50 protein-coding genes and 9 pseudogenes (1 of these 59 running past the window's edge) are annotated in these 57671 nt (G+C 62.5%); 28 read left to right on the forward strand and 31 right to left on the reverse strand.

The features are described 5' to 3' along the window. The coding region (locus NCR38_RS27435; RefSeq protein ID WP_250477885.1) for a hypothetical protein at nt 1-1469 on the reverse strand (1469 nt) is incomplete at its 3' end. Nucleotides 1470-2673: 1204 nt separating this feature from the next. Between NCR38_RS27435 and NCR38_RS27440 the strand changes: the two genes are divergently transcribed. From NCR38_RS27440 to NCR38_RS27455, 4 genes are all read left to right on the forward strand, one after another. Continuing rightward, on the forward strand, nt 2674-3561 hold the full coding sequence (locus NCR38_RS27440; protein WP_250477886.1) for a hypothetical protein: 888 nt from the start codon (nt 2674-2676) through the stop codon (nt 3559-3561). A 292-nt stretch (nt 3562-3853) separates the two neighbouring features. After that, nucleotides 3854-4723, forward strand: coding sequence for a hypothetical protein (locus NCR38_RS27445; RefSeq protein ID WP_250477887.1), 870 nt, complete (start codon nt 3854-3856; stop codon nt 4721-4723). A gap of 9 nt (nt 4724-4732) precedes the next feature. Next, a complete protein-coding gene (locus NCR38_RS27450; RefSeq protein ID WP_250477888.1) occupies nt 4733-5332 on the forward strand; it encodes a hypothetical protein in 600 nt (199 codons plus the stop codon). Next, nucleotides 5317-5823 (forward strand): hypothetical protein, encoded by a 507-nt coding sequence (locus NCR38_RS27455; protein WP_250477889.1) that lies wholly within the window; start codon nt 5317-5319, stop codon nt 5821-5823. The genes NCR38_RS27450 and NCR38_RS27455 overlap by 16 nt, the downstream gene beginning before the upstream one ends. A 345-nt stretch (nt 5824-6168) precedes the next feature. Here the strand turns inward: NCR38_RS27455 and NCR38_RS27460 are convergent. The 3 genes and pseudogenes from NCR38_RS27460 to phnA form a co-directional block, all read right to left on the reverse strand. After that, nucleotides 6169-7274, reverse strand: a pseudogene (locus NCR38_RS27460) (IS5 family transposase). A gap of 192 nt (nt 7275-7466) precedes the next feature. Next, nucleotides 7467-8756: an MFS transporter gene (locus NCR38_RS27465; RefSeq protein ID WP_250477890.1), complete on the reverse strand. Its 1290-nt coding sequence runs from the start codon at nt 8754-8756 to the stop codon at nt 7467-7469. A 51-nt stretch (nt 8757-8807) separates the two neighbouring features. Beyond that, a complete protein-coding gene (gene phnA, locus NCR38_RS27470; RefSeq protein WP_250477891.1) occupies nt 8808-10040 on the reverse strand; it encodes a phosphonoacetate hydrolase in 1233 nt (410 codons plus the stop codon). A 105-nt stretch (nt 10041-10145) separates the two neighbouring features. Between phnA and NCR38_RS27475 the strand changes: the two genes are divergently transcribed. Continuing rightward, a complete protein-coding gene (locus tag NCR38_RS27475) occupies nt 10146-11045 on the forward strand; it encodes a LysR substrate-binding domain-containing protein (protein ID WP_250477892.1) in 900 nt (299 codons plus the stop codon). Between the two features lie 456 nt (nt 11046-11501). Here the strand turns inward: NCR38_RS27475 and NCR38_RS27480 are convergent, their stop codons facing one another. The 9 genes and pseudogenes from NCR38_RS27480 to NCR38_RS27520 form a co-directional block, all read right to left on the reverse strand. After that, complete coding sequence (locus tag NCR38_RS27480; RefSeq protein ID WP_311765933.1) at nt 11502-11921, reverse strand: low affinity iron permease family protein; 420 nt, start codon at nt 11919-11921, stop codon at nt 11502-11504. A gap of 26 nt (nt 11922-11947) precedes the next feature. After that, nucleotides 11948-12215: pseudogene (locus NCR38_RS27485) on the reverse strand (TRAP transporter large permease subunit); the annotation flags it as partial. A 231-nt stretch (nt 12216-12446) separates the two neighbouring features. Continuing rightward, nucleotides 12447-13895, reverse strand: coding sequence for an MFS transporter (locus NCR38_RS27490; protein ID WP_250477893.1), 1449 nt, complete (start codon nt 13893-13895; stop codon nt 12447-12449). 293 nt (nt 13896-14188) lie between these two features. Continuing rightward, nucleotides 14189-15532, reverse strand: a complete 1344-nt coding sequence (locus NCR38_RS27495; RefSeq protein WP_250477894.1) for a citrate synthase — start codon at nt 15530-15532, stop codon at nt 14189-14191. Between the two features lie 170 nt (nt 15533-15702). After that, a complete protein-coding gene (locus NCR38_RS27500) occupies nt 15703-16635 on the reverse strand; it encodes a hydroxymethylglutaryl-CoA lyase (protein ID WP_250477895.1) in 933 nt (310 codons plus the stop codon). Nucleotides 16636-16682: 47 nt separating this feature from the next. Next, nucleotides 16683-17852, reverse strand: coding sequence for a CaiB/BaiF CoA-transferase family protein (locus tag NCR38_RS27505; protein ID WP_250477896.1), 1170 nt, complete (start codon nt 17850-17852; stop codon nt 16683-16685). Beyond that, nucleotides 17852-19144, reverse strand: a complete 1293-nt coding sequence (locus NCR38_RS27510) for a CaiB/BaiF CoA-transferase family protein (protein ID WP_250477897.1) — start codon at nt 19142-19144, stop codon at nt 17852-17854. Before NCR38_RS27510 ends, NCR38_RS27505 begins: the two co-directional genes overlap by 1 nt. Further along, nucleotides 19141-19626, reverse strand: a complete 486-nt coding sequence (locus NCR38_RS27515; RefSeq protein ID WP_250477898.1) for an acyl dehydratase — start codon at nt 19624-19626, stop codon at nt 19141-19143. The genes NCR38_RS27510 and NCR38_RS27515 overlap by 4 nt, the downstream gene beginning before the upstream one ends. A 12-nt stretch (nt 19627-19638) precedes the next feature. Continuing rightward, nucleotides 19639-20163 carry a MaoC family dehydratase N-terminal domain-containing protein gene (locus NCR38_RS27520; protein WP_250477899.1) on the reverse strand — a complete coding sequence of 175 codons (525 nt, stop codon included), beginning with the start codon at nt 20161-20163 and terminating at the stop codon, nt 19639-19641. Between the two features lie 163 nt (nt 20164-20326). Between NCR38_RS27520 and NCR38_RS27525 the strand changes: the two are divergent. Both NCR38_RS27525 and NCR38_RS27530 read left to right on the forward strand, forming a co-directional pair. Then, a pseudogene (locus NCR38_RS27525) lies at nt 20327-21357 on the forward strand (Ldh family oxidoreductase). Continuing rightward, nucleotides 21296-21645: pseudogene (locus NCR38_RS27530) on the forward strand (IS30 family transposase); the annotation flags it as partial. The pseudogenes NCR38_RS27525 and NCR38_RS27530, both read left to right, overlap by 62 nt. On the opposite strand, the pseudogene NCR38_RS27535 reads toward NCR38_RS27530, so the two are convergent. The 3 genes and pseudogenes from NCR38_RS27535 to NCR38_RS27545 form a co-directional block, all read right to left on the reverse strand. Further along, a pseudogene (locus tag NCR38_RS27535) lies at nt 21621-21862 on the reverse strand (zinc metalloprotease HtpX); the annotation flags it as partial. The pseudogenes NCR38_RS27530 and NCR38_RS27535 overlap by 25 nt on opposite strands. A gap of 32 nt (nt 21863-21894) precedes the next feature. Continuing rightward, nucleotides 21895-22860 carry a Tim44 domain-containing protein gene (locus NCR38_RS27540; protein ID WP_250477900.1) on the reverse strand — a complete coding sequence of 322 codons (966 nt, stop codon included), beginning with the start codon at nt 22858-22860 and terminating at the stop codon, nt 21895-21897. Between the two features lie 83 nt (nt 22861-22943). After that, nucleotides 22944-23436 (reverse strand): annotated as a pseudogene (locus NCR38_RS27545) (CBS domain-containing protein). 144 nt (nt 23437-23580) lie between these two features. On the opposite strand from NCR38_RS27545, the gene nhaR reads away from it, so the two are divergent. Then, nucleotides 23581-24477: a transcriptional activator NhaR gene (nhaR, locus tag NCR38_RS27550; RefSeq protein WP_250477901.1), complete on the forward strand. Its 897-nt coding sequence runs from the start codon at nt 23581-23583 to the stop codon at nt 24475-24477. A gap of 526 nt (nt 24478-25003) precedes the next feature. On the opposite strand, the gene NCR38_RS27555 is transcribed toward nhaR, so the two are convergent. After that, nucleotides 25004-25528, reverse strand: a complete 525-nt coding sequence (locus NCR38_RS27555; RefSeq protein WP_250477902.1) for a hypothetical protein — start codon at nt 25526-25528, stop codon at nt 25004-25006. A gap of 106 nt (nt 25529-25634) precedes the next feature. Here NCR38_RS27555 and NCR38_RS27560 point away from each other — a divergent pair. Then, nucleotides 25635-25900: pseudogene (locus NCR38_RS27560) on the forward strand (DNA methyltransferase); the annotation flags it as partial. A 75-nt stretch (nt 25901-25975) separates the two neighbouring features. Here the strand turns inward: NCR38_RS27560 and NCR38_RS27565 are convergent. From NCR38_RS27565 to NCR38_RS27595, 7 genes are all read right to left on the reverse strand, one after another. Then, on the reverse strand, nt 25976-26233 hold the full coding sequence (locus NCR38_RS27565; RefSeq protein WP_143756346.1) for a hypothetical protein: 258 nt from the start codon (nt 26231-26233) through the stop codon (nt 25976-25978). Between the two features lie 600 nt (nt 26234-26833). Continuing rightward, nucleotides 26834-27517, reverse strand: coding sequence for an SDR family NAD(P)-dependent oxidoreductase (locus NCR38_RS27570; RefSeq protein WP_250477903.1), 684 nt, complete (start codon nt 27515-27517; stop codon nt 26834-26836). A gap of 30 nt (nt 27518-27547) precedes the next feature. Next, nucleotides 27548-28888, reverse strand: a complete 1341-nt coding sequence (locus NCR38_RS27575; protein WP_061118590.1) for an FAD-binding oxidoreductase — start codon at nt 28886-28888, stop codon at nt 27548-27550. A gap of 23 nt (nt 28889-28911) precedes the next feature. Continuing rightward, entirely contained in the window at nt 28912-29709 is a 798-nt protein-coding gene (locus tag NCR38_RS27580; RefSeq protein ID WP_250477904.1) for an amino acid ABC transporter permease, read from the reverse strand. Nucleotides 29710-29762: 53 nt separating this feature from the next. Beyond that, nucleotides 29763-30575: an ABC transporter substrate-binding protein gene (locus tag NCR38_RS27585; protein WP_250477905.1), complete on the reverse strand. Its 813-nt coding sequence runs from the start codon at nt 30573-30575 to the stop codon at nt 29763-29765. 33 nt (nt 30576-30608) lie between these two features. Beyond that, nucleotides 30609-31334, reverse strand: a complete 726-nt coding sequence (locus tag NCR38_RS27590; protein ID WP_250477906.1) for an amino acid ABC transporter ATP-binding protein — start codon at nt 31332-31334, stop codon at nt 30609-30611. Nucleotides 31335-31386: 52 nt separating this feature from the next. Further along, nucleotides 31387-32712, reverse strand: a complete 1326-nt coding sequence (locus NCR38_RS27595) for an FAD-binding oxidoreductase (RefSeq protein WP_250477907.1) — start codon at nt 32710-32712, stop codon at nt 31387-31389. Between the two features lie 149 nt (nt 32713-32861). Between NCR38_RS27595 and NCR38_RS27600 the strand changes: the two genes are divergently transcribed. Further along, the gene (locus NCR38_RS27600) at nt 32862-33770 is read left to right on the forward strand and encodes a LysR substrate-binding domain-containing protein (RefSeq protein ID WP_250477908.1); all 909 of its coding nucleotides are present in this window, start codon (nt 32862-32864) and stop codon (nt 33768-33770) included. 50 nt (nt 33771-33820) lie between these two features. Then, nucleotides 33821-33923, forward strand: a pseudogene (locus NCR38_RS34535) (transposase); the annotation flags it as partial. Nucleotides 33924-34357: 434 nt separating this feature from the next. Here the strand turns inward: NCR38_RS34535 and NCR38_RS27605 are convergent. Next, nucleotides 34358-35014 (reverse strand): FadR/GntR family transcriptional regulator, encoded by a 657-nt coding sequence (locus tag NCR38_RS27605; RefSeq protein WP_061118597.1) that lies wholly within the window; start codon nt 35012-35014, stop codon nt 34358-34360. A 183-nt stretch (nt 35015-35197) separates the two neighbouring features. On the opposite strand from NCR38_RS27605, the gene NCR38_RS27610 reads away from it, so the two are divergent. The 13 genes and pseudogenes from NCR38_RS27610 to NCR38_RS27660 all read left to right on the forward strand — a co-directional run bounded on the left by NCR38_RS27610 (nt 35198) and on the right by NCR38_RS27660 (nt 45408). Continuing rightward, nucleotides 35198-36982 carry a gamma-glutamyltransferase family protein gene (locus NCR38_RS27610; RefSeq protein WP_250477909.1) on the forward strand — a complete coding sequence of 595 codons (1785 nt, stop codon included), beginning with the start codon at nt 35198-35200 and terminating at the stop codon, nt 36980-36982. Between the two features lie 27 nt (nt 36983-37009). After that, nucleotides 37010-38419, forward strand: a complete 1410-nt coding sequence (locus NCR38_RS27615) for an MFS transporter (protein ID WP_250477910.1) — start codon at nt 37010-37012, stop codon at nt 38417-38419. Between the two features lie 23 nt (nt 38420-38442). Next, nucleotides 38443-38985 (forward strand): GAF domain-containing protein, encoded by a 543-nt coding sequence (locus tag NCR38_RS27620; RefSeq protein ID WP_250477911.1) that lies wholly within the window; start codon nt 38443-38445, stop codon nt 38983-38985. Next, nucleotides 38982-40295: an MFS transporter gene (locus NCR38_RS27625; protein WP_250477912.1), complete on the forward strand. Its 1314-nt coding sequence runs from the start codon at nt 38982-38984 to the stop codon at nt 40293-40295. The genes NCR38_RS27620 and NCR38_RS27625 overlap by 4 nt, the downstream gene beginning before the upstream one ends. A 233-nt stretch (nt 40296-40528) precedes the next feature. Continuing rightward, nucleotides 40529-40939, forward strand: coding sequence for a response regulator (locus tag NCR38_RS27630; protein ID WP_086961132.1), 411 nt, complete (start codon nt 40529-40531; stop codon nt 40937-40939). Nucleotides 40940-41205: 266 nt separating this feature from the next. Continuing rightward, nucleotides 41206-41541, forward strand: a complete 336-nt coding sequence (locus NCR38_RS27635) for a helix-turn-helix transcriptional regulator (RefSeq protein WP_061118604.1) — start codon at nt 41206-41208, stop codon at nt 41539-41541. Further along, the gene (locus tag NCR38_RS27640; protein ID WP_250477913.1) at nt 41538-42020 is read left to right on the forward strand and encodes an ArsI/CadI family heavy metal resistance metalloenzyme; all 483 of its coding nucleotides are present in this window, start codon (nt 41538-41540) and stop codon (nt 42018-42020) included. The genes NCR38_RS27635 and NCR38_RS27640 overlap by 4 nt, the downstream gene beginning before the upstream one ends. 28 nt (nt 42021-42048) lie before the next feature. Then, nucleotides 42049-42123: pseudogene (locus NCR38_RS34540) on the forward strand (arsenate reductase ArsC); the annotation flags it as partial. Continuing rightward, nucleotides 42097-42360, forward strand: coding sequence for a hypothetical protein (locus NCR38_RS27645; RefSeq protein ID WP_409241444.1), 264 nt, complete (start codon nt 42097-42099; stop codon nt 42358-42360). The pseudogene NCR38_RS34540 and the gene NCR38_RS27645, both read left to right, overlap by 27 nt. Before the next feature lie 23 nt (nt 42361-42383). Continuing rightward, nucleotides 42384-43454 (forward strand): ACR3 family arsenite efflux transporter, encoded by a 1071-nt coding sequence (gene arsB / locus NCR38_RS27650; RefSeq protein ID WP_213233901.1) that lies wholly within the window; start codon nt 42384-42386, stop codon nt 43452-43454. A gap of 19 nt (nt 43455-43473) precedes the next feature. Then, nucleotides 43474-43596: a hypothetical protein gene (locus NCR38_RS34215; protein ID WP_284502508.1), complete on the forward strand. Its 123-nt coding sequence runs from the start codon at nt 43474-43476 to the stop codon at nt 43594-43596. Further along, the gene (gene arsH, locus NCR38_RS27655; RefSeq protein ID WP_284502509.1) at nt 43574-44311 is read left to right on the forward strand and encodes an arsenical resistance protein ArsH; all 738 of its coding nucleotides are present in this window, start codon (nt 43574-43576) and stop codon (nt 44309-44311) included. Before NCR38_RS34215 ends, arsH begins: the two co-directional genes overlap by 23 nt. A gap of 398 nt (nt 44312-44709) precedes the next feature. Continuing rightward, on the forward strand, nt 44710-45408 hold the full coding sequence (locus NCR38_RS27660) for a hypothetical protein (RefSeq protein ID WP_061118608.1): 699 nt from the start codon (nt 44710-44712) through the stop codon (nt 45406-45408). 22 nt (nt 45409-45430) lie between these two features. On the opposite strand, the gene NCR38_RS27665 is transcribed toward NCR38_RS27660, so the two are convergent. From NCR38_RS27665 to NCR38_RS27690, 6 genes are all read right to left on the reverse strand, one after another. Next, nucleotides 45431-46273: an IclR family transcriptional regulator gene (locus NCR38_RS27665; protein WP_061118609.1), complete on the reverse strand. Its 843-nt coding sequence runs from the start codon at nt 46271-46273 to the stop codon at nt 45431-45433. Between the two features lie 67 nt (nt 46274-46340). Then, nucleotides 46341-47882, reverse strand: a complete 1542-nt coding sequence (locus NCR38_RS27670) for an AMP-binding protein (protein WP_250477916.1) — start codon at nt 47880-47882, stop codon at nt 46341-46343. A 27-nt stretch (nt 47883-47909) separates the two neighbouring features. Continuing rightward, nucleotides 47910-49691: an ABC transporter permease subunit gene (locus NCR38_RS27675; protein ID WP_061118611.1), complete on the reverse strand. Its 1782-nt coding sequence runs from the start codon at nt 49689-49691 to the stop codon at nt 47910-47912. A 9-nt stretch (nt 49692-49700) separates the two neighbouring features. Beyond that, entirely contained in the window at nt 49701-50762 is a 1062-nt protein-coding gene (locus NCR38_RS27680; protein ID WP_061118736.1) for an ABC transporter ATP-binding protein, read from the reverse strand. A 10-nt stretch (nt 50763-50772) separates the two neighbouring features. Continuing rightward, entirely contained in the window at nt 50773-51834 is a 1062-nt protein-coding gene (locus tag NCR38_RS27685; RefSeq protein WP_061118612.1) for an ABC transporter substrate-binding protein, read from the reverse strand. A 68-nt stretch (nt 51835-51902) separates the two neighbouring features. After that, on the reverse strand, nt 51903-52664 hold the full coding sequence (locus NCR38_RS27690; protein WP_061118613.1) for an enoyl-CoA hydratase/isomerase family protein: 762 nt from the start codon (nt 52662-52664) through the stop codon (nt 51903-51905). Nucleotides 52665-53025: 361 nt separating this feature from the next. On the opposite strand from NCR38_RS27690, the gene NCR38_RS27695 reads away from it, so the two are divergent. From NCR38_RS27695 to NCR38_RS27710, 4 genes are all read left to right on the forward strand, one after another. Next, complete coding sequence (locus tag NCR38_RS27695; RefSeq protein WP_250477917.1) at nt 53026-54243, forward strand: ABC transporter substrate-binding protein; 1218 nt, start codon at nt 53026-53028, stop codon at nt 54241-54243. Between the two features lie 94 nt (nt 54244-54337). After that, nucleotides 54338-55210, forward strand: coding sequence for a branched-chain amino acid ABC transporter permease (locus tag NCR38_RS27700; RefSeq protein ID WP_061118615.1), 873 nt, complete (start codon nt 54338-54340; stop codon nt 55208-55210). An 18-nt stretch (nt 55211-55228) separates the two neighbouring features. Further along, entirely contained in the window at nt 55229-57013 is a 1785-nt protein-coding gene (locus NCR38_RS27705) for a branched-chain amino acid ABC transporter ATP-binding protein/permease (RefSeq protein WP_250477918.1), read from the forward strand. Further along, nucleotides 56997-57671: the 5' portion of an ABC transporter ATP-binding protein gene (locus NCR38_RS27710; protein WP_061118617.1), read on the forward strand. Its footprint extends 30 nt past the window's final position; only the first 675 of its 705 coding nucleotides appear in the window; its start codon is at nt 56997-56999; the stop codon falls past the right edge of the window. The genes NCR38_RS27705 and NCR38_RS27710 overlap by 17 nt, the downstream gene beginning before the upstream one ends.

Genomic DNA, 57671 nt, shown 5'->3' on the forward strand with positions numbered 1-57671 from the left:
GTTGCTTGTACTGGGTTCTTTCGTTCATCGCAACACCTTATATGAGACAGGTGTTGCACTTCAGATTTGAGGCCGCCCAGTTGCTCGATGTGGTCGGTCTGCATCTTGAACACATCCACGAGCGGTTTGCCGTCCTCATCCACCGTCGTGAGTTGGGCGAGTTCCGGCAGCATCCCGTTTTCGACGATGTACAGACGAACGAAGTATGCTTTGGCCACCTCCTTCAGCGTTTCGATTTTCGCGGCGACATCACCGCCAGTATCCGCATTGAAGAACTTCTCGGAGATCCATGCTTCCAGCCCCGCTTCGAGCGCCTTGGTGTACCGCTCGAGCGCGGTCACCTGATTCCCCAGCGTCGACGAGTTCGGCCGCGGAAGCGACACCTCGACATTCATCAGAAATTCGACCAGGATCTGCTCAACGAGATACTCCTTCTGCTCGTTTCCGACGTCCCTGTCGCCGACGGGTCTGTTGGTCACAACCGGCACCTCCGCCTTTCGATCTGGCGGCTGGTGCGAATACTGTCTCGTGTCCTGCCGCTCGTCCCTGCCGAACTTTAGTTTCGTGAAATTGTCCCGCAGGATCTGCTTCATATCCGCCATCGTCTCAGCAGTGTTCATGACGTGGATGCGCATGTGAGCCGCAAGCTGCGGATGGAATTCATCCTGCAGCTGCATCACGCGCTTGGACATCAGCGTGTTGCTCGTGACGATCGACGTCGCGAACTCTGGCTGGCTCGCCGTGTCGATGAGCTCCGGCGGCGTGCCCACCTTCATGAGAGCTCGCTTTCTCAGGTTGTCCTCGAGGTCGGTATCGGGCTTGGCGTAGCTGGTGTTCTTTTCTCCGAAGTCGATGTTGACGTCCGGGTAACCACGGTGTCCTTCCACCGCAAAATTGAACCCCGCGCGAGCGATGAAATCCAGCACGTCGTAGGGCGAGCTGATCCCCACCGGCATCTGGCTTGAACGCAGACGCGCTGTCTCGTTCATGATGGTTTCCATCGTCTTCTCGGGATTCGGATCCTCCTCGTCAAGCTTAATCTTTACATCCGTGCGCGCGATGGAATTGCGCACGCCGGCCATGACGTTGGAGAACAGCAACGTGGTGCGCAGCCCGTTCAGAATTCGGATTTCATCGAGCAACGATTCCCCGATCCCGTTTTCATTGAACCGGAATGCGAAATAGGTCATGAACTCCGCGGGAACGAGAAGCAGTTGGCTGTTTTGCTTCGCGAGCGCCCGCGCGAACATCACGCGGTAAACTTCCTCTCGCCGTGCAAGCTTCACACCCGAGCCATAAACTCCATTACGCAGACGCGCGAGCAGATCCTGCTCGATCATGTCGCCATAAACACGCGCGCTGTAGTCGAGCGATTCCCGGTTCGTGAAGTTGAAGCCCTCCATCTGCGACTTCACCTTGTTGATCATCGCGGAGGGAAACGAGCCGCCCGTATTGAGCTGCTGCGACATCTGCTGGTATGAATCGTTGAAGGCCTGCCTGACGATCGGATGCCCTCACGTCGAGCAGCACAAAGAATCCGACCTGATGCTCGGGGCTACCCGGCACGTGCACCGGAATCACCGCTTCCGAGGGGATGTGCATGGTCAGCGGACTGCCGACCGTGCGTCGCGTGAGCTGCTCCTGGGTCTTTACGCTCGCGATCGGCTGATACCCATACTGTCGTTTTCGGTACAGCACGCCTGTCAATTCGCGGTCGTTCATCTCCGCAATCGACATCTCTCGGCCGTAGCCGACAGCTTCCAGTGCCGGCGATCTTAGCGAAGCGAGAATCCGGCGCTCGCGGATCTTCTGCTTGATCTCCGGAATCTTAAGCACCGTCGGGTTGTCAGTTACAGTCAGGAAAACATCCTCAGGCGGCAATGGCTGCGAAAATCCCAGGTCAAACCGAACCTTCCCCACCTGCCGGCTTTCCCAACCGTCAAAACGCCAGTCCGCGAACGACTCCGCCGGGATACTGGTCGTTCTTTGTTCGGTAGGCGAAGACTTCTGCACCGGCCCGAGTATCCCCAGCGGCCTAACCGTGCCGTCGGCATAGATGTGCTCTGAAAGCGCCTCCATCGACAGACGCTGCTCGCCGTTGATCACCGCGTCCACCGAATTCTCAGGGATCACGGCTATCGAATACGAGCCGGTTCTGAAGAGTGCAGACCTCAAGATCTGCGGAATGAGGGCCTTAATTTTATCTACCTGCTCAAAGTGGCGGCGGTAGCGATCGATGAGTGCGCCGCTCACGTCGGGCGGCATCAACCCTTCTGGCGGTGTAAAGGTCAGATCGATCGACATCATGTCCTTCGGCGATCCGATGCTGGCTACAAGCACCTGCTGTGCTAGCTCCATATCGGGCAGCAAGCCCATTACGGTTTCGGCGTCGTTGACGTTACGGGCAGTCTGCTCCGCGGCATCGCGAAACTCGTAGAGATTGGGCTGAGTGATCTCGCGTCGCCCCTCCTGGTTGTATTGCGGCGGGTTGGTCGACGGAACCAGCTTGGCAAGCATCGCGGCGGTTTCCGGGTCGCGGCGCACGAGTTGGAGGACGCGGAATTTCTTTCCGGCCGCGGCCGATTCGATCACACGCCGATAGGCGCTTGAGCTCATGTGGCACCCCCTTTCTGTTTTCAGGAATCCCGGAATCCGAACGCCCGGAGCACGGTCGTGGCATCGAGCAAGTCGAACGAGTTACAGGTCTACATCAACCAGTGCATCCAGCTCGCAAGGACCCTTACGATCAAGTCGCAGGAAAGCGTGGATGGGCTGAATCGCTACGTGCACGATTACTACGGATCGAGTGCGTTTGACGAGACCGAGCCGACCACGTGGAAGTACTACCTGAACATCGCGGGGCAGTATCACGCGACGGATTCCCCCATGCATGTGAAGTCGCTCGACACCATGGAGATCATCGATTTCACCGTGAACAACCTCAAGCTTCACACCGCGACGGCTGCCGCTTATCAGTTTGGAACGTGGGAGTACCAGCAGCTCGTCACGCAATACCCGAAGCAGGTGTTCCTGATTCTCGGAATCATCTATCCCGTCGACATTCAGTCCGCGATCGACGCTGCGGACGGAGACATCCTCGGATGGCCATCGTCGCTGATCGAACCCAACGAGTTCAGCCTGGTGCAAAAGCTCCAGGGCTGGGTCAAGGCATTCAAGGTGCGGTGGTTCAATCCTCAGTATGGGATCAGTGATGAGCTTTACTTCACCGTGCAGAATTCGACCCTGTACTACGGTCTGCTCATGGCAATCATTTCGTATCGCCTCGCAGCCTGCGGCACCGCCGAAGCCCACAGTTGTCACGTAAGGCAGTATCTCGCTTCGCATCTGGGGCTCGATACGTACTGCGACCAGCTCACGCTCGTGCAGTCCATCTGGCTATACCGCAACGTCAATTACATCAAGCGCAATGCGGGCAAGCAGTCCACTTTCCGCACCCTCATCCAGAAACTGCTCACGGACCGCGCCATACCGCTCGCCGCCTATGTGATGAACCTTTCGCGGTCATGGGGACAATTGGTTCTCCCGTCACCGCGTTGTTGACGACGAGAAACGCTGTATCGAGATCGCGACTGGAGAAGTAGGCCCAGTGGTGAAGCAGGATGTCTTCAAGCGTGTACGGGGCTGCGTCCGTCATGTCGATGCAGATCGGGCCGCTTCGATCATCAGTGTTTGGCCACCGCCGTGGCAAGCGCCCCGCGACCCCCTACCCAAGATCTCGAATATCTGGTGTGTCGAAAACCTGAGCGGCCTGATCTACACGCCACCGTCTGAGTAGCACACCCCGCAATACCTTTTCGATCCGTATCCGATCACCCCTCCTCAGGAATGCGAAATGGAACAAAGTCAGCGCACGGCCTGGGGCGCGTATTTGCAGACGTGCCTGCTGCAGAATCTGCCCTTTACGATGATGGCGAACACCACGCTCAACGAGAAGTTTGGTGTACAGGCCGGCGTGCCGCCTTCGCCCGGCATTCTCCCCTCGCAGCGCTACTACTGCATCGGCAATGGCGGAGCGGGCGTGACGGCCGGCGCCGACAGCGTCGCGCTCTCGCAACCCCCTCAACATCAGGCAACGGATGCGGCGCTCTTCAATCACCTGCCTTTCATTATGCGTCCGGTGAGCGCGGACCTGTCCACTTCTCAGATGGCGCAATACGCGCTCCGGCAGGTGATCACCTGGAACAGCGTACCGTATGCCTGCTACTTCCTGCGCCGCATCAATTTCACCGGCGTCGGCGTCGAACTGGACATGGTAACGGTGTCCAAAGGCCTGTCCACGATCACGCCTTATGTGCCGGACGCATCGAACCTCAATCCGAGACCACCCACGCCTGCGAAAGGATCGATCAATAACCTCTCCGGTGATTACATCACGGCAGCCGCCATCGTGAAGCTGTCGTTTAGTGCGCAAGACGTCACCGAGCTGATTAACTGCGCCAACATCATCTACGGAGATCCGAGGTATGCGGTAGTCAACGAGATTGGGCTTGTGAGCGGCGTGGACAAGGTCGTGAACGTGCCAGTTTCAGGCGGCTCGTTCAACATGAGCGAGGTCATCTGCGCGCAGATCTGTTCATTCTTCAACACCTATCAGGCGATGAATTATCAGAACGGCGGTGTGAACAACATTCTTTCAATTGGGTCCACCGAGCCGCTCTTTGTCCTTCAGGACACCCGCAACCATGGGATCCCCACCGGTTAAGGAGGTGCGATGCTTAGCATGCCGGCAGACCCCGCACGAGAGATATCCATCGTCGGCATTGATCCTGGAAGTCTCCATCTCGGCACGGCTGTGCTGCACATCGATCTGGCCTCACGGCAGATCACCCGCACAACGGCGCATACCCTCAACGCACTACACGTCTCACAGCCGCCGGAGGCGCTATGGACCTCACGTCTCTTTGGCGAGCGCCTGGGGAGGATTGCTTCACTCGAGGACGCACTTCTCGCCCTCTTCGAAGACGTCGAGCCTTTCATGATCACCTGCGAAGCGCCCTTCATCAACTTGCGCCGTCCCCAGGCTCACGGCCCACTCATGGAAGTCATCTGCGGCATCCGCCAAGCGGTGATGCGCTACGACGCGTGGAAGCCGCTCTATCTCATTGATCCGGCCAGTGTCAAGAACGCAGTGGGCGCCAAGGGTAATGCTGACAAGGATGGGATGAAGTGGGCGCTTCTGCGCCTCACTAACCTGCACTACGACGGCGACATAACACTCAAATCCCTCGATGAACACAGCATTGATGCCATCGCCGTGGGCTACGCCCACTGGAAAGCCGCTCTGGAGGATGTGACATGTTCGACATGCTGAAAGTAAACACCGCCGTCATTGTCGGTTCCGTGGTGTTTGCGCTTATAGCAAGCCTGATTACGTACGGTGCGTATCAGGCGCACAAGGCCAATGCCCTCAACGAAAGCCCGGCATTCGCCCGGCAACAGGTCGCCGATTCGAAGACAGCAAACCGAAATCTGACCGAGCAGGTGCAGCTCGCCCATACGCTGAACAGGGTCAACGACGAGGTTGTTACCACGGTGGTGCAGGACAAGGCTGAAACGACGGCCACGCACGGTGCGATCGCCTCGTCCCGGAATACCCAGGCTGAGAACATAAAGCAGAAGTATGAGCCTGAGACTGGCCAGACGAAGAGCCGAGAGATGGATGACGCTCAGGGGCAGGCGCAGGAAAGCAACGCGATCCATATCTCCAGGCTATGGCAAAGCTACTGCGCCGCGGTCCCCGCCGACACTCCCGGTTGTGAGAATTTTACTTTTCTCGACGATTCTACGTCCCTTCACCCGTAGACAACCCGTCAGCGCATGCGTTGTCTGGCTCAGAACCGTAGGCGTGAAACGAATGAAGCAAATTAAACAGCCCTCAGACGTCCGAGAAAGAAGCCCGGATTGATGAAGCTCGCGAAGCTGCTTTCGTAACTGGAGTCCTTCACGGCGAAACTTCGTAACACGTCTCAACGACGGACATATTTCCGATGAGGAGCTCGATCACCTAACAGGCTGTTGAAATATGCCTTCTTGAACGCGCGCCCGCTCACTCGGAAGAGGCAACGCGACGCGCAGTCCCAACTAATTTGACGCCGAACTTCGTTGATTCAAGTGCTGCTAATGTCGCATTCTTCTCCGCGCTTGCTCTCATGCCGCCCGAGCGGCCAGCGTTCGCATGCGCGTCAAGTTGTAGGCTGCCTGGGTCAGCAGAAAGAGTTGGTCGACGCGCTTCAGGCCTCGATACATCGCCTGCCGAACTCTCCCGACTGTCTTGCTCCAACCAAACACCTGCTCAATGCATTTGCGTTTGCGCTGACTGATAGAGTAGCCGGGCCACCGTGTCGTTCGAGCGTCGATGGCGCAGCCGCCTGCGCGAGCGACGTTTTGCGCCACGTGCGGCGTGACATTGTTCGCGCGACACGTTGCCACGAAGCCCGCGGTGTCGTAGTTTTTATCAGCGCCTACGGTAATGGACGTGCCAGCGAATCGCGCGGCCTCCGCAAGCATCTTCGCTGCCGTGTCTCGCTCGGCGGTGCCGTTGGCCTGCGTAACCTGTGCGTTCACCACCAGACCATGTCGATTGTCAGTCAGCACGTGACCCATGTAGCAAAGCATCGCCCCCGTGCCGCGACTCTTGCGGAACAGCCGCGCCTGAGCGTCCGTGCTGGATTCAGGTGTGTCGTTGCTACGCTTCTCGCCATGCCAGTTCTCTTGAGAACCGCCACCGCCGTCGCGCGGCGCGTCGTCATCCGACTTCGCTTGGGCACGAAGCTCTTGTGCCCAGCCCAAGCCTGAATAAGCGTGCCATCGACACTGAAATGCTCTCCCGACAGATGACCGCGCACACGTGCAGTCTCCACCGTCTCGTTGAACAGAGTGACAATGACATCATGAACCATCAGTCGGTCGCGGTTCTTACTGAAAGTGGAGTGGTCCCAAACCGCATCGTCCATCGCCAGTCCGACGAACCAGCGAAAAAGCATGTTGTAGGAGATTTGCTCCATCAACATGCGCTCGCTTCGAATCGAGTACAGCACTTGCAACAGCAGTGCACGAATCAGCTTCTCCGGCGCGATGCTCGGGCGACCGCCCCTCGCGTCGCTCTCATACATCCGCGAAAAGACCGTGTCCATGCGTGTGAGCGCTTCGTTCAACCACAGCCGAATCGGTCGCAGCGGGTGATTGGCCGCAACGAAGTCATCCAGTCTGGTCATCGTGAACATCGATTCGGTGTAGCCGTCCGCGCCGCGCATCGTTTCGGTCTCAGTGTCGTTCGATTCCTTGAATCAACGTTTGCCCCTCCTGCCCGGATGACTCGCGCAGAGGGTATTTCAACAGGCTGCTAAACGGCCGCCCCCCGGAACAAAGCGGCCGTTACGAATCAGCTTGCAACGATAAAATGGTCTATCTCGAGATCCCTTTTCCGTTCGCACGCCGTAACGCGATCAGCGTTTGATCAACATCGAAAGCACTGCACTCGCTGCGCAAAGCCCCGCGACAATCGGAAAGATGATCGACGTATGGCCGGTTGTATCGATGATGCGGCCGATGACCGGTTCGCCGACGCCGGCGAACATGTATGACATGGTGTTAAGTACGCCTGTCGCCGTGCCCGCAGCCCGGCGTCCGAAAAGGTCAGGACACAAGGCCCAGAACGAAGACGCAGGCCCAAAGACAAAGAAGCCGCACAGAAACAGGAGTGCGATCGCGAGCATGCTGCCGTGCGGTATGAACATCATGAAGATCGCTGTGGCGCAAGCCAGCACCATGTACGAGACGATCGCCATATAACGGCGTCCCTGGAATAGCACGTCGGAAATCCAGCTATTCGACAGGGAGCCTAGCGCCATGCCCACTGGCAACGCGACCGTGATCCATTTCGGGTCGATCAGCGTCGATGAAGTCTTCCAGTCGATGCCGAGAAAATGAACCGGCACCCAGACCACCAGCGCATACCGTGCGGCATTCTGGAAACCGATCGCGAGACCTGTGATGTAGAGCCTCCAGTTCTTCATTACGAGCGCGTAACGCTGCGCGCTCGTCAGTTCGCCGGAAGCGTCGTCGGGCGGCGCAGCGTCATTCGATTGACCCGTTTCCGGCAGATCGCGAGCCTGGGGCCGCTCGGAAACGAATAGCAACAGCACCAGTGCGCCGAGCAACATCGACAGCGGTGCGAGACGGAAGATCCAGACCCAGCCCAGTTGCATCGTGCCCAGAATGACGACCGGGAAGATATAGGCGAGCACGGAAGAGAACCCGGAAAAGCCCACATAAACGCCATAGACAAAGCCGCGATGCTGGTGGTCCCACCAGTTGGATAGCAAGCGGCTGCCTGGGGCGAACCCCATCGACTGGAAATAACCGTTAAGTCCCCATGCCAGCAGAAAGAACGGGAACGTATGGCCGAAACTGAATAGCCAGTTCGCCGCCAATGAGAGGACGGCCCCGGCGATCATCATCGTCTTGCCGCCCAGTTTGTCACCGAGGTTGCCATTGATGAACTGTCCGCCGGCATAGCACCAGAGCATCGTGGCACTAATCCAGCCGAGCTCGTACTTCGACAGACCATAATCATGTTGAATACCGGCAACCGCGAAGCCTAGCGTCTGGCGGCCGGTGTAATAGAACAGATAGCAGAAGGTCACGCCGATCAGTGCACGCCATCTAAATTGCGTGAAAGTCGTGGACGTGTTGACGGACGTGTATGGCAAGACATTCGGCGTGTCTAAGGGCATGGGTGTCTCCGTGTGGCGCGCGGTCTTTGCCGCGCTAGCCGTTTGTCGCCATCAGGCGAGGTGGTTGAGCGCGAGGTCGATCACGTCAAAATTACGCAGGCGCCGTGTGTTGTCGATGTCAACGAGCTTGCGGTTGAAAATGAGCGGCACCTTTTGTTCGGACAGCCCGCCGTGCGAGCGCAGCGGCACGGTGAGCCCGGACAGGTCGTGATTGGCGGCGGCGCTGCCCAGTGCCGTCAATCGTTCGCCGAGCACCACGAGCTCGCCGATACGGTCAGGCGGCAGTTCGAATCGCTCGCTCGCCTCAGCACGCGTCAACACCGCCTCGACGCCGCCAATCGCCGCGATGAATGCCATCACCTCGCGTTGCCGCGCGTCGTCATCGCCATCGCGCAGGTAGACGGTCGCGTAGGAGCCCAGCGCGCCATGATGGACGACGTACGGATCGGTGATAGGCAGAATGACGCGCGTGCGCTGCGCACCGAATTGCGCGTCGAGACGATCCTGCAGGTACACCACGTTGGGCCGGCCGATCGCATCGGTCTTCGCGTTCATGCCGTGATCGGCGGTGAGCGCGAGTACGGCGCCCTCGTCGTGGAGACGTTGCAGGTAACCGTCCATCATCGCGTAGAAGGCGTTGGCCTCCGGCGTGCCGGGCGCGTGCTTGTGCTGCACGTAATCGGTCGTGGAGAGGTACATGAGGTCCGGGCGTTCTTCGCGCAGGATCGACAGACCGGCCGCGAACACGAATTCCGAGAGTTCGGCGCTGTAGACCGACGGCACAGGCATGCCGACCCGCTCCACCACATGCTCGATGCCGTGCTGCGCACGCGTCACCTGGTCGGCCTTCTCGGCGGAAAAGCAGATGCCCTCCAGCCGATGGCCGAGCAGGCTGCGCAGCTTGTCCTTCGCGGTCACCACGGCCACGCCGCCGCCCGCGCGCGCCATCTCGGCAAGTATGGTCGGCGCGCGCAGGTATTTGACGTCATTCATCAAGACTTCGGCCTGAGTCTCCTTGTCGAAGAAGAAATTCCCGCAGATGCCGTGGACCGATGGCGGCGCACCCGTGACGATCGACAGGTTGTTCGGGTTGGTGAACGACGGCACGACGCAGTCGCCCGCCAGCACTGTGCCGATCGACTGCAGGCTGGCCAGGAACGGCGCCTTGCCCGCGAGGATCGCCTGATTGATGTACTCCTGCTCGCATCCGTCGACGCACACGACGATCGTCGGAGCAGAAGGCCACTGATAAGTCCGGGAATTGACGCTGATTTGGCGGGCCATGGGGCACCTTCTTTGATTGTGTGACTGGAATGACCTCAGCGTATGATGAGCAATCCGCTCACACAATCGACAAAATTTCCCACAGCCCGTTAATTAATCTCACACATGCGATCGAAGATGCCTCCCCTCAACGCCTTGCGCGTGTTCGAGGTCGCCGCGCGCGCGGGCAGCTATTCCGCGGCCGCGCGCGAACTGAGCTTGACGCACGGCGCGGTGAGCCGCCATATCGGCATTCTCGAAGACTGGCTTGGTCTACCGTTGTTCTTGCGCGAGGGGCAGAGCATGGTCGCGTCCGCCCATGCGCGCGCATTCGCCCGTGAAATCAGCGCGGCGTTCGACCATATCGCCGACGCGGCCGAGCGCTACGGCAAGAGTCAGCACCGCAAAGTGATTCGGGTCAGCGCGGCGGCGACAGTCGCGATGCGCTGGCTGATTCCTCGCCTGCCGTTGTTCGCCGCGATTCGCCCGGACGTCGACGTTCGCGTTTCGACGACGCTGACGACCGACTCCGCGCTGCGCGGCAGCTTCGATCTGGCGATTCGTCGCGAAGTACCCCCTGAGGGCCAGTTTCAGACGTGGCCACTCTTCGAGGAGCGCAACACCGTGATCGCGAGCCCGGCGCTGATCGCGCAAGCCGGAATATCTTCTGTCGAGCAGTTGGGCGACGAAACATGGCTTACCACGGAATCGCGCCCGAGGGATTGGGAAAGCTGGACAGAGGCCGTGGGTCATCCAACCCTTCGAGCCAGCCGAACGCTGAGATTCGATCACTACTTTGTAACCTTGCAGGCCGTCGCAGATGGCCTGGGCTTCGGTATTGGGCCATTTCCCACGCTCGAGGCCGATTGCACTTCAGGTCGTCTGCAAAGGCCTTTTCCCGATCTGACGTCAAAGGGAGCGACCTACCATGCGTTGGTCCCGCTCGATGCCGATAAGCCCGTGCATATGAGAGATTTCATCGACTGGCTACGAACAAGGGAAGAGAGCGACCCTTTCGTCAGATGACGGGCTCCGGGTCACATGCGCGTAAACACCCGTTGTGAAGGACTGAGCCGGCACTCCAGGGGCATAAGCAACGAGCGGCCACTGGCGGTAAGTGGCCGGTACCTGAACTTCACAGGTACGTCCATCGCCCAAAGATGCGGTCGCAGCGTGCACTGCCGAACGCGACCCCTTGCGGTCAAAGCCAGTCCCTATCTGCAATGACCGTTTGCCAACTTCCTGCAACACCCTTTCGAATTCAGCCGCGTGAGGAGAACTGGCGGTTCAGCAGAATGGCATTCGGCAGGCTAGGCTGGACTCACCTCTGGATAATCGGTCGCTCGGAGCCGCTGAGACACTAGCGTTCGACGTCTCTGGGATTTCTCAAGACGACGCTGTCCAGCTTGTATCGCGTACTCTTTCCACTTCTCGCTCGTGACCGCCTCCTCGCCGAGACGTCTGATCTCCGTCTCGAGCGCTTTACGCACTGGCGGCTCTTGCGCCTGCTGCCCCGCCAGTTGTCGAGTCTCGATCTGGGACGCCACCAGTGCCGCGGTGGCCGCGCCAGCGCCGTTCCGTCCAGCCGAGCTGCGACGCTGTCCTTGTTGGCACTCTGCTGAATGGACATACCATCGGAAGCGTGACGATGGTCGTGTCCGTGTTGATGACGAGTTGCCGTCCTTTGAAGAATTTGAAGACCGGGCCGGACGCGAGCCAGACGGCCGCCACGGGAATGACCGCAAGCCCGAACCCAAATGACGATCCTGCCCGGCGCGTCACCGTGCTGGAGAAGGCATCGAAAGCGCGCGAGACGGGATGCGCTTTCGCGTAACCGGGGTTGGAGGCAGTCTGAACCGTCCCCGTTGGCGCTGCGTCGGGAAGGGCATTTTCAGCGTTCATGGGACGTGCGGTTCTTACGTTCGAAATCACAGAAACCCGATGGAAATCCAGGGCACCGCCGCCACCAGAATCAGTCCAATTCCGAGTGCAACCATATATGACACGATTGGCCGCATGCCTTCCTCAGGCGCAATCCGGTTGATCGCGCGCGGTGTAATACCCGACGCGGAACAGTGGCGCGAAGAGGCCGATGCCCATGCCGAGAATGGCGATCATCGCGTAATGCACCGGATGCACGCCGAGCCCTTCGGCAATCGGGAACAGCAGCGACCCGAACAGCACGATTGCCGGTAAGGATGCGGTGGTCGAGGTCAGCAGCTTGCTTTGAACCAGACCCGGAGCAATGTAGGCGGTGAAGTAGATGTCGTATTGTTCGAAGAGGCGGCCGGCCGCGATCAGCAGCAGAAGCCTCCACATGTGCCGGGTCATCGGCTGCCGATCCAGGCGTCCGTTGATGGTGCCGGATACGACCTGCGGGTCCACGGAATCCATTCGATGCTCGGCCAGGGCGTCAAACCTGCACTATCAACGCGCGATCTCGTCGAGCGCAAGACCCGTGGTACGCGGCCCGAACAGCGCCACCGCGACCACAACGATAGCCATCGCCGCGAAGATGAACGCGAACACCCCCGGCACGCCGAACTCGCGCAAGAAGAACGCAATGAAGAAGCCGACGAAGATCGACGACAAGCGGCTCCACGAATACACGAAGCCCACCGCGCCTGCGCGCATGCGCGTGGGGAACAGCTCGGCCTGATACGTGTGCACGATGGTGGAGAGCCAATTGACCACCAGCGTCTGCACGATACCCACCGCGATCAACCAGCCCGGCGCCTTCAGCATCGAAAAGATCACGCCTATCACCGCGACCGAGATCGCGCTGCACACCAGTTGCCATTTCCGCTCGAAGCGGTCCGCCACCAGCATGACGATGAACGGTGCAATTGGATAGAGCAGCACGATCAGGAACGTATATTCGAGGCTGCGCGTCACCATGATGCCCTTGGCAATCAGCAGCGTCGGAATCCAGCTCACGAAGCCGTAATAACCGATGGTCTGAAAAAAGTTCACCACCACGAGCATGAGCGTGCGGCTGCGGTATTGCGGACTGAACGCCTCGCGCAACGTGCCTTCCTGCTCTTCCGCTTCGGGCGCTTCGGCCGGTGCGGGCAAGTCCTTGCCGTATTCGCGGCGCACGCGGGTTTCGATCATCTGCATCACGCGCTCGGCTTCATCCAGACGCCCCTTCTGCACCAGCCAGCGCGGCGACTCCGGCAGCCGCAGTTGCAGATACCAGACGAGCAACGCGCCCGCCGATCCCAGCGCGATCACCCAGCGCCAGCCTTCGAAACCGAGCGGCGCAATAGGCACCAGCACCCAGGCGAGGAACGCGATCAGCGGTGCGCAAATCTGCGCCACGCCATACACGAGCCCGAACGCCATGCCGCGCGCATGTCGCGGCGTGAGTTCGGAGACATATGAATCTATCGTCACATACTGCACGCCCACGCCGATGCCGCAGATCACGCGCCACACGTTCAGACCGAGCGCCGTGTCCTGAAACGCGATGAAGATGGTCGCAATGCAATACCACAGCATCGAGGCAGCGAACACGCGGCGCCTCCCGAAGCGGTCCGCCAGGCTGCCGAAGCAGATCGTGCCGATAAAAAGCCCGATGAACAGCGAAGCGAGGAAACCCGCGAGGCCGTTCATCGCGAAGAAGGTAGGCGTGGTCGCCGTGAGGATGCCCGAGCGAAACAGCCCCGGCGCAATGTAACCCGCGAAGTACACGTCGTAGAGTTCGAAGAAGCCGCCGAGCGCCACGAGGGTGAGGAGCTTCCAGAGCGTCGCGGTCATCGGCAAACGGTCAAAACGTGCGGTCACACCGCCTGCCGTGATGACGCGCGCCGGATAATCCGCGCTGTCGAGCGAGCCGGCGACATCGGCGCCAATGGCCCTGTTCGGGGTATTCATCCTCTTCTCCTCCTGTGCAGCCGGCTGGATGTCGAATGCGCACCGTGCCGGTCGTGAATATCGGGGATACTAACTATTCGATGAGGACGGTATGGATCGCCGACACGTTGCGCATCTTGAAGCGCGTGAGCTGGTCCGGGCCGCTGTCTCCTTTCGATTAGCCCAGTCTAGTGACGCATGGCATGGCCCACAATACTTGATCGTTGAATCAACATGCCTGCCTCGCGCCAAAAAGAACGGCCCTTGCGGGGCCGGTCGAATGGTTCCATGTCGTCTCACGCCGTGCGCGGCGATCAGGGCGGCAGGAGCGCGCCGTCCACGGGCTGCAGGTGCTCGTCCCTCGCCTGGAGATAATCGGCGCGCGGCCGAATCAATGCGCCTGATTCGCGTTGCTCGATGATGTGCGCCACCCATCCCGCCAGCCGTCCGATGATGAACAGGGAGAACGCGCTGCGCGGCGGCAGGCCCAGCGCCACGGTCAGCATCGTCAGGCCGATTTCGAGGCTCGGCAGACATCCATGGCCAGCCGCGATATGGAGCGCCGCGAAGAGCGGTTCGACTGCCGCATGATGCCCTTCGAGGCGCCGCGCGAGATCGATCAGATACTTCGCGCGCGGATCGCCATCCGGATACAGCGGATGATTGAAGCCCGGCAAATTGCGATGCGCCGCGTAATGTTCCTCGAAGAGCCGCTGCGCCTGCGCCGTGGTTCGGCACGCGCGCAACAGGTCTTCGGTCGCTTCGTAGGAGCGCGCGGACGTCAGACCCGTTTGCGTGAGGATCGCCGCCGCCACACATTCGCCGATATCCGCCCCCGCCGATGCCGCGATGCGCGCAACGAAGGTCGCCTGCGCGAGTTCGTGATCGGCGCACAGCACGAGCGCGGCATCGAGCGCGGTGCAATGCGCGGTGGATGCGCTTCCGCCCAGCACCTTCAGGAGCGTCGCGGCGAGGCCGTCGGTGCGCTTTCGCACAACGCTCGCCGCCGCGCCGCCCGAAGCGCGCCGCAAGTGCGCAAGACAATGCGCCATGGTTGCAATCATGCGGCTGCATTCGATGAGCTGCGCGTCCTTGGCCTGCAGCGCGCGAAGATGCTCGCCGCCGAAACGCAACGCGATATCGGCGAAGAAGCGCACGAGTTCGCGGCGCGGTTGCAGACCCGCAGTGCGCGACCAGGCGTCCGCGAAGCGCAGCGTGCGGCCGCACGGCTGCCACGACAGGGTCACGTCATAGCCGGGATTCCAGAGCGCTTTCGCCACCTGTTCGAAGCACTGTCCGCGGCGCGCCAGTTCGAGCGCCGCCACGCCGCGATAACGCGGGCCATCGGCGGTGATTTCGGTAAGCGTGCTCGATATGATCGGCTCGCCCCAGCGCATGGCGGCGGCGGCGACGGGTGCATGACCGCTGCGGGCATCGGCGCGTGACTTCATGCGCTCGACATCCTGCCGCGCATACAGCCGGCGGCCCTTGTCGCCCTGCGGCACGCTGCGGATCAGGCCACGGCTGACGTAGGCGTATAAGGTTTGCAACTTGATCTGCAGCAGCGCCAGCGTCTCGGCGCGCGTCAGGTAGTCTCCGGGCGCGTCGGGGGCGGCGCCCCGCCCGGCGTACGCGGCATCTCGCGGTTTGGATTGCACCTCGGTCTCCTGTCGACCCGGAGCACGCGCGCGGGCGGGCGCTCCGGTCCCGTGCAAAACTGCCGGCGTCGACGCGCCAGACGGGGCACAGTGAACCACAAGATAATCAAACGCGTGGATGCTCACAATCGGGTCATGCCAGTAGCCCTGAGATGGAAGAAGCCTCCTTTCTAAACCTGAAGCTCGGCTGCCGGATGGAACGTCTTCGGAATGCCGGCCTTCGGCACCTGCCCGTACATCGGCTCGCCGGGCAGGCCTTCGTGCAGGAGTTCACGCGCGGCGATCAGCCGTTCGAGGTCGACGCCCGTATCGAAACCCATGCTCTCCAGCATGAACACGAGATCCTCCGTCACGATGTTGCCCGACGCGCCCGGGGCGAACGGACAGCCGCCGAGACCCGCGAGCGCCGAATCGAAGGAACGGATGCCCTCTTCGAGACCCGCCAGTGCATTGGCGAGCCCGAGCCCCATGGTGTCGTGCAGATGCAGCTTCGTCAGCTTGTCGCCGATCTCCGCGCGCACGGCCCTGACCATGTTGCGCACCTGGAAGGGATTGCCGTAGCCGACGGTATCGGCGAGCGCGACGGCATCGACGCCCGCTTCGGCCAGCGCTACCGCCGTCTCGATCACCTTGCGCATGGGGATGACGCCATCGATGGCGCAGCCGAAGGCCGTCGCGCAACCGGGCTCGATAGCCATGGGCCGCTCCTGCTCCCGCACCCATTCGACGATGCGCCGCACTTCCTCAACCTGCTCCATGGTTCCCTTGCGCGTATTCGAGCGGCTGTGTCCTTCGCTCACCGAGACCGGCACGCCCACGCCATGCGCGCCCGCTGCATACGCCGCCTGCGCGCCGCGCAGATTGGGCACGAGCGCCATCACGCGCAAGCCGGATTGCTGCAGCGCAGCCCTGACGATGGCGTCGGTATCCGCCATCTGCGGCACGAGTTTCGGCGACACGAAGCTGCCGACCTCGATCTCGCCTATACCCGCCTGCGCAATTGCCGCGATCCAGCGCGTCTTGAGTGCGGTCGGCATGATTTCGTGCGCCATCTGCAAGCCGTCACGCGGCCCGACTTCGCACACCATCACTTTCTCTTTCATGTTCGCTGCTCCTTCGAATGTTCGCTTTTTCCGCGGATGCGATGCCGTCAGCGCAACACGCCCGCCTCGGTCAGGGTTTCGATTTCGTGCGCGTCCAGGCCGAGCAATTCGCCGAATACGTAGTCGTTGTGTTCGCCAAGACGCGGCGGCGGCGTGAAATCGCCGCGAAAGCCAGCGCTGTCACGCCACGGCAGCGCGATGCTGCGCGAGCCGTCGGGAAGCGTCGGAAATAGCCCGGCATCGGCGAAATACGGGTCTTCCATCACCGCGCCGATGTGTCTGGAACGCGCCGCCGGCACGCCACGCGAGTGCAGCGCATCCAGCGCGCGCGCGGGCGGCTGATCGTGCAGCCATGCCGCGATCAGATCTTCCGCTTCGGCTCGATGCGCCGCGCGGCTGAGTGCATCGGCGAAGCGGGAGTCGGCGGCGAGTTCGGGCTTGCGCATGGCGTCGCACAGCCCGCGCCACTGCCGGTCGTCACAGATGGAGACGGCGAGCCAGGCGTCGTCGCCAGCGCAGCGGAAGCATCCGGATGGCGCGGCGTCGGCTTCGTGTGCGCCGGTCGCCGTCGGCGTCTTGCTGCCGAGCGACTCGCGAAACAGCAGTTCGGGCAGAAGCGCGACCGTGCTCTCCAGCATCGACAGGTCGATGTAAGCGCCCTCGCCGCTGATGTGCCGATGCCTGATGGCCGCCAGCACCGCGCAGCTTTCCCACAGCGCGGTGATCGGATCGGTCCATGCGGGCAGGATGCCCATGGCTTCGACGCGCTCGTTCGGCGTGCCGACCACGCTGGCGCGGCCACTATATGCCTGCAATAGCGACCCGTAGGCGAGCGCATCACGCTGCGGCCCTTCGCGGCCCGTGCCCGATGCTGACACGAAGATCAGATCGGGGCGAATGGCGGCGAGCGTCGCATAATCGAGGCCGAACTTCGCCAGCACGCCGTTGGAGAAGTTCTCGACGACCATGTCGCTCTGCGCGATCAGGCGGCGGATCAGCTCTGGGCCTTGCGGCCGGCTCAGGTTGATCGTGCAACTCTTCTTGCCCGCATTCACCACGGCCCACCACGGTTGACGCTGCGTATGCTCGCGCCGCGTCGACGATTCGATCTTGATGATCTCCGCGCCCATGCCGGCCAGCATCTTGGTGGTCATCGGGCCGGCCAGCACCCAACTGAAATCGACGACGCGCAAGCCCGCTAATGCTTTCTGTGTCATCACACCACTCCGTGCAGGCGCAACGCTTCGACTTCGTCGGGCGACAGCCCGAGCCGCTCTTCGAATATCGCGCGATTGGCGCAACCCAGCGCGGGCGAAACCACGTCGCGTGCGCGCGGCAACTCCGCGCCTGAAGTCGTGCGCATGGCGAATGGCAGACCGGGCATCGGCAACGGCGTATCGCCCGCGCCTTGCCAGCGATCGAAGAAGCCGCGCGCGTTCAGTTGAGCGTTGTCCAGCAGATCGCGCGCGCCGCTTACGGGAAAGCATGCAACGCGGGCGCCCTGGGCGCGCTCGAACACGTCGGCGCGGGTGTGCTCGCGCGTCCACTTCGACATTTCGTCTTGCAGGATCATCCAGTTCTCGTTGCGCGCCGTGCGCTCGCCGCATAGCGCCGCATCTCGCGACCATGCGGGGTTACCCAGCAGTTCGACCCACCGTTCCCACTGATGCTGCTCGCGCGGCGAGATCATCACGAAGCCGTCCTTGCACGGCAGAAGCCAGATCAGCCCGCCCGCGACTTCGGTGCCTTGCAGTTCTTCGCGCAGACGGCTGAAGTTGCGTTCGCCACGGCCATAATCGGCGACCGGCTCGATGAGCAAGTGGGCGATCACATCCAGTTCCGCGCATTCGATACTGCGCCCCTCGCCATTCATCTGCGCTTCGAGTAAGCCCCAAAGCGCTGCGTTGGCGGCAGCCACGCCCGTGGCAAGCGCCACTTCGCGATCCGCACAGGCCACGGGCGCCTGCTCATCCGGCGCATGCACGGGACGCGCCTGATGGAACGCATAGCCTGCGTGATGCGTGAGCGTGAAGTCGGTGAAAGCGGACGGCGCGTCGGGCAATGCGTGAGTCGCCCAGGGTGTGACTGCGAGCGTGACGAGAGCCGGCTGGATCTGCCTCAGCGTATCGCCATCCAGTTGCAGTGCCGCGAGACGCGTCGCATCCGAAGTGATCAGGAGATCGGCCGGTTCGACGAGACGCCGCAGCAACGCCGCGCCCTGCACGTGCGACGGATCGAGCGTCACGCTTTGCTTGCCGTGATTCAGATAGGCGAAGAGCGCCGCATCGTTGCCATAAGGCGCATCGGGCGCGAACGGTCCGATGCGGCGCAGTGCATCGCCGGTGCCGGGCGGTTCCAGCTTGAGCACGTGCGCGCCGAGGTCGCACAATATGCGCGCGCAGAACGCGGCGGCCATGGAATGACTCCATTCGATCACGCGCACACCGGCCAGCGGCGCGGCAATCGCACGATTTTCACGCGCTTGCGCCGTGGACATGGCGGCGCTCATGCTGCCTCTTCGAGCACGGCGGGATCGAACGGATAGGGTACCGGCGCCCCATTGCGCAACGGCAGCACGACCGTGGCGCTGCCGGGCGTGCTCTCCCTGCCTTCCTGGTTGCGCAAGCCGATTTCCAGATGCACGAGACCATAGCCGCCGCGCCGTTCGGTTCCGGTCACGCGTCCCCATGCCGTGAGCAGATCGCCCGGCACGTTCATGCCGCGAAACTGGAATTGGAGCTTCCATGCCCAGCCGCTTTCGCCTACCCAGTCGGTCAGCAGTTGCAGCATGATGTGTTGCTTCCACGATCCGTTGACCATCACGTCGGGCAGCTTGTCGTGCTCCGTCGCGAAGCGCCAGTCGTAATGAATGCGATGCCAGTTCTCCATCGATGCCGACCAGCGCACGATGTGCGCCGTAGTCATCGGTCCCTTGACGAGCGATGGAATCTCGGAGCCCACCGCGATATCCTCGAAATACAAGTCGGCCATGATGATTCCCGCCTAGCGCATGATCTGAGTGTTGGTGACTTTCATGAGCTTCTCGCCGCTCTCGTTCACATAGGTCTCTTCTATGATGACGAACACCATCGGTCCGCTCTTGCCAGCGCGCTGCACGATCTCCTTGTAACGTGCCTGACGCAGCACCCTCTCACCCACCCGTGCATAGCGATAAAGCTCGTACTCGTAGCCGCCGTTCAGGTCACGCGGCAACTCCACTTCGACTGGGGGCAAGCCGCTGAAACTGCGGCTCAGGCCATCGTAATCGGGCTTGTTCATGTCATCGAGCGGATCGGGCGATGCCGGCGCTCTGCGAAACGCATGCACCGGAAAACCCGGCGGCGCAACCAGCGCGCCGTAACGGCTCGTCGCGGTCCAGTCTTCGTCCCAATAGCGGCGCGCGTCGTCCATGGTCGCGTGGTGGAAGCGGCGCACTTCGCTCGCTTCGACGGGATGAGTGGACGTGACCCAGTCCGTCTGTGCGCCGATGATGGCCTTCACCTTGCCGGTAATGTATTCGTTGCTCACGGCTCAAATCTCCTGTTGCTGCATCGACGAAACCAGTCTAGGTGAGCCGCCCTGCAGCGCACAATACTTGATCGTTGAATCAACGTCTTCTCAGCGTTGTTGCTATGTACTATCGTGCGTTTCGTGTCGTCTTTCTCGGCACATTCATCAAGGGAGAGAGGGCATGGACACAGTCCACTACGAGGCGAGCGCGCTCGTCGAATATGCAAACGAAGTGCTTTGCAAGGCGGGGCTTGAAAGCGCTCATGCGCACAACGTCGCGCATACGCTCGTCGAAGGCGCCCTGCTCGCACATGACACACATGGACTCGCTTTGCTACCCGGTTATGTGAAGCAACTCGAGCAAGGCGCAATGACCCGGGAGGGTTTGCCGCAAGCCATCTCGGACCGGCCGGCGGCGTTGCTATGGGATGGGCGCCGTCTGCCCGGACCTTCGCTCGTGCATGCCGGTATCGATGCCTTGCCCCACGCGCGCGCGAACTGGGTTCCGCCACGCTTGTGATTCGGCGCAGGTCATCACATTGCTTGCCTTGCTGCGTATCTTCTGCGCGCCACGCAGATGAATCTGGTGTTGATGCTCGCAAGCTCCGATCCGAGCGTGCAGAGCGTGGCGCCCTTCGGCGGCACACGCGCCTTGTTCACGCCGAATCCGATCGCGCTTGGCATCCCGACATCGACGACGCCGATGTTGATCGATATATCGTCATCCGTAACGACCAACGCCATGAGTGCCGGCCTGCATAAGCATGGCCAGTCATTCGATGAACCCTGGATGATCGATGCGCGCGGCAACGCGACGCGCGACCCCGGCGTGCTGTTCACCGATCCACCGGGACGATCCTGCCGCTAGGCGGACTGTCAGCCGGTCACAAGGGGTTCGGCATGGCGTTGATGATCGAAGCGCTCACCGGTGGACTTGCCGGCTTCAGCCGTGCCGATCCGCAGGAAGGATGGGGCGCGACGGTTTTCATGTCGCTGCATGATCCGGCTGCGTTCGGCGGTATTGATGCGTTCCAAAGGCAAATGGACTGGCTGAACGATGCCTGCCGCAGCAATCCGCCGCGCACGACGGATCATCCCGTGCGGGTGCCCGGCGAGCGCGCTATTGCCAGACGCGCCGAGCAGCTGGCCCATGGCGCAGGACCGCGCCGTTCCGGGGCACTGGGAAGGCGACCTCCTGTGCGGCAGCGGTAACAGCCAGATTGCAACGCTTGTAGAGCGACACACACGCTATGTCATGCTGGTCGAGATTGACAGCAAGGAGACAGTGAAACCGTGGCCAACGCGCTCATCAAACACGCCGGCAAGCTTCCGCAAGAGCTCTACAAATCGCTTACCTGGGATCGCGGCACCGAGATGGCGGGGCACAAACGGTTCACCATCGCCACTGACATTGCCGTGTATTTCTGTGACCCCAAGCATCCGTGGCAACGCGGCTCCAATGAGAATACGAACGGGCTGTTGAGACAGTCCTTCCCAAAGGCATCCAGCGCGGAATTCTTGAAAGCACCTGTCGCGAATGCGTTCGGCGCCCCTTCAAAAATGGCGACTTGCGGCATACCGATCTCAGCACGCTGCGCAAGCTCCCGTACCGTATCGACCAACACTGCTCGGTCGGATTCCTTGGCGAGCCAATGACACGCGTCCCAGTTGTCCATTTCGCCATCGGTTTAGAGATGAGCAGTGAAATGAACGATCCCACCGGTTGTGCCCCCTTCTCTAACGGTCCCTCTAGCCGGTTATCTGCTGAATCCCGGCCAGTCGCCACGTCTGATCGCCGTGCGTGCCCTTCACCAAATTCCAGATCTCCTGGAATGGCTCTGCGGTCGGATTGTCATCCTCCCGCATTTGACCGTGAAAGCGCACGCTTACCAGCGTTTCGTCCGCATTGCCTTCCGTGGACAGCACCTCGGCGTCGAGCCGCGTGACTTCCGTTACGCTGCGCTCGCGGCCGCGCGCTTCAAGGTCCTGCTTGAGCCGCATGAACATCTCCGGCGTCGTCAACTCGAACATGTCACCCTGCTCGTTCCGGTCCCATGCGCTCTGAAGACGCATGAACATGTCCTTCGCCGAAACCAGAAGAGCGGCCAGATCAACCTTTGACGAGAGGTCCGCTGCTGTCACCGCTCCCGCAGCTGCAGCCGCCCCTACCGCCGGGCGTCCCCAGCCCCCGGAATCGGCTTCGGGACGCTGTTGCCCGAACCGATTCCGGAATGGCGAGCCCTTCGTCTGCTGGCGGCTCGCAGCCCCCGGGCCATAAGCGAGATCCGGACGACGCCGGTTGGCGATGAAGCGATACAGCAACATTCCGCAGAAAATCACTAACCCGATGAGCAGCGCATTCGACAGCATTTGCGCGAGCTCTCCACCCAGGCCAAACGATGACAGCAACGCCGCAATGCCAAGGCCTGCGGCGAAGCCGGCGAGCGGACCCATCCAGCGGTTGCCCGCCGCTGCGGCAGGCGACTGCGCGGCCTGCTGCGCAGGCTGGGCTTGCTGGCTACGTTGCGCCTGCCCAGACTGCGGCGCCGCTTGCGTCTGACGCCCGATACTTTGGCTACCGCCTACCCGCTTCGCTTCGGCATCGTTCGAGGCCACCGCGCCTAGAGCAAGCAAGCCTGCCAGACCAAATGCCGCGGTTCCGCGCGCTATCGCACCGGCCGCATGCCGAACCTGATTGATGAATTGCTTGAACATAAGAAGCCTCTTCTGTTGATTCGCGGTACTTCCGTCATCACGCGTTTGGTATAGCCCATGCGATAAAAATACGGATAGCAAAACTACTGACTCATCGAACTTGCCGCCGATTGCGTCTTCAATTCAATGTGGCCGCGCTGAGAGGCGTTGCCGTGAATGTAACGCAACAGTTGTTGGATCGTGTCTCCTGATCAGCAATCAGGTTCTTGACGAGGTCGCCGATCGACACCTTTCCGATGACCTCTCCAGCCACGATCACGGGCAGATAACGTAGCCGGTGCTCGGTCATCAGCGCCATGCATTCGTCGGTCGTCTGCTGCGGGGTGATGTAGCGGAACGTGTCGACATGATTTCGAATACCTGCGTATGCCGTGACGAACGGTCCATCAGGACAATTTTCCCGGCATCATCGCGCTCGGTGACGATCCCGGCCGGGCGCCCTTTATGCGCGACGCTTAGCGCTCCGACGTGCCCGGCAAGCCATGACGCACTCGCGTCGTAGACTGATGCGAATGCCTCGGTAGCCCACGCTGTCTGCGCAACTCTAAAACGAAGGAGTTGCGCAATGGATGCCATATCCCACCTCTCCGCTGTTTGTTAGCGCCCGCTGGCGTCCGGACGTGATGTCTGAACTTAACCGAATTGGACAGAATATAAAATTCGTATTTTCGTTGCTAATCGTCCGGAAAAACCGTAGCTTTGTTCATCTCGGAGGCTCGCGTGAACTTTAAGCATTTGCATTACTTCTGGGTGGCAGCGCATGCAGGGGGAATCGCCCGCGCTGGCGAGCAATTGCACATCTCGCCGCAGACTCTCAGTGGACAGGTCAAACTGCTCGAGGAAGCGCTGGGCAAGAAGCTGTTTCGGAAAAATGGGCGCACGCTTGAACTGACCGATGTGGGCCGCCTGACGCTTGGCTACGCAGACGAAATCTTCTCGTTGGGCTCAGAACTCGAGAGTGCCGTGCGCCGCGAGAGCGAATCCGGCGCACAAACGCGGTTTCGTGTGGGGATTGCGGATTCCGTGCCGAAGGCAATCGCTTACCGGCTCTTGGAACCGGCGCTGGGCGCCTCGGTGTCGCTGCGTATGATCTGCCAAGAAGGCAAGCTGCACGCACTGCTCGCGCAACTGGCGGTACACCGGCTCGATCTGATCATCGCCGATGCTCCGATTCCTGCCGACGTGAACGTCAAGGCGTTTAATCACCAGCTCGGTCATTCGTCACTAGGCTGTTTTGGCGCGTACGCGCTGATGCAAGGCAACAAGCAAAGCTTCCCGAAACTGCTTGGCCAAGTGCCTGTATTGTTGCCTGGTACGGACTCCGCTGTCCGTCGCAAGCTGGACCACTGGTTAGCGCTACATGCCATCGCGCCGCATATAATCGGCGAATTCGACGATGGAGCGATGACCATGGCGTTCGGTCGCGAAGGGCGTGGCGTGCTGTTCGCGCCAACCGTGCTGGAGAGCCAGTTACAGGCAGAGCACAAACTGACGATGGTCGGACGGATCAGCACCATTGTCGAAGAATTCTTCGCGATTTCGATCGAGCGTCGCATCAGTCATCCGGCGGTCGCGATCATCATGGACGCCGCGCGCAGCGAGTTGTTCAACGCATAGACGGGTGTATTGCGTCATTACCCGCGTCCGCGTTGTCCTGCCTGGGACTCGTAATTCGCGGGAAATTCCCCGGCATTGCGGATATGCTGCCGCGAGGTCACGACGCATTTATCGGCGAGTACGCGCTGGCCTGCGTGTTTCCGAGCGACTGCGAGCAACTACTTGATCACTTGATGGCAGTTGATGAGCGCAACACGGCGCTCCCCTCAGAGCGACCGGAGTAGATCGTTGCCGCCGTTTGCTCGCCGGCCTATTCGCTGGATCTGACTACACAAACCGACAATGACCGCGGCTCGCGCTTCGGACCGGACAGATCTTGCGAGCCGTGGTCCCTGGTTTAACTGCATTTTGCGAGTGTCCGTTATCTGAATTGCCCGGGTCGCTTCGGCCGCTGCCTGGCGTGACGAGTCTGTCATTCGAATGCGCGCATGCCAAAGGCATGAACCGACCCAACCCGGCCGGCCGAAAGGTTTGCTTTGGTATGACCGCTTCCAATGGCGGCCGCACTGGCTTTACCGTTCTGAAGCTACGATCCTGAACGCGTAGGCTGCACCAAAGGCGCGTTCTCCAGGACCGCCGATGCCACGTCCTTTGCGAGCATGAACGCCGACGTCTCGCCCGAAGCGTGCGAAAGGGCCAACGCCCCCTGAAGAAGCAGGTTGAGTTGCTTGGCGAGACACTGAGGTTTGGCGAAGCCCGCCCGCTTGCACAGTTCGAGGAACTTCACTTCACCGCGTGAACTTGCCGCTATGCCAAGTTCTACAATGCCCTCGTGCTTCCCGGCATATTCCTGTGCCGCCTTCGTCCCCAGGCAACCTCGCGTTAGCACTCGACCGGTAACCTTTCGTACGTCGAAGAACTCAATGATCTGCTCGCGCGGGTCGCTGATGTGCGCGACCGGATCGAAAAGTTCGTGAACGACGCCTTCACTATAGAGCCGCAACACGGCCTCAATCAAATCCTCTTTCGACGGGAAAGAGCGCCTCTCGCAGCCGAATATCGAGGATCGAGCAGGCAGTGACCGATTGCCCGGCAAGACGAGCGGCAGCATGAAAGCCGTTGGCCCGCGCTTCGGCGGCAACAAGTACGGCGACGACGATCGCGAAGAGTCCCGGACGAAAAGCGGCAACGAGTGGAAAGGCGAAAGCGGCCGAGCGAACAAGCGCTCCGCCTGGACGGTAGCGACGACGCCGTATGAAGGCGCGCACTTCGCAACGTTCCCTGAAGCACTCGTCGAGCCTGCACCCTCGCAGGATCCCGCGCCAGCGATGTCGTGTTCGATCCGTCCTTCGGCAGCGGCACGACGGACGAGGTTGCACAGCGCCTCGGCCGCCGCTTCATCGGATGGGAACTGAATCCGCAATACGAGCAGCTTCAGCGCGATCGCTTGCGGCAGCCTGGTCTGATGCTCGAGCACGCATGACACGCACCATCATTACCTTCCGCGCGCTCCTTCGACAAACTGAGACGTTCGACGCCACGCACTGGCTGCGGCTATTCAACGAGACAGACGCCTGACTTGGCTTTCAATGGAAGGCACGTCGGTCAAATCGTCACCGCTCATGCCTAGCGCCCAACGCAGATCACGAACGAACTCGACGCAGGTGGTTTCCCACTCGGGCGTGTCAACCGCAAAGTCCCGGGGATTCCTTTTCCCACGGGCCCGACGGATAGCTTCGATGCTCGCCGCCAGAGAACGCGCTTCCGCGCCGAGCGGATCGTCGTTACCCAGTCGTTGAAATGGTTCGTTATTCATTCCCGGGTTTTCGGCAAAGACCTCACAAACTTTACGGGTAGCTTGAAACGAGCTTTTACTCCCAGATAACAGGTGCCCGAATGACTGGAACGAGGGCACCCGGATTCATGCGCGCGAAAATCCGTACGACGCGTAGGAGCACAGCGCCCATCGCATCCTCGTTCGTGTTGCCCGCGGCGAGCGCTAATTCTGCCAAGGCCGCGTAGGTAATGGTCCCGGACTGCACTCGACCACCAACGCGGACGGCAATCCGCACCCAGTCGCCGTTTGTTCGCTCGTTGACTAACCAAGCCTCCGTTATGAAATTAGGTTCCATCGCGCCCGCTCTTCGTAACGACATTTCGAAAGAGCAAGCGCCGTGTGCGTCAACCGCAAGAGAGGGCCGACTACTCCCACCATCGACGCCGCCATTGCCGATTACGATCTCCGTAACCCTGCGGCGCTTAACGAGACGACTCGGTCGCGTACAGAAGGACTATCCATGACCATTCAAACTCACAATCGCTCATCCGCACCGCGGTCCGTGTCGAACGGCATGCGATGCCGGCTTCGCCACCCGACAGCTGACCTTGCCCTAGCTCGAGAAAGCGCAGGCGTCCGCTAAAGCGTCTCCTCATATTGGCAGTTAACGAGCAGTTCCGCCACGCTCGTCGTATTCGGCAACTCGATGGTATTCACCACCAGAAGCGCCAGGTCTTGCGGCTGCGTCATCGCCATCGGTTCGATATCGGCGATGCCGGCGGCCATGTCAGTATTCACGAAGCCCGGGCACACCGCGGTCGCGCGCACGCCATCATCCCAGCCCGCGCGGCGCACGGCATGAGTGAGCGCCACCATCGCGTGCTTCGACATTTGATAACCGACGTTCAGGTTCTTCACGCGTTTGCCGGAGAGCGACGCAAGCTGCACGAAGCGTCCGGCTCCCGCGCGGCGCAAATGCGGCAGCGCCGCCTGCACAAGCCGGAAAGGCGCGTTCACATTGATCTCGAAGGTCTCATTTAGGTGCGCATCAGTGCCGGTATCAAAGTCGATCATGCGGCAGATGCCCGCGTTGCTCACCAGCACGTTGATGCGGCCGAAGCGCGCAATCGTCGCATCCACCCAGGCGCGGGCGGCTTCGGGATCGCGCGCCTCGTAGGGATGCAGGAACGCGTCCGGCACGCCATCGTAGGCTTGCGTATCTCGCAGGCCGAGCGACAGCCTGTAACCGCGCCTCGCCAGTTCCAGAGCAATCTCACGTCCGATGCCGCGGCTCGCGCCCGACACCATCGCCACCTTGTCCATATGTAACTCCATGCTGTCGGTTCTCGCGTATCAAAAGCCCGCGTCGATGGTGATCTTCGATCCGTCGCTGAAGCGCTCGAGACGGAATGCGTGCGGATCGACGAGCGGCGCGTCGCCGTTGACGAGGTCCGCCATCAGCCTGCCCGCGCCCGGCCCGATACCGAAGCCGTGTCCCGAGAATCCGGTGCCGATGAACATGCCCGGCACGCGCGCCACTCCGGAGATGACGGGAATCGCGTCCGGCGTCACGTCGATATAACCAGCCCACCGCTGCGCAATGCGCGCACCCGACAACTGCGGAAACGCTTCGGTAAAGGCCTTTAGACCCTTGTCAACGTAAGGCACCACCGGGTCCGGATCGAGCGTGCGAACGTGCTCGAAAACCGTGGATTCGTTGAGCGCCCAGCGGCGCGGCCGCTTCAGTTCGTCGAAGAAACGCTTGCCGATCTGAATCTGCAGCGCGCCCATCTGGCTCTTCAATGCTTCGATGTATTTGAAGAAGAGGCGGAACGAATCCGGCGTCAGATCGGCGTGCGTGCGTAAGCCATACGCGACCGTGTAGCCGCCATCCGCACGCTTGCGAAACGCGAATTCCTCGTTATTGGCGCTGCACGTGGGACCGCCTTCGAGCGGTTCGGTGCGCAGCACGGATGCACGCGTGAGCAACTGCGGCAGGTCCACGCCGAGATTGCCGCAGAAATAGCGCGTCCATGCGCCGCCCGCCACGACGACCGCATTGCAGCGGATCGTCCCGTGCTCGGTGACGACCGCGCTCGCGCGGCCGCCGCTCGTCTCAATGCCTCGCACCGCGCACGGCGTGAGAATGCTGACGCCTTTGCGTCGCAGCGCGTTGGCGATGGCGGGCGCGGCCTTTTGCGGTTCGGCGCGCGCATCGCCCGGCGTGAAGATGCCGCCCTTGTACGTCTGCGTCGCGCCGGGCAGCAGGCGTGCGACGTCATGCGTGTCCACTTCGCGCGTGTCGAAGGCATCGTCGCCGGCTATCTCGCGACCGCGCTTCAACCAGTCACGGTGACGTTCGAGCACGGCATCATCGTTCGATACGTACAGGATGCCGCACGGGTTGAAGCCCGTGTCGATGCCAAGCGTTCTGTCGAGCGTGCGCCAGATCTTGAGGCTTTCGATGCTGAGCAGAAGTTCGCGGGGATCGCGCCTCGTCACACGCACCCAGCCCCAGTTGCGGCTCGACTGCTCGCCCGCGATGTGCCCCTTCTCGCAAAGCGCGACGGACAGCCCTTTTTCGTGGAGCGAAAGCGCCGTTGATACGCCGATGATGCCGCCGCCGATCACAACGACATCGGCGCGTTCGGGCAGCGTGATATCGTCGGCGACGGTGTCGACTTTAGGACCCATGGTTTCTTGTGTCGAAGTGAGAGTTACGGACGACGCTCGGCCACGGCCGCCGTCTGCGATTGCAGCGCTTCCTCGGCGCGCACGTTGCGCGCGGCGCGCGATGCCTTTTGCTGGCGCGTTGCGGGATTGATGAAGCGATTGGTCCAGCGGTCCAGATGATTGATTGCGTGCGTGAGCGGCACGGTGATGAGTAGATACACGGCGCCTGCCGCGACGAGCGGCGACAGGTTGGCCGTATTGACCGCCGCGTTTTGCCCGATAGTGAACAGATCGCGCTGCGAAGTGAGCAGCCCGAGGAAGTACACGAGGCTCGAGTCCTTGACGATCGAGATGAACTGATTGGCAAGCGCGGGCAGAATGCGCCGCACGCCCTGCGGCACGATCACATGACGCATGCCGCTCCAGTACGTCATGCCGAGCGCCTGGCACGCCGACATCTGTCCGCGTCCGACGCTCTGAATGCCGGAGCGGAAAATCTCCGCGATATACGCCGAGGACACCAGCGCCAGCGCAACGATCGCAAGCGGATACGGATTCGGCCCGAACAGCGAGAGTCCGACGGGCGCCAGCCCTTGCCCGACCACGAGGATGACCAGCGCGGCGGGCAGCCCGCGAAAGACATCCACGAAGACGCGCACGGGCCACGTCAGCCAGCGCGTATGTGATACGGCGCAGAGCGCTAGCGCCATGCCTGCCACGATGCCGAGCGCAGTCGAGATTACCGACAGGATCAGCGTGTTGACGAGACCCGTGCCGATCAGCGTCGGCAGCGACTCGACGAGCAGCGGCCAATCCAGGAAGTTCTGCAGAAATGCATTCATGAGGACTCTCTCCATGCGCTTAACGCTTCGCGAGAAGCAACGATGGCGGACGGTTATTTCATGGCATACGGCGGCATCGGGTCAGGCTTCGGATAGCCGGGATTGAACTGCTGATATAGCTTGAGCCATGTGCCGTCCGCCACCAGTTCGCCGATGGCCTTGTTGACCGCCGCTTCGAGCTTCACGTTGCCCTTGCGGATAGGGAAACCGGCGGGAAGATTCGAAGCCGAGATATCGAGCTTGTCGGCCAGCTTCAGGTCCGGATACTTCCCTTGCAAGCCTTCAAGCAAGGTTTTGTCGATGAAGTAGCCGTCGATATACTTGTTGCGCAGCGCAAGAAAGCCCGCGTTGATATTCGGAAAGCGGACGATCTGCGCGCCCGGCAGATAGCTCTGCGAATAAGTGTCTTCGATCGTCCCCTGCACCACCCCGATGCGCTTGTCCTTCACCGATGACACGTCCGCGCCGATCGTGCTGTCCGGCAGCGTGCCGACGCTCAGAAGACCCGTCAGATAGCCTTCCGAGAAATCGACCATCTTGAGGCGCTCCTTGGTGATCGAGATCGAGCCCGCAGCTAGATCGACCTGCTGATTCGCCACGCTCGGTAAGAGACCCGCGAAGTCCTGCGCGCGGAAATCGGCCGTGAGCCCCAGCTTCGCGGCGATGGCGCGCACCAGTTCCACGTCGAAGCCCGTCATCTTGCCGTTGTCGATGTACGAGTACGGCTTGTTGTTCGCATCGACACCCGCGACGATCTTGCCCGGCGTCAATGTGCCGACATCATCGGCGGCGTGGGCGGCAGTCGTCGCGCCGACCAGGAACGATGCGGCCAGGGCGAAGTGGCGTGCGAGGCGAAGTAATCGCATGGTGAGGCTCCCTTGGATTGGACAGCGGTTGGTTCAATGCAGGATGCGCGAGAGGAAGTCTCGCGCGCGTTCGGAGCGCGGGCGCTCGAAGAAGGCTTCGCGCGTATCGTCTTCCACGATGACGCCGCGGTCCATGAACAACACGCGGTCGGCCACGCGTTTCGCGAAGCCCATCTCGTGCGTGACGCACAGCATGGTCATGCCGTCCTGCGCGAGCGTGCTCATCACATCGAGCACTTCGTTCACCATCTCGGGATCGAGCGCGGAAGTGGGCTCGTCGAACAGCATGGCGACGGGGTCCATCGAAAGCGCTCGCGCGATCGCCACGCGCTGCTGCTGGCCGCCCGACAATTGCGCCGGATATTTGTCCTCGTGACCGGTCAGGCCCACGCGGCGCAACAGCGAGCGTGCGCGCTCAGCGGCTTCGTCGCGGGCGCGGCCGAGCACGTTCATCTGCGCGAGCATCAGGTTGCGCTGCACCGAAAGATGAGGAAAGAGTTCGAAATGCTGAAACACCATGCCGACGCGCGCCCGTAGCCGCGATAAATTCGCGCGCTCCGCCGTCACGTCGATTCCGTCCACGACGATCTGGCCGCTCTGCACCGTTTCCAGCCCGTTCACGGACTTGATGAGCGTGGACTTGCCGGAGCCGGACGGTCCGCAAATCACGACCACTTCACCGCGCGCAACGTTCGCCGTGCAGTCGTTCAATACGCGATTGCCGCCATACCATTTCGAAACCTTGCTCAACTCGATCATTGGGAATCCTTTAGATACCTCGGCATCCTTATTGATTCGGTTTGTCTTCGCTTCAAGAAAGCGCTGCTCGCACGCGGCCGTGCCACATATCGCCGATCCGGTACAGCGCACTGCCGACGGGCACCGCGAACGTGCTGGCCATTCCCGCACCTGCGAGAGGAAAACCGCCCTCGCCGAACGCACCGACATCCTGCTCGACGCCGACCATATATTTGCCGATGCGATGCCCGAGATAGCTCATCAGCGCGACGCCATTGCCGTTGCAGCCGAGCGCATAGTGCACGCCGTCGTGCTGGCCGATGTGCGCGAGCCTGTCCCCGGTCATCGCGACGAAGCCCTTCCACGCATGCGTGACGCGTACATCACGCAGCGCTGGCCACAATTGCACGAGCTTCGCGTACAGCCGACGCGCGGCCTCGCGTTCGTCGATCTCGCGGATGGCGGGCCGCGCCCCGAAGATCATGCGCGTGCCGTCCGGCGACGGGCGCGTGTAGAAGAGATTGCGCTTCGAATCGCTGATCATGCGGCGGCCCGGATTGAGCACGTTCATGAGACCTTCGGGCAGCGGCTCGGTGGCGATCTGATAACTCGCGACCGGCAACACGCGGCGCGAAAAGAACGGCAGCAGCGGACCGGTATAGCCGTTGGTGGCTACCAGGACCTGCCGCGCATCGAACGCGCCGCGCGCGGTGTGCACGCGAAAGCGTGCATTTCCCGTGCGTTCGATCCGCTGCACCGCTGCGTGCGAGTGCAGCGTCGCGCCGCGCCGGCGTGCGAGACCGCGCAGCGCTCGATGATATTTGGCGGTATGCAGCCCGCCGTATTCGTCGACGAGAATACCGCCGTAGTAATAGTCGGAACCGATGACGCCGCGCTGCGCATCGCGCTCGATCACATGCACCGTGACGCGGGTCTTGTCGCGCAACAACTGGCCTTGGCGACGCAGGACGTGGAAATGCGCGGGCGTATAGGCGCCGAAGAAGCGGCCGGTGATACTTAGGTCTGCGTCGAGCGATTCGTCGGCGATGATGCCTTTGAGATAGTCGAAGCTGGCCATCGACTCCTGCATCAGACGCGTGAGACGTTCGGCGGACGCGCCGCGAATGGCGTTGGTCAGCGCGAGCTTCTGCCCGCTAGAAACCATGCCCCCGCTGCGCGTGCTGCCGCCCGCGCCGATCTCGGCGGCATCCAGCACCGCGACGCGCGCGCCATGCTTCGCGGCCTCCGCCGCCGCCGATAGCCCGCAATATCCGCTGCCGACAATCGCCAGGTCCACGTTCGCCGGCAATGGCTCGGGCGCGGCCTCGGGCGGTGCCGCATCCCACCAGTACGGGGTGCAGCGAAAGGTTTCGTGAAACAGCAACGCATCGGGACGCATGGACTCAACCCTGTTCGCTTGATTCGAGCCCAGTGTCGTCCTCGCAAATCATCCGGTCAAATAGCGCCAAAAACGGCTTCCATTCATTTCTGATATGGCAAGCTGACGGCTTCGGCCGGTGTCTCCACGGCCCACGCCCGGGGAAAGCGATGAATCTCAGGCAGGTCGAGGCGTTTCGGCTGGTCATGCTACGCGGTTCGATGACGGCCGCCGCCGAAGAACTCGGCACATCGCAACCGAGCATCAGCCGGTTGATCGCGGAACTGGAAGCCACCACGGGATTGACGCTGTTCGTGCGCAATGGCGGACGCATTCACGCCACCGATGCAGGCAGCGCGTTCTATCGCGAGGTGGATCGCAGCTTCGTCGGTCTCGAGAAGCTACAGCATTCGGCGCGCGAGATTCTCGAGCTCGGCAGTGGACGGCTACGCGTCGTGGCGGCGCCGGTGCTCGCACTGTCATTTCTGCCGGCCGTGATCGCGCGCTTCGCGGACGCCCATCCGCGCGTCGCGGTATCGCTCGAAATGCGCAGCGAGAGCACTATCCAGCGTTGGGTGTCGTCGGGACACTGCGACGTGGGCTTCGCGACCACCACACCAGATGCGTTCGGCGTGACGAGCGTGGAACTCTATGAGCTGGCCGGGCTATGCGCGTTGCCCGCGCGCCATGCGCTTGCTGCGCGCACTCAGATTCGCGCGGCCGACTTGCGTGGCGAGCGGCTCATCCTGCCCTCCTATGCTGACGATACGCGCGCCGCGCTCGACCGCGCGCTGCGTCCGGCGGGGGTGGACCAGGTGCCTGCCATCGAGACGCCGTATGGCGCGACCATCTGCGCGCTCGTGACGCGCGGCGCGGGCGTGGGCATCGTCAATCCGCTCGCGACGGTGGGTACCGATCCGGCGCGCATCGTGTTCCGGCCGTTCGCGCCGGAGATATGGTTTCGCGGCTTCACCCTTTATCCGCAGACGCCGCGAGGCAGTCCGGTGGTCGGCGAATTTCTCGAACGCGTCCATGAAGAGATGGCCGCGTTTAAGCCGGGCGCGCATACGGTGAGATAAGTCAGTCGTTTTCGCCGGTTGCGTAGGCCACACATGAGGAGCACTCTTCAAAGCTGGGTCGTATTACAAAAACACGGCGACACCTATCTCCGCACCCTTCTCGTTCGGGGAGCGCGAGCGGTGATGCGCTTCGTCGGGCGGCGAGATGACCGGCACAATCTTGCTCATGGGCGGGAGTCCATGTATGCATATAAAGCTTTTGCAAATGGTTAATTCAGCCCGCAGAGAAATGAAGCGATAGACCAAAGGGCGTTCTAATGGAATACCGCACACGGGCCGAACGAATGTCTCGCGCCGGATGGATCGACGCGCGCATCTTCGTGGCCATGTCGGAGACATGAAGCAGATAAACGGCAGAAGGCGCAAAACTCCGCGGTTGACGACGTATCAGGTCGGCTTCGAGCGACCTTCAGTTGTCTAGCTGCCGTTATTTGCAAATTGCGCCTGCCATCAGGACGGTCGTTCCGGCGATCAGCACGTCCGGTTCGGCTTCGTGCGCGCATCGGGCGCCACGCAGCGGCTGCCGCGCCCTGTGGAGCTGAATCGGCCGCTTGATCCGACGCATGATCCGGGGGCTGCCAGCACGCTCACCCTCGATGAGACGGTATCCGCCATTGCACGTTCAGCAGATGGTCGCGCATGCGCGCAGCGGCGGTCGCGCCGTCGCGCTCGATCATCGCTTTCACGACAGCCTGATGCTGCTCCGCGAAATGCCGACGCGTTTCCTGATCAGCGGTTTTTTCGCGCGCGGTCGGCTTCATGCGCATGCCGTTCACGACCTCCATCAGCGCGATGATCGCCGGATTGCGCGTGGCCTGTGCAATGAGCAAATGAAAGCGATGATCCCACTGCTGCCACTCGTCGTCGTCCTTGGCCATGGCGTTGCGCCGTGCGCATTTCTCCAGCTCCGCGAGATCGTCCGGGCTCGCCTTGCTCGTCGCCAGCTCCACGAACGCCGGTTCGAGCACGAGCCGCATCTCCGCGATGTCGGCCGGGCTCGACCCCGCGCGCAGACTGCTGAACGACGCCGAAAACTTCAGCGGACGCGCGCCTAAATACGTGCCGCGCCCGACACCGCGCCAGACTCGCCCCGCCGCTTCCAGCGATGCCAGCGCCCCGCGCAGATCGCGCCGGCTCACGCCGAGCGCCTCGGCGAGGCTGCGCTCCGACGGCAACGCATCGCCATCCTTCAGATTGTGTTGCGCGACATAGTCGAGCAGGCTCTCAAGCGTGGGATTTTCCATGATCTGCTACATTGAACCAATAAACATTGGTTCAATGTAGCAGATTGCCGGCGGCACCGCGATGGATTGCTTTACTTTTTCTGTTCGCATACCCTACGCGAACAGCTTTCGATTTCACACGAAGTCGTAGGCATCGATGCAGTCTGGACCAATAACCAATGGTTCGAGATAGGGACAACAGTAATGAGTTTCACGACACGACCCGAACTGATCGGCACTTTCGGCATGGTGGCGTCGACGCACTGGCTAGCCAGCGCGTCCGCGATGGCGGTCCTCGAAAAAGGCGGCAACGCGTTCGACGCGGCCGCGGCCGCCGGCTTCGTGCTGCAGATCGTCGAGCCACATCTGAACGGGCCCGGTGGCGAGTTGCCCGCCGTGTTCTACAGCGCGAAGGACGACCGCGTGCGCGTGCTGTGCGGCCAGGGCGTGACGCCCGCTGCCATGACCATCGATCGCATGAAGGACCTGGGCCTCACCGTGATGCCAGGCACCGGTTTGTTGCCCGCCGTCGTGCCGGGCGCATTCGGCGGCTGGATGACTTTGCTGCGCGACTACGGGCAGTTGCCGCTGGAAGACGTGCTGAGCTATGCCATCGGCTATGCGGAGCACGGCTATCCCGTGCTGCCGCGCATGGCGTCGTCGATTCTCGCGATTCAGGATTTCTTCAAGCGCGAATGGCGCACGTCCGCCGAGCAATGGCTGCGCGACGGCGAAGCGCCGCGTCCCAATCATCTTTTCGCAAATCCGGCCATTGCGGAAACCTACAAGCGCATTCTGCGCGAGGCGAAAACGCGCGGCGACCGCGCGGAGCAGTGCGAACGCGCGCGCCTTGCCTTCTACCGCGGTTTCGTCGCGGACGCGATCGATCAGTACTTTCGCTCGACGGACGTGCTGGATACATCGGGTCAGCGCAATCGCGGCCTGCTGGATGCATCGGATCTCGCGAGTTGGGAAGCGACGTACGAAGACGCCGTCTCGTACGAATACGAAGGCTTCATGGTCCACAAGACGGGACCTTGGGGCCAGGGTCCGATGTTTCTGCAGCAGCTCGCCTTGCTGAAGGGCTTCGATCTCGCGAGCATGGACCCGCTGGGGCCCGACTTCGTCCACACGGTCATTGAATGCGCGAAGCTCGCGTTCGCCGACCGGGACGTCTTCTACGGCGACCCGAATTTCTCCGACGTGCCGATGGACACGCTTCTGAGCGACGCCTACAACGACGCGCGCCGCCAGCAGATCGACCCGCGTCGCGCATCATTCGAGTTCCGTCCGGGCAATCTGCTCGACAGCGCGGCGCGCGCCGAAAAAATCCTGGCCAACGCGGGCCGCCAGCAACCCGGCGGTTTCGGTCAGGGCGAACCCACTTTCGCGCCACTGCCCGAGTTGCGGGGCGACACGGTACATCTCGATGTCGTCGACCGCTGGGGCAACATGGTATCGGCAACGCCGTCGGGCGGCTGGTTGCAGGCATCGCCTGCGGTGCCCGGACTGGGCTTCAATGTGACGACGCGCGGCCAGATGTTCTGGATGGAAGAAGGACTGCCCTCGTCGCTCGGGCCGGGACGCCGTCCGCGCACGACGCTCTCGCCGACGCTCGTCACGCGCGACGGCAAGCCGTATGCCGCGCTCGGCACACCGGGCGGCGACCAGCAGGATCAATGGTCGCTGCAACTGCTGTTACGGCACGTGCACTTCGGCCTGAACCTGCAAGCCGCCGTGGATTCGCCCTCATTCCAGACCGCACACTTCCCCGGCTCGTTCTATCCGCGCGACATTCAGCTCGGCAAGATGTCGGCGGAAGGCACCTTTGCGCAAGCCACGCTCGATGAACTGCGCGCGCGCGGCCACGAACTCACGGTCGCCGAACCCTGGTCGCTCGGGCGCGTGTGCGCCGTGGGGATCCGTCATGGCCTGATGCGCGGAGCCGCCACGCCGCGGCAGATGCAGGCTTACGCCATCGGGCGCTGACGCAGCATCCATCGGAGAACATCGATCATGTCCGCTGTCGCCGCCCGCCTCGAACGGCTGCCGCTATCCGGCTTTCATCGCAAGCTGCTGATCATCGGGGGACTCGGCTATATGTTCGACGGCCTCGATTCGTCGTCGCTCGCCTTCCTGCTTCCGGTCGTCAGCAAGCTGTGGAGCCTGACGAGCGCGCAGACCGGGCTCGTCGCGAGCAGCACGTATATCGGCTATTTCTTCGGCGCGTTCCTGTCGGGCGTGCTCGCGGACATCATCGGCCGGCGCCGCATCATGATGAGCGCGCTCGCGATCTATTGCGTCGCGTCGCTTGCGAGCGCCACCGCCAACGACTGGCACACGTTCTTCGTGTTGCGCATCGTCGCGGGCTTCGGTTCAGGTGCCGAAACCGTCGTGATCGCGCCGTTTCTCGCCGAATTCGTGCCGCGCCGTTATCGCGGCATGTTTTGCGGCGCGTTGGTGGGCTTCATGTCGTTCGGATATCTGAGCTCGTCGATTCTCGGCTATACCGTCGTGCGCAATTTTCCGGACGGCTGGCGCTATCTCGCGGTCATTACAGCCCTGCCCGTCGTCATGCTGCTGTGGTGGCGGCGCACGCTGCCCGAATCGCCGCGCTGGATGGAAAGCCAGGGCCGCGTCGCCGAGGCCGGCAGCGTCGTCGACGACATCGAGGCGTGGTATGCGCAACGCGGCATCGCGCTCGCACCGCTGTCTGTCGTGGGCGCGATTCCGGCCGCCGCAAAGAGCAGCGGAAGCGCCTGGCAAAACGTGAAGACGCTGTGGTCCAAGCGCCTCGCGGGCACGACAGCCGTGAGCTGGCTGATGTGGTTCGCCGTCGCCTTCGCGTACTACTCGTTCTTCTCATGGATCCCGAGCCTGCTCGTCAAGGAAGGGCTCACGATCACGAAGAGCTTCGGCTTCTCCATTGCCATCTACGGCGCGCAGATTCCGGGCTATTTCTCGGCGGCGTGGCTCAACGAGAAGATCGGGCGCAAGGGCGTGGTGGCCTCGTACATGACGCTCGGCGGCATCGCGGCGATCATGCTGTCGCTGTCGCATACCGGCATGCAGATCATGGCGGCGGGCATCTGCCTGTCGTTCTTCATGAACGGCGCATTCGCGGGCGTCTACGCGTACACGCCGGAAATTTTCCCGACCGCGGTGCGCACGACAGGCACGGGATCGTCGTCCTCGTTCGGGCGCATCGGCTCGGTGAGCGCTCCGATTCTCGTCGGCATCGTGTATCCGTCGTTCGGCTTCTTCGGTGTTTTCGCGATGACGACCGCCGTGCTGCTTGCGGGCGCGTGCGTCGTGTTCTTCCTCGGCATCGAGACGCGCAATCGCTCGCTCGAAGACATCGAAATCAACGGCGCGATCGAGGACGATGCGCGCGACCGTCTTGCCTCCACCAATCTGCGCGGCTGAGCGCCTACACCGATAACGACATCATGCGGGACACAGAAGCAGATACGACGCGCCCACTGACACTGAACGACCTGCAACGGCTCGCACGCGCGATGCGCGAGCCCACCCAGCCCGCGACGCTCTTCGACGCGCTCGCCGCAGTCGCCGCCGAGACGATCGGCTTCCGGCTTTTCACCATCATGGCTTACGACGCGCGCAATCACGAGGTGGAGCGCGTCTTCACCAACATGCCCGAGGTCTATCCGGCCGGGGGCCGCAAGAAGAAGCGCGGCACCGCGTGGGCGACGCAAATCCTCCATGATTTGCGGCCGTTCCGCGGCGAGACCGCACACGACATCCGCCGCGCGTTCGACGACCACATGACAATGGCGAACATGGGCCTGGGCTCGATCCTCAACATCCCGATCGCCTATGACGGCGAATGCATCGGCACGATGAATCTCACGCACGTCGAGCACTGGTACAAGCGCGAGCACGAAGACACGGGCGTGCTGCTCGGCTCGTTTCTCGCGCCCGCGCTCGTCTCCCGCATGCCGCTATACGCCGACGAGGCACCGCGCCCATGAATCGCGCCTCTCCTGAAACCGGGCGCTGGCTGATGGTGTTCGCGCTCGGCTATCTCGCACTGCTCGTCGACGGCGCCGACGTCATGATGTACGGCCTCACGCTCACGCGCATCAAAAGCGAATTCGGCCTCACCAACGTCGAGGCCGGCGCCCTGGGTAGCCTCACGCTCGTCGGGATGGCGGTGGGCGGCATTCTCGGCGGATGGGCGAGCGATGCGCTCGGGCGCGTGCGAGTGGTGGTGTGGGCGCTCGCGCTCTTCTCGCTCGGCGCGGGCCTGCTCGGACTCACGCATACGTTCGCGCAGTTCGCCCTCGTGCGCTTCATCAGTTCGCTCGGAATCGGCTGCATGGTCCTCGTGAGCACGCTCGTCGCCGAATACGTACCGACCGAGCGGCGCTCGCTGATTCTCGGCATGTTGCAGACGGGCGTATCGGCGGGCTATATCGTCGTGATCTCGCTCGCCAACTGGATCTTGCCGCTCTACGGCTGGCGCATGCTCTTTTACGTCGCGACGATTCCCGTCGTGCTGGCGCTGGCGATTCATTTGTTCGTGCCCGAACCGCCCGGCTGGCGCGCAAGCGTGGCGATGCGGCAAGGCGCCCCGCGCGTGCGTCGCGCATGGCGCGAAAACCGCTATTACCTGATCTTCTCGGATCGCGAGGCACGCAAGATGTTCATTCTGTGGGCGCTCGCCTCCGTGTTTGCGCTTTCGGGCTTCTACGGGCTGAACAACTGGCTGCCGACCTATCTGGAGAAAGAACTGCACGTGCGCTTCGGCTCGATGGCGGGCTATATGATCGGCACGTACGTCGTCGCATTCGTGGGCAAGATCGTCGCGGGCTGGGTCGGCGATCTGTGGAGCCGGCGCGGCGTGTATGTGCTCGGCTGCATCGGCGCGGCCTTGTTTCTGCCGGTCATCGTCTTTCTTCACACGCGCGAGAATATCGTCTGGCTAATGCTTTTTTTCGGCTTTCTCTACGGCGTGCCACTGGGAACGATGGGTGCGTTCATGTCCGAGAGCTTCGCCACGCGCATTCGCGGCACGGCCGTCGGCGGTTCATATAACGTGGGTCGCTTCTGCTCCGGTGCGGCGCCGGTCGTGATCGGCTATATCGCCACGCAATTTTCGTTCGGTGTGAGCTTTCTGCTGGTCGGCGCAGTGTTCTTCCTGAGCGGTATCTGCGCGTTTTTCATTCCCGACCGCCTCTATGACACGAGCGCACCGGAACCGGGAGATCCCGGCCCAGCGACGCCCGCGCGCAACGCGAATTCCGATCAAGGCGCAGCGCAAGCGTTGAAGCCGCGTTGATGTTCCCGTTTCGGGCATGCGATACCGGAACGTCGTGAAGCCGTCGCCTGGCCGAGCGCCTTCGCTCATTGCGCATGGAAATTTCGGCCGCGCCCTGGGAACAGAATACAAGCGACTCACTACTTGCGCGCGGGACTCTTCGAGAGGGCATGAGGCTGCCATCGGCTGGCACCTTCCTTGCATAGGCGTCAATTGCGGGCAACGGTACCCGCTTGAAACTATGGAGAAGCGCCATGCAGATCCTTATCCTGGACGACGATCAAGATTTCGCGAACGGGCTCGCGGCACTTATCGCACGGATGGGCCATGGCGTAGCGATCGCACACAACTGCGCCGCAGCTCGCACGTTCGCTCATGATCGCGACTTCGACGTCATTCTTGCCGATGTTGACCTTCCGGACGGTGATGGAAGACACGTTTGTGACGGGTTGAGGGCCGAGGGCGCTTCGCAGGGAGCGTACATGATTGCCGTGACGGGCAAGACCGACCTCGGCGATGACGACTTTCCCTCGTTCGATGGTTATGTACGCAAGCCGGTCACCTACGACTTGCTCGAGCGCGTGCTCGAGGAATGGCGGCTTGCTGCCGGCCTTGACCGCGTGACGACCGCCCCTGAACCCTCCAAAGTCGTCGAAGCGCGATAGCGCGCGCTCCGCAAATCGCAACGGGCTTCGCAGCGGCAACAACCGGGGATAGAAGCATTTGCTTGCGATCATGCCCGGCGCTGCCGGGCATGAGATAGCAACGCGCCGAGAACCCTCTGCGCGCAGCAACAGGGAAGGTTCTAGTTCTCGCGCCCCTCTCTAGTCTGGTGTGCACTGCCGGATTGCGAAGAGCCGAGATCTGCCAGGACGTCCGGTCGACCGAATAGGTCTTGTCATTAGTTTCATATTTCGACTATTATCGAATCATGGAAACGAATGAAACCATTGCCGCGCTGGCGGCGCTCGCGCATGAGTCGCGGCTCGCGGTCTTTCGCGCCCTGGTACAGGCGGGCCCCGAAGGCATGCCCGCAGGCCAGATCGCCACGCTGCTGGATGTCGCGCCGTCGTCGCTGTCCTTCCATCTGAAGGAACTGTCTCGCGCGCAGCTCGTCACCAGCCGTCAGGAAGGCCGGTTCATCTACTACTGCGCCAACTTCGAAACGATGAACGGCCTGCTGGCCTATCTCACCGAGAACTGCTGTGGCGGCAACCCCTGTTCGCCAGCATCGGCATGTTCTCCCTCTCGGGAGAAGCAGTCATGAAGCGCTTTCATGTGCACGTCGCCGTCACCGATCTCACAGCGAGCATCCGTTTCTACTCGGCGTTGTTCGCGGCTGAACCGACGGTCATCAAGAGCGATTACGCGAAGTGGATGCTCGACGACCCGCGCGTCAATTTCGCGATCTCGCAACGCGGCGCCACGCCGGGCGTCGACCATCTGGGGGTGCAGGTCGAAAACGAGGCCGAACTGGCCGAGATGCACGATCGACTCCAAGGCGCCGCGTTGCCGGTCGACACCCAGACGGATACCGTCTGCTGCTATGCCAACTCGAACAAGTACTGGACCGTCGATCCGCAAGGCATCGCATGGGAGTCGTATCACACGCTGAACGACATTCCAGTATTCGGCGAGTCACGCAATTCGCCGAAAGGTGCACCTGCTTCTGAAGTCGCAGCGTGCTGCGCTCCGACGTCGGGCAAGTCGGTCGGTGTTCCGGTCAAATCCTCGTCATGCTGCTGAGTCCGACGCGCAATTCAACGACAAGCGTATGACAACCAACGTATTGATCCTGTGCACGCACAACTCGGCGCGCAGCGTGCTCGGCGATGCCATGCTGAATCACTACTGCGACAGCGCCGCCGCCGAAGCATGTGCGTTCTGGCCGGGTAGTCCGGTCAGGGTGCATCGGGGCGATGCCGACGGGTCGAACGCACCGGGCGGCGATGACGTCAAGCGTCAGGCGTTCGAGCTGACCCGCCAGGCGATCGGCTATCGCATGCTGCAGTTGCTTGAACTTCCCCTGGACCGTCTGGGCGATGCCGAGCTTCAGCAGGCGCTCAATGACATCCTGCAAAGCTGAACCCATCTCCATCGAGTCGTCTCATGAACACGCCCAACGTCGCCGCTTCGCGCAGGACCGCATCGAAGCCAGCCATCAGCTTCTTCGAGCGGTACCTGACCGTCTGGGTCGCGCTGTGCATTCTCGCAGGCATCCTGCTCGGCCAGGTCATGCCCGGCGTCTTTCAGGCAATTGGCCGGATGGAGTACGCGCAGGTCAACCTCCCGGTCGGGCTGCTGATCTGGGTGATGATCATCCCCATGCTGGTCAAGGTCGATTTCGGTTCGCTGCATGAAGTGCGTCAGCACATCCGGGGCATCGGCGTCACGCTCTTCGTGAACTGGCTGGTCAAGCCTTTTACGATGGCGTTCCTCGCCTGGCTGTTCATCAAGCACCTGTTGGCGCCGATGCTGCCCGCAGCGCAGCTCGACAGCTATGTGGCCGGCCTCATCCTGCTGGCGGCCGCGCCCTGTACGGCAATGGTGTTCGTGTGGAGTCGTCTCACCGGCGGCGACCCGCTCTTCACGCTCTCGCAGGTCGCGCTCAACGACAGCATCATGGTGGTCGCGTTTGCGCCGCTCGTGGGCCTGCTGCTCGGCATTTCCGCGATTACGGTGCCCTGGGCGACGCTGCTCACCTCGGTCGCGCTCTACATCGTCATTCCGGTGATTCTCGCGCAGATCCTGCGCAAGGCGCTGCTCGTCCAGGGAGAAGCCGCGTTTGAAGCAGCAATGGCGAAGATCGGTCCCTGGTCGATCACGGCGCTGCTCGCGACGCTGGTGCTGCTGTTCGCTTTCCAGGGCGAAGCCATCCTGAAGCAGCCACTCGTCATCGTGCTGCTCGCCGTGCCGATCCTGATCCAGGTGTTCTTCAATTCGGCGCTCGCGTACTGGCTTAATCGCGCGGTCGGCGAGAAGCACAACATTGCCTGCCCGTCTGCCCTGATCGGCGCGTCGAACTTCTTCGAACTGGCCGTTGCCACGGCAATCGGCCTGTTCGGGTTCAACTCCGGCGCTGCGCTCGCGACCGTCGTGGGCGTGCTGATCGAGGTGCCGGTCATGCTGCTCGTCGTACGCATCGTCAATCGTTCGAAGAACTGGTACGAGTCCGCCTGAAGGCTTTGGAAACGAGCACATGAACGACGTCATCATCTATCACAACCCTGGGTTCGGAGCCCCGCGTGACACGCTCGCGGTGATTCACCGCGCGAACAACGAACCCACGACCATTACCGATGCGGAGGGAAAACGTGTCTGATCTTGCGACCGAACTGCCGCAGGTTGACCCGGCGCTGTTCCGCGTTCCGGACATCGACCGCCTGCAGGCCGCGAAGGCTTCGCCGCACCCCCCGCGCATCCTGCTGCTCTATGGCTCGCTACGCGAACGCTCCTTCAGCCGACTGCTCAGCGAAGAAGCCGCGCGCCTCCTTGCGGCGATGGGCGCCGATGTGCGGACGTTCAATCCGAGCGGCCTGCCGCTGCCGGACGATGCGCCGGACACTCATCCCAAGGTGGCCGAGCTGCGGGACCTGGTGCTGTGGTCGGAAGGCATGGTCTGGTGCTCGCCGGAGCGCCACGGTGCGATGACCGGCATCATGAAATCGCAGATCGACTGGATTCCGCTTTCGCTCGGCGCGGTCCGGCCGACGCAGGGCAAGACGCTCGCGGTGATGCAGGTGAGCGGCGGCTCGCAGTCGTTCAACGCGGTCAACCAGATGCGCGTGCTCGGGCGCTGGATGCGCATGCTGACGATCCCGAACCAGTCGTCGGTGGCCAAGGCGTTCATGGAGTTCGATGAAACCGGCCGCATGAAACCCTCGGCCTACTTCGATCGAGTCGTGGATGTAATGGAAGAGTTGGTGAAGTTTACGCTGCTCACCCGGGATATTGGTCCGTATCTGGTCGACCGTTATAGCGAACGAAAGGAAAGCGCCGCGGAACTGATGAAGCGGGTGAACCAGTCGGGCATCTGATCAGTGTCGCCCGCCGCTCCTGATCGTCGTAGTTCACAGTGAAGAAGCTGCAAGTCGAACTTGCACGCGATGCCGGCGAGCCTGCTTGCCGTGTTCAGCAGCGTCTGCACGTCGCCGCGATCTTGAAGCACCTGGGGGTGGACCCGGCGCTTCTCCACGTCCCCGACATCGACCGCCTTCAGGCCGCGAAACGCATCGCCTTATCCTCCGCGCATCCTGTAATTCGACACTGGTTGCGACCGACAAATCAGCGAAAAGAGGCCAGAACAAAGGTCTGTTCGTGACGCCAGCGCAAGCACGTGATCGATAGAATTTCGTCCTATATCGACGTTACGCACTGTCACGCATCCGATATCTGTCGGATCGCTTTCTCACATCGGATTTCCGGTTCATCCAGCATGACACGGCTCGCACGGCACTACGTCCCAGAACAACCGCAGCACGTTATCTTGCAGGGGTTCACGGGCCCCGCCTTCCTGGACGAAGGAGACTATCTGTACTTCCTCGCCTGCCTGGCAGACGCAGCGCGCGTCGCCGATCTGGCCGTCCACGCGTGGGTACTCATGCCCGAGGCGGTACAGTTCCTTGTCACCCCTTCGTATGAGTCGAGCGTGGCCATTACGTTGCAGGCCGTCGGCCGTCGGTATGTCGAGACTTTCAATCGCCGCCATGGACGCCGCGGTGCGGTATGGCGTGGCGGGTACCGAGCCGCAGTGATTGAGCCCGACCGGTACTTCCTGCTCGCAAGCCAGATCATCGATCAGGCGCCGGTGCGCAACCGCCTTGTAGCCGACCCGGGAAGCTACCGGTGGTCGAGCTACGCGCACCATATCGGGCTGCGTGTCGATAGCTTTATCAAGGACCATCCACTTTACGGGGCGCTCGGCAATACGCCGCTCGAGCGCTACCGGGCATACCGCGATCTGGGCGCACATCCTGCTGACGAACGCGAGGTCGATAACCTGATGCAGTCGACCCTCGAGGGCTGGGTGCTCGGCAGCGCCGCGTATTGCGAGTGGGCTGCGCAGACAGCCAACCGGCGTTTAATGCCGCTGCTGCTGCGCGACCGGCCGCAGAAAGAACGTCAGCGTACTTAGGCTGCTCATCGCTCGCTTCGAGCTATTCGACGCGACGCCGCGTTGAAATAGCCGAGGCTGTGGAAATGACCAGATCGGCGAAGCGCCTTTCGTCGCGGTCGGCATGCCACCGCGATCTCGCCACCGCGATATTCACCGCGCCGATCCCTCGCCCGTGCGCATTGGTGATGGCCGCCGCAGTTGAAATGTCGCTGACGAAGTACTCGTCTTCTGTATGGGCGTACCCCTGCCTGCGGATTTGCGCGATCCGGTCTTTGATCTTGCGTGGCTGATACACGGTCGACGACGTGTACGGCACGAGATTCGTGCGGGACAGGAGGTCGTCGATCTCCCCGTCAGGAAGCGTTGCCAGGATCGCGAGTCCCGGCGCCGTGCAGTACGCAGGCAGGCGCGAACCGGTAATCACATGGGCGTTGAACACGTTGCGGCTCACGATCCGCAGCACGAACACGATGTCCGTGTCGTCCAGCACGGTGAGATTGGTGGCCTCCTCCGTCTCCGAGCCGAGTTGCTGGAGATAAGGCGTGGCCCGGCTCACGAGCTCGTTCGATGTCAGATAGTGGTAGGTGAAGTCGAGCAGCCGGGGCGACAGTTCATACTTGCGGCTGTCCGGATCCTTGAAAAGATAACCGAGGGCGGCGAGCGTGAAGGTGAAGCGTTGCGTCGCGCTCATGTCGAAGCCGGTGAGCGACGAAATCTCCGACAGCGACAACTGACGCTTGCTGCCGTCGAAGGCGGTGAGCACTTTCATCGCCTTTTCGACGGACTGCACGTACAGGGACGATGCACTCGGATCCGCCGCCTCGGCCCGCGGCTTCGTCGCTGGGCTCTTGCGTTTGCGCGGGGCTTTGGGCGCTTCGATCATCACAGGTTCGTCTTTTCGATTGTTGGCGGATTATCGCATGGCCCTAACACCCTATCGTTTGCCGATATCAGACCCGCGCTTCGCCCATTCGGTCCCATGCGTCGTCGACGCTGCGCGGCAGCAGATGCTTCCTTATACGCTCGCTGGCCGTGAGTTCGAAGCTCGCCACCGCCCGGTAATAACGCGGCAACTGGAAACTGGCGAGCCGCTCGCGCGCCCACGCGTGCAGGATGTTCCAGTCCACCGGTTCTTCCTTGAACTGCACGTTGAGCAGGATATCCTGTTCGCCGATCGGTGACGCCACGCCGATCGCAGCGCTCGCGCGAATGGCCGGATGCGCCGCGAAGATGCGCTCGATCTCCCACGCCGAAACGTTCTCGCCGCGCACGCGCATGCTGTCCGTTTGCCGGCCGATGAAGAATAAATCGCCGTCGGCGTCGCGCCGCGCGCGATCGCCCGTGTGCAAGCGGCCGCTGCGCAGGGCGGCGCTCGTCGCGTCGGGATTCTTGAGGTATGCCGGCAGGAACGTGCCTTCCACCTTGCTCGACAGCACGATCTCGCCCGCTTCGCCCTCCTTCACCGGCTGGCCGTTTTCATCGAGCAGTTCGATCTCCATCCATGGCAGCGCGCGACCGATCGACCCCGGCTTGCCCGTTGCGTTCGCAGTCGCAAAACTGGAGCATTCGGTCATGCCGTAGCACTCTCGCAAGCGCACGTTGAGCCGCTCCTGCACCGGCGCCCAGGCCGAGGCGCTCACACCCGCGCCCCACGCGACGCGCAAGGTGTGCCTCTCGGGCTGGGCGTCCGGCGGCAACTGCATGAGGATATCGAGCACGCCCCCGAGATAGTGCAGTTGCGTGGCGCCCGCGCGCTCGATCTGCGGCCAGAACTGCGAGGCCGAGAAGCGCGGCACCGCGTGCAGGCTCACCGTTTCGAGAAACGGCAGCAACAGCATCTGCGCGCCGCCGATATGGCACAGCGGCTCCCACAGGAACATTCGGTCGCCTTCGCGCACATCGGCGACGCGCAGCGCGGCCTCACCCGCAATGCGCATCATCCGGTGCGTGAAGATCACGCCCTTCGGCGCGCCCGTCGTGCCTGATGTATAGATGATGCACAGCGGATCGTGCACACCGATATCCGGGCTCGTGAATGCACTACTTGCTTTTCGCGTGTCGAACGCGGGCAAACGCACGCGCCGTGTGGTCCCGCAGTCGATCGTCGCAGAAGCGGCGTCGAACTCGTCCTCGATGATGAGGAGCTTCGGTTCGGCGTGCTGCACCAGATATTCGACGCCCGCGGTGCGCAACTTCGTATTCACCGGTACCCACACGAGCCCGCTCAGCACGAGTGCATAGATCAGATGCACGTGCGCCGCGCTGTTGCCGAGCATGACGGCGACGCGATCGCCCGGAGCGAGTCCCTCTTCCGCGAACCAGCACTGTAGATGCGCGACGTGCCGCGCGATGTCGTCGCAGGTAATCGCCTCATCGTCGAAGTGCGCGACGGTGCGCGCCGGGTCGCGGCGCAATCCGGCCGCGAGCAGTGGCACGCAGTCGAGTTCGTCGTCTGCGTGGCGATGAGCGAAGTATTCCGTATAGCGATGCATAGGGTTACCGATTGAGAAGCCCGTGACTCAGCGCGCGCGGCGCTTGAGCCAGGAAGAAACCGCCACGACGAGCGCGATGAGAATGACGAGCGTGGTCGACACAGCCGCGAGCGTCGGCGTGATCGCAAGCTGGATGTCGTCCCACATCTGCTTCGGCAGCGTCGAATTGATTCCGCCGCTCACGAAGATCGCGATGGTCAGATCGTCGAAGGAAACGAGGAATGCGAACAGGAACGCCGCCGTCACGCTCGCCATGAGTAGCGGCAGCACGATCGACGTGATGCGCCGCAGCGGCGACGCGCCCATCACGCGGGCTGCGTCGTCCAGCCGCCAGTCGAAGCGCTGGAAGCCGGCCGCGAGGGTGACGACCACATAAGGAATCGCGAGAACCGTATGCCCGAGCACGAGGCCGAGATTCGTGCCCGTAAGCCCGAAGCGGCCGAAGAGATACAGGAGCCCCACCGCGACGACGATGCGCGGCACGATCAGCGGCGCGACGAGCAGCGCGAACACGGGCTTGCTCACGCGGCGCGGCATGCGCGTCATCGCGAGCGTCGCGCCGAAGCCGAGCAGAAGCGACAGCAGCGCGGTGCCCAGACCGACTTCGAATGAACGGATGATGGCGCTGTGCCACACCGGCGAATCCATGAAGGTGCCGAACCATCGCGTGCTGAAGAACTTCGGCGGAAACGCGATGTAGTCGCTCTTCGTGAACGCATATGGAATCACCGAAAGCACCGGCGCGACGAGCATCGCCATGATGACGCACGTATAGAGTCCGAGCGGGCTTGCCGCCCGCGCGGTAGTGTCGGCGCGAACCTTGCGGCGCATCATCAGCGGCGCGCAGACGCGGCCCGCCGTCATCAGCAGCGCGAGCTTGAAACCCTGTGCGCGCGAGCCGCGCGAACGTTCCGTCACTTCGCCCGTCAGCGAGGTCAGGCCGACCATGCGGTCGTAGACGAAAAAGATGACGATCGAGCAGACGAGAAGCACCGTCGAGAGCGCGCCGGCGAAGCGCATGTCGAAGAGTTCGAGCACGGACGAGATCACGAGTTGCGCGATCATCGTTTCCTTCGGCGAACCGAGCAGCGCCGGCACGATGAAGAACCCGAGGCTGGAGATGAACACGAGCAGCCCCGCCGCCGCCACGCCCGGCGACGAGAGCGGCAGAAACACCGTGAAGAAGCTCGTGCTGCGTTCAGCGCCGAGCGTCTCCGCCGCCTGCGCGAGACGGTCGTCGATGCCGCGCATCACGGGAAGCATCGTCATGACGGCGAGCGGCAGCATCGAATGCACCATGCCGATGAGCACGCCGGTCAGCGACGGTATCGTGCCGCTCGTCTCGCGCACGAGCCCGAGCGAAAGCGCGATGGTCGAGAGCACGCCGGTCTTCGAAAGCAGCAGCATCCACGCGTAAGTCTTGACGAGATAGCTGGTCCAGAAAGGCAGCATGATCCAGAGGAGCCAGCGTTCGCGCACGCGCTCCGACAGCCGGCTCAGCATGTATGCGACCGGATACCCGAGCAGGATGGACAGCGCCGCCGTCAGGAACGATATCGCGAAGGTGATCCACAACACCTTGGCGTAGACGGGCGTGCGCGCGATGCGCTCGAACTGCGCGAAGCCGATATTGCCGTCGGGGCCAACGAGGCCGCCTTGCAGGATTTCGCCGACCGGCACGACGAAGAACACCAGCAGGAACAAGAGCGTGGGCACGATCGGCAAAAAGCGCATGAAGCGCGCCAGCACGACGGACCGGCCGCGCCGCGCGGCCTCGTTTTCGCGGTGCGCATGAAGAGCGATGGTCATGACGGTTCCTCAGGCGTGTAGCAGCGTCGTGCGATGTGGGTCCCACGTGAGGCCGACTCGGTCGCCGACGCGCGGGCTCACGCTGCGCCCGCAGCGTACGGTCAGCTCGCTGCCGTCGCTCATCGAGAGATGCACGCGCGTGTCGCTGCCGAAGAACACGACATCCGAAATCGTGCCGTCGACAAAGCCGCTCTGCGGTTCGACGATGCGCGGCGCCTCGGGACGCAGGAGCAGCGTGTGGCGCGTCGCGTGCGCGCCCGACGCGCCGGTCGGCAGAGGGATGCGGCCGCCCGCCGCGAGCAGGATCGGTTCGCCGCTGGCGCCGCGTGTCGCGTCGAGTTCGCCTTCCAGCAGATTCGAATGGCCGATGAAGCCCGCCGCAAAGCGAGTGGCCGGACGATCGTAGAGATCCGCAGGCGTGCCCACCTGTTCGATGCGCGCCTGGTTCATGAGACAGATGCGATCGGAGAGCGTGAGCGCTTCGTCCTGATCGTGCGTCACGTAGACGAAAGTCGCGCCGAGTTCCTTGTGCAGGCTTCGAATTTCGGCCTGCATGTGTTCGCGCAGCTTCTTGTCGAGCGCGCCGAGCGGCTCGTCGAGCAGGATCACCGAAGGCCGGTACGCGAAGCATCGCGCGAGCGCAATGCGCTGCTGCTGCCCGCCCGACAGCTCCTTGGGAAAGCGCTTCGCGTACTCGCTCATGCGCACCATGGCGAGCGCGTCGTCGACTGCGGCGCGCACTTCATCGCGTGACTTGCGGCGCATGCGCAGACCGTATGCCACGTTGTCCCACACGCTCATGTGCGGGAACAACGCGTAGCTCTGAAACACCATGCCGATGCCGCGCTTGCCTGGCTCGACATGCGTGACGTCGCGCCCGTCGATTTCGATGCGCCCCGCGCTCGGCGCGACGAGGCCGGAAATCATCTGCAACAAGGTCGTCTTGCCCGAACCCGAGGGACCGAGCAGTGTCAGGAATTCGCCCGCCTGCACGACGAGGTCCGTCGGTTCCAGCGCGACCGAATCGCCGTAGCGCTTCGCGATGCCGATCGCCTCGAGTTTAGAGCTCATCATCCGCTCCTTACGAAATGATCCAGGAATTGAACCGTTCGGTGACCTTCTGGCGGTTCTCTTCCCACCATTGCGGGCTCGGCAGCTTCATGTTCCTGATGTTGTCCGGGGCCGTCGGCAGCAGGGCCGCGCGCTCCTTGCTGATGGTCTCGAAGGACTTCCTGTTGGTCGGGCCGTAGGCCAGCGTGCGCGTGAGCAAGGCCTGACGTTTCGCATCGGCGCAAAAACGCACGAACTGTCTGGCCTCCTCGGCGCGAGGCGTGCCCTTCGGAATGCCCCAGCCTTCGATCGAATAGAGGCCCTGATTCCACACGATCGTCACCGGCGCGCCGTTGTCCTTCGCGGCTTGCGCGCGGCCGTTCCAGGTCGAGATCATGTCGACGTCGCCACTCTGGATCGCCTGCATCGCCTGCGCACCGGACGTCCACCAGATGTTGATGTGCGGCTTGATCTTGTCGAGGCTCTTGAACGCGCGGTCGACGTCGAGCGGATAGAGCTTGTCGAGCGGCACGCCGTCCGCGAGCAGCGCCTGTTCGAGCGTGTCGAGCGGACTGCGGCGCAGGCAGCGGCGGCCCGGGAATTTCTTCACGTCCCAGAAGTCCGCCCATGACTTCGGGCCGTTGTCCTTGAACTTGTCCGCCCGATACGCGAGCACGGTCGAATAGACGTCGACGCCGAGCCAGTTGGGCGTAATGGCTTCGGGCATGATGTCCGGATAGTCGCTCGCTTTGAGGCCGATCGGCTCCAGCAGGCCTTTCGCTTCGAGATACGGAATGTCGGCCGAGAGGGTCAGCGTCGTGACGTCCCACACATAGTTCTTCGTTTGCACCATCGCCGCGAACTGCGCGACCGGTTGCGACTCGCGCGCGACGCTGACGACCTTGATGCCGGTCGCCTTCTCGAACGGGTCATAGAAGGCTTCGCGATATGCGGTCGTGTACGGGCCGCCCGGGTCCGATACGACGATCTGCTTCGTTTGAGCGCGTGCGGCCAGCGGCATCGCGCCAGCCACGGCGAGCGCGCCCGCGCCGTGCAAAATGCGGCGGCGCGCCGGGTTGAAGTCTTGCGTCATGGTTCAGGTCTCCCGCACTGCGGTTAAGAAGAAGCGGCTCGACTTCAGCCCGGTTTAATTGGCCCGATTCATTTGGCGCGCTTTTTGAAGAACTCTTCCATCATGCGAGCGGGCTCGCCGGAGTCGTAGGCCTCGCGCTGGATGCGCATGCCCGCCTCGATACAGTCGACGAAACCCGGCTCGGTCATCTCGCGGAAACGCTGTTTGTCCAGACGCATCGCGACAGGCGGCTTCGCGGCAAGCTCGGTGGCGATTTCCAGCGCCTTCTCGAAGACCTTGTCCTGCTCGACGACGTGATGAATCAGCCCGATGCGATAGCACTCGTCGGCATCCATCAGACGGCCGGTGAGCGTGAGTTCGATGGTGCGCGACATGCCGAGCATCGAATTCATGATCCACGGGCCGGTCGTGCTGGCGATGCCCGCATTGATCTCCGGCTGGCCCATTCGCACGCCCGGATGACCCACGCGGATATCTCCGAGCAACGCGACCTGAAACGCCGAGCCGGCGGCCGTGCCGTTGAGGGCCATGACGAGCGGCTTGCTCAGGCCACGCAACGCCGCGTAATAGCGCTGCCACTCCTTGACCCACGCCACGGCGCGTTCGCCGTCGAAGTCGTGCGCTTCCGACAGATCCTGCCCCGCCGAAAACGCGCGGTCGCCAGCGCCCGTCATGATGATCGCGGCAACATCGTCGTCGGCATTGAAGCGCTCGAGCGCCGCGATGATCATTTCGCGCATCGGCGTGGTCCACGCGTTCAGGCGATCGGGACGATTCAACGTGATGACCGCGACGCGGCCGTGATTTGAAAACAGGACGTCTTGGCTCATGGTTTATCGCATAGCAATAGTTAGTGGTGTAATGCAATATAGAACCATCAAAAATACGGTGCAAGCGGGTTTACGCGAAAGCAGTGCGAATCGATGAAAAGTTGCCCTCCCCGACATTCGCCACGCGATGCGGCGCGGGCAAGCATTGCCCCCTTGCTTTCCTTACGTGGAAACCCTTGGTTGACGCAGCTACGAACCTGGACGCAAACTTGAAGCGCTTCAAATCCGGCTCGAATGAGACAGGACGCGCCGTGTGTGGCGACCGTGAATCGAATCGCTAACACGCAATTCTTAAAATAACAACAGTTTCGCGTCTAGAATTTGAAGCGCTTCAATTTCAAACAATACATGGAGACACCGCATGCCGACGCGCCTTCCCCGCACGATCTTTCGCTCACTCGCCGCCGCGTGCATCGCTGCATCGAGCCTCGCCGCGGCGCAGGCCGCGGACATCAAGATCGGCGCCCTCTTTCCTTTTAGCGGCGGACTCGCGTTGCTGGGCGACGAGAGCTATCGCGGCGTGCAGCTCGCCGTCGATGAACGCAACGCCGCGGGCGGCATCAACGGCGAAAAAGTGGTGCTCGTCAAAGCCGATGCCGTCGATGCAAACCAGGCCGTCGGCGAAGCACGGCGTCTGACTTCGGTGGAGAACGTGTCGGCGGTGTTCGGGAGCTACTCGTCGGCGGTGTCGTCGGCGGCGACTCAAGTAACCGAGCTCGCCGGCGTGCCCTTCTTCGAACTCGGTGCGACCGCGGACACCATCACGAGCCGCGGCTTCAAGTATCTGTATCGCAGCAACTCGACCACGAAGACCTTCGCGGACGGCACGCTGGAAGCACTCACCAAGGTCGTCGCGCCGCAGTTGAAGGTGGATCCGAAGACGCTGAAGATCGCCATCATTGCGGAAGACGGGCCGTACGGCACACTCGTATCCGGCTTTCAGAAGGAAGGCGCGAAGAAGCTCGGTCTGAACGTCGTGCAGGTGCTGCCGTACTCGGCGAAGAGCGTCGATCTGTCGTCGCTGATCCTGCGTCTCAAGGGCGCGGATGTCGATGTCGTGCTGCAAACCTCTTACCAGAACGACTCGATCCTGTTCTTCCGCCAGGCCGCGCAAGCAGGCTTCAAGCCGAAGGCGGTGATCGGCGCGGGCGGCGGCTACTCGCTCGCGGATACGGCCAAGGCCGTCGGCGCGCAGATGAACGGCGTATACGACATCGATTTCCCGCAAGTCGCGATGAACGAAAAAGGCGCGCCCGGCCTGGACACGTTCACCGCCGAATATCAGAAGCATTTCGGGATGGCGCCGCGCTCGGGTCACAGTCTCGTGAACTATGTCGGCGCGAAGGCTTTCCTCGACGTTCTCGCCAACGCGAAGTCCACCGACAAGGACAAGATTCGCGCGGCCGTGCTCGCCTACAAGAAAGCGGCCGGCACGACCGCGGCCGGCTGGGGCTTCCAGTTTGCCGACAACGGCCAGAACCAGCTCGCAACCACCAACGTGATGCAGTGGCAAGGCGGCAAGCTCGTGACCGTGTATCCGGAAGCGGTCGCGATCGCCAAGCCGGTCACGGCGCAGTAAATCCGCCGCACTCGCTCCGCCGCAGTCAATCCGCGTTTCTCTTTCACTCGAACCGCGTGGCGCCGACGCGCTGCGCGGTCTCCAGGAAACGGGCATGTCCATTCTTCTGCAACTTCTCGTCAACGGCCTGTTGCTGGGCGGCGCGTACGCAATCATCAGCATCGGCCTGACGCTGATCTTCGGCGTCGTGCGGGTGGTCAACTTCGCGCACGGCGAACTGCTGATGGTCGGCATGTACGCCGTGTGGCTGCTCGCCGCGAAGCTCGGCTGGCACCCGTATGTATCCGCGGTGCCGGTCGCCTTGCTTCTGTTCGCCCTCGGCGTGCTGATCCAGCGCTTCATCATCCAGCCGCTGCTCTCGGCCGACGCGCACATCCAGATCTTCGCGACCGTCGGCGTATCGACCGCACTCGTCAATCTCGCGCTCATGATCTTCGGCGCGGACGTGCATCCCGTCGACGTGAGCTTCGGCACCGAGCACCTGCAATTCGGCGACATCAACATTGTGAGCGGGCAGCTGATCACTTTCGCCGCGGCGCTGGCGGTCGCGGGCGGCGTGCATCTGTTCCTGCAGCGCACCTACACGGGACGCGCGTTTCGCGCGGTGGCGCAGCATCGCTACGCGGCCTCGCTGATGGGCGTCAACGTGAAGACCACGTATGTGCTCGCGTTCGGCATCGGCGCGGCGCTGGTCGGGCTCGCGTCGGGCCTGCTCGTCGCGCAGTATCCGGTGTTCCCGACCGTCGGCCAGTACTTCGTGCTGACCGCCTTCGTCATCGTCGTGCTGGGCGGGCTCGGCAGCCTGCCGGGCGCGCTCGTCGGGTCGATCGCGATCGGGCTCATCGACAGTCTCGCGGGCTATTACATCTCGCCCGACATGAAGGAAGTCGTCTACTTCGCGATCTTCCTCGTCATTCTCGTGGTTCGCCCGACCGGCCTCTTCGGCCTCGGACGCGGCTCCGAATAACGTTCAGCGAGGCATCCGATGTTTCCCAATCTCCTGCATCCGCGCGGCTACATGGGCGCGCTGGCGCTCCTCGCGCTGCTCGCGGTACCGTTCGCGCTGCAATCGCCGTTCGCCTTTCATCTTGCCGTGCTCGTATGCATCTTCGGTGCGCTCGCGACGGCGTGGAACATCGTCGGCGGCTTCGCCGGGCAGCTTTCGCTCGGACACGCGGTGTTCTACGGCATCGGCTCGTATGCGGCGACGCTGCTCGTCATCGACTTCGGCATCACGCCGTGGCTCGGCATGTTCGCGGGCGCCGCGATTTCGGCGGCGGCGGCGATCGTCATCGCCTATCCGACGCTGCGTCTGCGCGGGCCGTTCTTCGCGCTCGCCACCATCGCGTTTCTGGAAGTGTGCCGGCTGCTCACCGTGCACGAGGAAAGCTGGACGGGCGGATCGGCGGGCCTGAACGTGCCGCTCAATATCGGTCTCCAATGGATGGTATTCCGCGAAAAGTGGGCGTATCTGCTGATCGCGTTCGGCTTTCTGCTGGTGACGCTGTGGGCCGCGTGGCTCATCCGCCGCTCGCGCTTCGGCTTCTATCTGATCGCCGTGCGCGAGCGCGAGGATGCGGCGCGCGCCGTCGGCGTGAACGCGGTCAAGGTGAAGATCGGCGCGGCGGTGATCTCGGCCGTGCTGACGAGCATGATCGGTTCCTTTCATGCGATGTATCTCACCTTCATCGATCCGTCCGCCGCGTTCTCGCTGGAACTGTCGGTCCAGATCGCGATGTTCGCGCTCATCGGCGGGCTCGGCAGCGTGGCCGGACCGCTTGCGGGCACCGTGCTCGTGCTGCCGATCGCCGAACTCGCGCGCGGCTGGCTCAGCTCGTTCGGCAGCGGCACGCACGGCTTCGTCTACGGCGTCGTGCTGGTGCTCGTCGTACTGTTCATTCCGCGCGGGCTCGTCGGGCATCTGGGCGCTTACGTGCTGCGCTTCATCGACCGTCTGCCCGGCGCGCGCACGCCGGCGCCCGAACCGGCGAAGTCGATCGCGCCCGCCGATGCCCTGCCGCTCGGCACGCCCTTGCTGAAGGCGGAGCATCTGAAGAAGCGCTTCGGCGGCCTCGTCGCCACCGACGACGTGTCCCTCACGCTGCATGCCGGGGAGATTCTCGGCGTGATCGGCCCGAACGGCGCGGGCAAGACCACCGTCTTCAATCAGCTCTCGGGCTTCATTCGCCCGAACGAAGGCATCGTCAAGATCCGACTCGCCGATGGCACCTGGGCCGAGCCGCGCACGCCCGATGCTTTCGCGAAGGACGGCATCGGCCGCACGTTCCAGATCGCGCAGCCGTTCGCGGGCCTCTCGGTGCTGGAGAACATCATGCTCGGCGCGTTCATGAATACGCGGGTGCGCATGGAAGCGGAATCCATCGCACGCGAAGTCGCGGAGATCACCGACCTCACATCGTTGCTCGATACCGAAGCGCGCAGCCTGACCGTCGGCGGCATGAAACGCCTCGAAGTGGCGCGCGCGCTCGCCACGCGTCCGCGCGCGCTCCTGCTCGACGAAGTGATGGCCGGCCTCAATCCCGCCGACATCGCGCGCGCGATCAGCATGGTGCGGCGCATCCGCGAATCGGGCATCGCCGTGCTGATGATCGAGCACATGATGCAGGCGACGATGGCGCTGTCGGACCGCATCATCGTCATCAATGCCGGGCGCATGCTGAAGGAAGGGAAGCCGTCCGATGTCGTCAACGATCCTGAGGTGATTCAGGCCTATCTCGGCAAGGGGTATCTCGATGCTCAAGCTGCATAACGTCTCGGCCGGCTACGGCAAGAGCGAAGTTCTGCGCGGCGTCTCGCTCGATGTGCAGGAAGGCGAGATCGTCACGCTCGTCGGCGCGAACGGCGCGGGCAAGACCACGACCCTGAAGACGCTGTGCGGCATCGTCGCGGCGCGCGGCGGCAGCATCACGTTTCAGGGACAGGAGCTCGTTGGCAGATCGTCGCACGACATCGTCGCGATGGGTGTCACGATGATTCCGGAAGGCCGTCAGCTTTTCCCTTTCCTGAGCGTCGAAGAGAACCTGCTGATGGGCGCGTTTCGTCACGCCGCACGCGGCGCGCGGCGCGAACGCATGGACGAAGTGCTCGAACTCTTTCCGCGCGTGCGCGAGCGTCTCACGCAGCTGGCCGGATCGCTGTCGGGCGGCGAGCAGCAAATGGTCGCCATTGCGCGCGGCATGATGTCCGCGCCAAAGCTCTTGATCTTCGACGAACCGTCGCTCGGCCTTTCGCCCCTGCTCGTCGAGCAGATGTTCGAAGTGGTCGGCACGGTGGCGGCGCGCGGCGTGACGGTGCTGCTCGTCGAACAGAACGTGTTCCATACGCTCAAGCTCGCGAACCGCGGCTACGTGCTGGAAAACGGCGCCATCGCGCTTTCCGGAACGGGCGCAGAATTGCTCGATAGTCCC

Origin of the sequence: Caballeronia sp. INML1 (assembly GCF_023631085.1) — a bacterium.
GTDB classification, from domain to species: domain Bacteria; phylum Pseudomonadota; class Gammaproteobacteria; order Burkholderiales; family Burkholderiaceae; genus Caballeronia; species Caballeronia turbans.

Excerpts from the sequence above, each read along its gene's own strand:
- NCR38_RS27445 (WP_250477887.1), top strand. The coding sequence starts at position 3,854 with ATGGAACAAAGTCAGCGCACGGCCTGGGGCGCGTATTTGCAGACGTGC.
- NCR38_RS27450 (WP_250477888.1), top strand. The coding sequence starts at position 4,733 with ATGCTTAGCATGCCGGCAGACCCCGCACGAGAGATATCCATCGTCGGC.
- NCR38_RS27455 (WP_250477889.1), top strand. The coding sequence starts at position 5,317 with ATGTTCGACATGCTGAAAGTAAACACCGCCGTCATTGTCGGTTCCGTG.
- NCR38_RS27465 (WP_250477890.1), bottom strand. The coding sequence starts at position 8,756 with ATGCCCTTAGACACGCCGAATGTCTTGCCATACACGTCCGTCAACACG.
- phnA (WP_250477891.1), bottom strand. The coding sequence starts at position 10,040 with ATGGCCCGCCAAATCAGCGTCAATTCCCGGACTTATCAGTGGCCTTCT.
- NCR38_RS27475 (WP_250477892.1), top strand. The coding sequence starts at position 10,146 with ATGCGATCGAAGATGCCTCCCCTCAACGCCTTGCGCGTGTTCGAGGTC.
- NCR38_RS27480 (WP_311765933.1), bottom strand. The coding sequence starts at position 11,921 with ATGAACGCTGAAAATGCCCTTCCCGACGCAGCGCCAACGGGGACGGTT.
- NCR38_RS27490 (WP_250477893.1), bottom strand. The coding sequence starts at position 13,895 with ATGAATACCCCGAACAGGGCCATTGGCGCCGATGTCGCCGGCTCGCTC.
- NCR38_RS27500 (WP_250477895.1), bottom strand. The coding sequence starts at position 16,635 with ATGAAAGAGAAAGTGATGGTGTGCGAAGTCGGGCCGCGTGACGGCTTG.
- NCR38_RS27505 (WP_250477896.1), bottom strand. The coding sequence starts at position 17,852 with ATGACACAGAAAGCATTAGCGGGCTTGCGCGTCGTCGATTTCAGTTGG.
- NCR38_RS27510 (WP_250477897.1), bottom strand. The coding sequence starts at position 19,144 with ATGAGCGCCGCCATGTCCACGGCGCAAGCGCGTGAAAATCGTGCGATT.
- NCR38_RS27515 (WP_250477898.1), bottom strand. The coding sequence starts at position 19,626 with ATGGCCGACTTGTATTTCGAGGATATCGCGGTGGGCTCCGAGATTCCA.
- NCR38_RS27540 (WP_250477900.1), bottom strand. The coding sequence starts at position 22,860 with ATGTTCAAGCAATTCATCAATCAGGTTCGGCATGCGGCCGGTGCGATA.
- NCR38_RS27555 (WP_250477902.1), bottom strand. The coding sequence starts at position 25,528 with ATGCTGCCGCTCGTCTTGCCGGGCAATCGGTCACTGCCTGCTCGATCC.
- NCR38_RS27565 (WP_143756346.1), bottom strand. The coding sequence starts at position 26,233 with ATGAATAACGAACCATTTCAACGACTGGGTAACGACGATCCGCTCGGC.
- NCR38_RS27570 (WP_250477903.1), bottom strand. The coding sequence starts at position 27,517 with ATGGACAAGGTGGCGATGGTGTCGGGCGCGAGCCGCGGCATCGGACGT.
- NCR38_RS27575 (WP_061118590.1), bottom strand. The coding sequence starts at position 28,888 with ATGGGTCCTAAAGTCGACACCGTCGCCGACGATATCACGCTGCCCGAA.
- NCR38_RS27580 (WP_250477904.1), bottom strand. The coding sequence starts at position 29,709 with ATGAATGCATTTCTGCAGAACTTCCTGGATTGGCCGCTGCTCGTCGAG.
- NCR38_RS27585 (WP_250477905.1), bottom strand. The coding sequence starts at position 30,575 with ATGCGATTACTTCGCCTCGCACGCCACTTCGCCCTGGCCGCATCGTTC.
- NCR38_RS27590 (WP_250477906.1), bottom strand. The coding sequence starts at position 31,334 with ATGATCGAGTTGAGCAAGGTTTCGAAATGGTATGGCGGCAATCGCGTA.
- NCR38_RS27595 (WP_250477907.1), bottom strand. The coding sequence starts at position 32,712 with ATGCGTCCCGATGCGTTGCTGTTTCACGAAACCTTTCGCTGCACCCCG.
- NCR38_RS27600 (WP_250477908.1), top strand. The coding sequence starts at position 32,862 with ATGAATCTCAGGCAGGTCGAGGCGTTTCGGCTGGTCATGCTACGCGGT.
- NCR38_RS27605 (WP_061118597.1), bottom strand. The coding sequence starts at position 35,014 with ATGGAAAATCCCACGCTTGAGAGCCTGCTCGACTATGTCGCGCAACAC.
- NCR38_RS27610 (WP_250477909.1), top strand. The coding sequence starts at position 35,198 with ATGAGTTTCACGACACGACCCGAACTGATCGGCACTTTCGGCATGGTG.
- NCR38_RS27615 (WP_250477910.1), top strand. The coding sequence starts at position 37,010 with ATGTCCGCTGTCGCCGCCCGCCTCGAACGGCTGCCGCTATCCGGCTTT.
- NCR38_RS27620 (WP_250477911.1), top strand. The coding sequence starts at position 38,443 with ATGCGGGACACAGAAGCAGATACGACGCGCCCACTGACACTGAACGAC.
- NCR38_RS27625 (WP_250477912.1), top strand. The coding sequence starts at position 38,982 with ATGAATCGCGCCTCTCCTGAAACCGGGCGCTGGCTGATGGTGTTCGCG.
- NCR38_RS27630 (WP_086961132.1), top strand. The coding sequence starts at position 40,529 with ATGCAGATCCTTATCCTGGACGACGATCAAGATTTCGCGAACGGGCTC.
- NCR38_RS27635 (WP_061118604.1), top strand. The coding sequence starts at position 41,206 with ATGGAAACGAATGAAACCATTGCCGCGCTGGCGGCGCTCGCGCATGAG.
- NCR38_RS27640 (WP_250477913.1), top strand. The coding sequence starts at position 41,538 with ATGAAGCGCTTTCATGTGCACGTCGCCGTCACCGATCTCACAGCGAGC.
- arsB (WP_213233901.1), top strand. The coding sequence starts at position 42,384 with ATGAACACGCCCAACGTCGCCGCTTCGCGCAGGACCGCATCGAAGCCA.
- NCR38_RS34215 (WP_284502508.1), top strand. The coding sequence starts at position 43,474 with ATGAACGACGTCATCATCTATCACAACCCTGGGTTCGGAGCCCCGCGT.
- arsH (WP_284502509.1), top strand. The coding sequence starts at position 43,574 with ATGCGGAGGGAAAACGTGTCTGATCTTGCGACCGAACTGCCGCAGGTT.
- NCR38_RS27660 (WP_061118608.1), top strand. The coding sequence starts at position 44,710 with ATGACACGGCTCGCACGGCACTACGTCCCAGAACAACCGCAGCACGTT.
- NCR38_RS27665 (WP_061118609.1), bottom strand. The coding sequence starts at position 46,273 with ATGATCGAAGCGCCCAAAGCCCCGCGCAAACGCAAGAGCCCAGCGACG.
- NCR38_RS27670 (WP_250477916.1), bottom strand. The coding sequence starts at position 47,882 with ATGCATCGCTATACGGAATACTTCGCTCATCGCCACGCAGACGACGAA.
- NCR38_RS27675 (WP_061118611.1), bottom strand. The coding sequence starts at position 49,691 with ATGACCATCGCTCTTCATGCGCACCGCGAAAACGAGGCCGCGCGGCGC.
- NCR38_RS27680 (WP_061118736.1), bottom strand. The coding sequence starts at position 50,762 with ATGAGCTCTAAACTCGAGGCGATCGGCATCGCGAAGCGCTACGGCGAT.
- NCR38_RS27685 (WP_061118612.1), bottom strand. The coding sequence starts at position 51,834 with ATGACGCAAGACTTCAACCCGGCGCGCCGCCGCATTTTGCACGGCGCG.
- NCR38_RS27690 (WP_061118613.1), bottom strand. The coding sequence starts at position 52,664 with ATGAGCCAAGACGTCCTGTTTTCAAATCACGGCCGCGTCGCGGTCATC.
- NCR38_RS27695 (WP_250477917.1), top strand. The coding sequence starts at position 53,026 with ATGCCGACGCGCCTTCCCCGCACGATCTTTCGCTCACTCGCCGCCGCG.
- NCR38_RS27700 (WP_061118615.1), top strand. The coding sequence starts at position 54,338 with ATGTCCATTCTTCTGCAACTTCTCGTCAACGGCCTGTTGCTGGGCGGC.
- NCR38_RS27705 (WP_250477918.1), top strand. The coding sequence starts at position 55,229 with ATGTTTCCCAATCTCCTGCATCCGCGCGGCTACATGGGCGCGCTGGCG.